Below are 47,951 nucleotides of genomic sequence, written 5' to 3' on the forward strand. Positions count from 1 at the left end.
GTGCTGGCGCTGCGGCACGGCCTGCTGCCCGAAACCCTGCACGCCGACCGGCCGTCGTCCCATGTGGACTGGCCGGGCGCCGGGGTGGAGCTGCTCACCGAACGGCGCGCGTGGCCGGAGACCGGCCGTCCCCGCCGGGCCGCGGTGTCGTCGTTCGGGGTCAGCGGCACCAACGCGCACGCTGTTCTCGAACAGGCGCCGGAACCGGAAGCCGAGCCGGACCCCGGCCCGCTGCCGGCCGTCGTGCCCTGGCTCCTTTCCGGCAAGACCCCGGCCGCGCTGCGGGACCAGGCCGGCGCTTTGCTCGCCGCCCTCGGCCGCGAACCCGGGCTCCGTTCCGCCGACGTGGCCTTTTCCCTCGCCACGACCCGGGCGGCCTTCGAGCACCGGCTGGCCGTGACCGCCGACGATCCGGACGCTTTGCGCGCGTTGCTGGCCGCCTGGACCGCCGGCGCCGCCGCGCCCGGCCTGATCGAAGGACAGGTCAGCGGGCGCACGAAGCTGTGCGTGGTCTTCTCCGGCCAGGGAGCGCAACGCGCGGGGATGGGCCGGGAACTGGCCGCCGCGTTCCCGGTTTTCGCCGAAGCGCTGGACGCGGTCCTGGCGCAGTGGGACGCACCGGTCCGCGACGTCCTCTTCGCCGAGCCCGGGACCGCCGACGCCGCGCTGCTGGACGAAACCGGGTACGCGCAACCGGCGTTGTTCGCGGTCGAGGTCGCGTTGTACCGGCTGGCCGAGGCTTGGGGCGTCGTCCCGGACTTCGTGACCGGCCATTCGGTCGGCGAGATCGCCGCGGCGCACGTCGCCGGGGTGCTGTCGCTGGCCGACGCGTGCGCTCTGGTGGCGGCCCGGGCCCGGCTGATGCAGGCCCTGCCCGGCGGCGGGGCGATGACGTCCGTGCAGGCCGCCGAGGCCGAGGTGCTGCCGCTGCTCACCGGCGCGGTCTCGCTCGCGGCGGTGAACGGACCGGACTCGGTGGTCGTGTCCGGCGACGCCGGCGCGGTCGACGGGATCGCGGCGAAGTTCGCGGCGCTGGGGCGCAAGACGAAGAAGCTCGCGGTGTCGCACGCTTTCCATTCGCCGCGGATGGACCCGATGCTCGCCGAATTCGCCGAGGTCGTCCGGGGCTTGGCGTTCGGCGCGCCGTCCGTTCCGCTGATCTCCAACCTCACCGGCGAGATCGCGGGCGCGGACCTGGTCTGCTCGCCGGAGTACTGGGTGCGGCACGTGCGCGAGCCGGTCCGGTTCGCCGACGGGGTCGAGGCCGCCCGCGCCGCCGGGGTGCGCGCCTTCCTCGAACTCGGCCCGGACGGCGTGGCTTCGGCGATGGTGCAGGACATCGTCGGCGAGCGCGGGGCGGCTGTGGCCGCGGTGCCGGCCCTGCGCAAGAATCGCGGCGAGCTGTCTTCGGTGGTCTCGGCGTTGGCGCGGCTGCACGTCGCGGGGGTCGTCGTCGACTGGGCGGCGTTCTACGCCGGGACGGCCGCGCGCCGGGTCGGCCTGCCGACCTACGCGTTCCAGCACGAGCGGTTCTGGCCCGAGGGCGGCGAGTTCGCCCTGGCCGAGCCCGCGCGGACCGCGGGGGACACGCGGTTCTGGAACGCCGTCGAACGCGAAGATCTGGACGGGCTTGCCGCGGATCTCGGTGTCGACGCCCGCGCGCTCGGCGAGGTGCTGCCCGCGCTGGCCTCCTGGCGCCGCCAGCGGCAGGAAATGTCCACTGTGGACGCTTTGCGCTATCGGGAAAGCTGGGTGCCGCTGACCGGATTCCGGGGGACCGGCCCGCACCGGAGCTGGCTTGTCGTTGTCCCGCAACGGCTCGCTGGAGACGCCTGGGCCGCCGCGGTGGTCGAAGCACTGGGCTCCACGGCGGTCCGGCTCGACGTCGACGCGACGGACCGGGCCGGGCTGGCGCGGATGGTGCGGGACCGGAACTTCGGCGGCTTCGCCGGGGTGGTGTCTCTGCTCGCCTTCGCTGAGCCCGGCGCCTCGGCCACCGCGGAACTGGTGCAGGCATTGAGCGACGAGGGGGCGGCTGGCCCGGTCTGGGCGGTGACGCGCGGTGCGGTGTCGACGGGGCGCGCGGATCGTGTTCTCGATGTCGGCCAGGCCGCGGTGTGGGGGCTGGGGCGCGTGGCCGCCCTGGAGTACCCGCGGCTGTGGGGCGGACTGGTCGACCTGCCCGAAGTTCTCGACGAGCGCGCGGCACGCCGGTTCGCCGGGGTGCTCGACCAGGCGGAGGTCGTCGAGGACCAGGTCGCGGTGCGGGCTTCCGGGACCTTCGGCCGGCGCGTGGTTCCCGCGCCCGCGGGAGACGCGGCCCGGGCGTGGACGCCGACCGGCACAGTCTTGATCACCGGCGGCACGGGTGCGCTCGGCGCCCGCGTCGCGCGTGATTTGGCGGCGAAAGGCGCTCCGCATCTGGTGCTGCTGAGCCGGCACGGCGAGGCCGCGCCGGGCGCGGTGCAGTTGCGCGACGAGCTGACGGCCCTGGGCAGCAAGGCGACGGTGTCCGCGTGCGACGTGTCCGATCGGGAGGCGGTGGCCGCGGTCCTGGCCGGTCTTCCCGCGGAACTGCCGCTGACCGGAGTCGTGCACGCCGCGGGCGTTCTCGACGACGGCGTGCTCGACGGACTGACTCCGGACCGGTTCGACGCGGTGTTCCGCGCGAAGGCGGCCGGGGCGCTGGTCCTCGACGAGCTGACCCGTGACCTCGGACTGGAGGTCTTCGCGCTGTTCTCCTCCGTCGCCGGCGCGGTCGGCAACCCCGGGCAGGGCAACTACGCGGCCGCCAACGCGGTGCTCGACGCGCTGGCCGAACGTCGCCGGGCCGACGGGCTGGCGGCCACGTCGATCGCGTGGGCGGCCTGGTCAGGCGGCGGCATGGCGGACGACGCGAAGGCAGCGGAGCGCACTCGCCGGGCCGGCATGCCGGTGCTGGAGCCCGGAACGGCGCTGGCCGCGTTCGGCCAGGTCGTCGCCGAATCGCCGGCGACCGCGGTGATCGCCGATCTGCGGAACACCGCGCTGCTCGCCGCGCTGCTGAGCCTGCGGCCGAACCCGCTGCTCGCGGAACTGCCGGAAGCTCAGCGCATCCAGACCGCCGCGGCGCGGTCCGCCGACGCCGGTTCCGCCGCGTCCCGGCTCCGCGAGCAACTGGAAAAACTCCCCGAAGCCGACCGCGCCGGACTGCTGCTGGAGACCGTCCGCGCGGACGCCGCCGCTGTCCTCGGCCATGCCTCGGCGACGGCCGTCGGCGCCGAGGCGACGTTTCGCGACCTCGGGTTCGATTCCCTGACCGCGATCGAGGTCCGCAACCGGATCGCCGCCGCCACCGGTCTGCGGCTGCCCGCCACCCTCGTCTTCGACTATCCGACGCCCGCCGCGCTCGCCGCCCATCTGGCGGGGCGGCTCTCCGGCCGCGCCGCCGAAATCGCCGAACTCCCCGAGGCCGCCCGCGGCGGCGCCGACGAGCCGATCGCGATCGTCGGCATGGCCTGCCGCTTCCCCGGCGGGGTCGCTTCGCCGGAGGACCTGTGGGAGCTGGTCGACGAGGGACGCGACGCGATGTCGGAGTTCCCGGCGGACCGCGGCTGGGACCTGGCCGCGCTCGCCGGCGACGGCCGGGGGACCAGCGCGACCGGGCACGGCGGGTTTCTCGACGACGTGGCGGGTTTCGACGCCGGGTTCTTCGGCATCTCGCCGCGGGAGGCGCTGGCGATGGATCCGCAGCAGCGCCTGATGCTGGAGACGTCCTGGGAGGCGGTCGAGCGGGCGGGAATCGATCCGTCGGCGTTGCGCGGCAGCGCGACCGGGGTGTTCGTCGGGACCAACGGCCAGGACTACGCGAACCTGGTGATGCGGTCGCGCGAGGACGTGGAGGGCCACGCCAGCACCGGCCTGGCGGCGAGTGCGGTGTCCGGCCGGGTTTCCTACGCCTTCGGTTTCGAGGGGCCGGCCGTCACGGTCGACACGGCGTGTTCGTCGTCGCTGGTCGCGTTGCACTGGGCCGCCCAGGCGTTGCGGTCCGGCGAGTGTTCGCTGGCGTTGGCCGGTGGGGTGACGGTGATGTCCACTGCGCTGGGTTTCGCGGGTTTCACGCGGCAGGGCGGGTTGGCTCCGGATGGCCGGTGCAAGGCGTTTTCCGATGACGCGGACGGCACCGGCTGGTCCGAAGGCGCGGGAGTTCTGGTCGTCGAGCGCCTCGCCGACGCCGAGCGCAACGGGCACCGGGTGCTGGCGGTGGTGCGGGGTTCGGCGGTGAATCAGGACGGTGCGTCGAACGGGCTGACGGCGCCGAACGGCCCGGCGCAGCAGCGGGTGATCGGCCAGGCGCTGGCGAACGCGGGACTGTCCGCTTCGGACGTCGACGCGGTGGAGGCGCACGGGACCGGGACGGCGCTGGGGGACCCGATCGAGGCGCAGGCGATCATCGCGGCCTACGGTCAGGATCGGGAGATTCCGTTGTGGCTGGGCGGGATCAAGTCGAATCTGGGGCACACCCAGGCCGCGGCGGGGGTCGCCGGGGTCATCAAAATGGTGCTGGCGCTGCGGCACGGGATGCTGCCGCGGACGCTGCACGTCACCCAGCCGTCGTCGCATGTGGACTGGTCCGCGGGCGCGGTGTCGCTGCTGACGGAACGGACTCCGTGGCCGGAGACGGGCCGTCCGCGCCGGGCGGGGGTGTCGTCGTTCGGGCTGAGCGGGACCAACGCGCACGTGATCGTGGAACAGGCACCACCGGCAGCGCGGCGGGTTCCGGCCGGACGGCGGCCGGAGGTGGTGCCGTGGCCGGTGTCGGCGAAGTCGGCGGCCGCGCTGGACGAGCAGCTTCGCAGGCTGAAGTCGTTCGCGGAGCGCAATCCCGGTGTCGCGGCGGCCGAGGTGGGCAGTGCGCTGGTGCACGGCCGGGCGTTGTTCGAGCATCGCGCGGTGGTGCTGACCGGTGCGGGAGACGGGCTTTCCCAGACGGCCGGCGTGGCCGGGGAACGCTCGGCGGCGGTGGTGTTCTCCGGCCAGGGCAGCCAGCGGCTGGGGATGGGCCGGGAACTGTACGAGCGGTTTCCGGTGTTCTCGGACGCGTTCGACGCGGCGGCCGCCGAGCTGGACCGGGGGGCGGACCGTTCGCTGCGCGAGGTGGTGTGGGGCTCTGACGAGGAGGCGCTGAACCGGACCGAGCACGCGCAGCGCGCGTTGTTCGCGATCGAGGTGGCCTTGTTCCGGTTGGCCGAATCCCTGGGGATCCGCCCGGCACGGGTCGCCGGGCATTCGATCGGCGAGGTCGCGGCGGCGCACGTCGCCGGGGTGCTGTCGCTGGCCGACGCGTGCGCCCTGGTTCTCGCGCGGGCGCGGCTGATGCAGGCGCTGCCCGCGGGTGAGGGGGCGATGGTGTCGGTTCGCGCGGCCGAAGCGGAAGTGCTGCCGTTGCTGGCCGGTAAAGAGCCTGCGGTGTCGATCGCGGCGGTGAACGGTCCCGACACGGTGGTTCTGTCGGGGGAGAAGGACACGGTGCTCGCCATCGCCGGGCAGTTGGCCGAGCAGGGCCGCAAGACCAAGCGGCTGGCGGTGTCGCACGCTTTCCATTCGCCGTTGATGGATCCGATGCTGGCGGAGTTCGCCGAGGCGATCGCCGGATTGTCGTTCGAAGAGCCGCGGCTTACCGTGGTGTCGAACGTGACCGGACGGCCCGCCGAGGCCGGGGAGCTGTGCTCGCCGGAGTACTGGGTCCGGCACGTGCGGGAGCCGGTGCGGTTCGCCGACGGGGTGCGGGCGCTGGCCGAGGACGGCTCGGACGCGATCCTCGAACTCGGTCCGGGCGGGGTGCTGGCGGGGCTGGCGCTCGATCTGGTGGACCCGGCCGGGACGGTCGTGCTCCCGGCGCTGCGCGACGGGCGCGGCGAGGAAGCCGCTCTGGCGGGTGCGCTCGCCGAACTGCACGTGATCGGGGTCGAGGTCGACTGGACCGCGTTCCTCCCCGCCTCGGCTGCCTTCGCCGATCTGCCGACCTACCCGTTCCAGCACGAACGCTACTGGCCCACCCTCGCGGCGCCCGCGGACGCGGCCGGGCTGGGCCTGCTCGCGGCCGGCCATCCGCTGCTCGGCGCGGCGACCGCGGTGGCGGGCTCGAAGGGAGTGCTGCTGACCGGCCTGCTTTCGGCCGCCGGGCTGCCGTGGCTCGCCGGGCACGTCGTCGACGGCGCGGTGGTCTTTCCCTCGGCCGGATTCGCCGAACTGGCTTTCCGCGCGGCGGACCAGGTCGGCTGCGGCCGGATCGAGGACCTGACCGTCGTCTCCCCGCTGGTGTTCGACGCGGAGGACGCCGTTGCCCTGCAGGTGTGGGCAGGCGAACCGGACGACACCGGGTGCCGCGCGCTGACGGTGCACTCGCGTGCCGCCTCGTCTCCCGACGCCGACTGGGTCTTGCGCGCGACCGGAAGCCTCGCCGCCGAAACTGCGCCGGGCGCCGCGTTCGGCGGCGAACCCTGGCCGCCTGCGGAAGCGGTCCAGCTCGATCTTGACGTGGACGACTGCGGTCTTCGCGCGGTGTGGCGGCGCGGCAGCGACGTGTTCGCCGACGTCGCCCTGCCGGACGGCGTCGAAGACGCCGCCGCGTTCGGCGTGCACCCCGTGCTGCTCGACGCCGCCGTGCAGGCGGCGGACTGCGCCGGTCCGGGCCAGGCCGGGACCGGGCTCGACCCGGTGTCGTGGACCGGGCTGACGCTGCACGCGGCCGCCGCGTCGACCTTGCGGGTCCGGCTGACCGCCACCGCCGCGGACACTGTCTCCGTGGTCGCGGCGGACGCCGCAGGCGCGCTCGTGCTGTCGGCCGAGTCGGTTCGGCTGCGACCGGTCAGCGCCGCGGAACCCGCTCCTCCGGCCGCGCCGGCCGGGTCGTTGTTCCGGCTGGACTGGACTCCGGTCGCAGCCGAACCGGAGCCGGCGGAACCGGCCGCGAAGTGGGCCGTGCTGGGCGCCGACCATCTCGGCCTGACTGCGGCGGTGAAGGCCGCCGGATGCGCCGTCGTGTTCTCCGGCCGCACATTCGCGGAGCTGGCCGGGGACGCCGTGCCGGATTTCGTGCTCGTCCCGGTCGCCGGCGCCGAGGGCGGCGACGTGCCCGCCGCCGCGCACGCGACGACCTCGCGGGTCCTGGAAGTGCTGCAGGACTGGGCATCGGACGAGCGGTTCGCCGAGGCACGGCTGCTGTTCGTGACGCGGAACGCGGCCGGGGACACCGTGACGGATCTCGCCGCGGCCCCGGCGTGGGGGCTACTGCGCGCCGCCCAGCTCGAGAACCCGGGCTCGATCCTGATCGCCGACCTGGACGGCGAAGACGCTTCGGCCGTCGCGGTTCCGCGGCTTCCCGGCCTGCTGGCCGACGCCGAAACGCAGGCGGTCGTCCGGGACGGCGTCGTCCGCGTGGGACGGCTGCGGCTCGCGCCCGCCGAAACCGGCGGCCGGGAGTGGGATCCCGCCGGGACGGTGCTGATCACCGGCGGCACCGGCGGCCTCGGCCGGCACCTCGCCCGGCACGTCGTCGCCGAGCGCGGCGCCCGGCACGTGCTGCTGGCAAGCCGCCAGGGCCCGGACGCCCCCGGTGCGGACGAACTGCGCGCGGAACTGGCCGCTCTCGGCGCCGAAGCGACCATCGCGGCTTGCGACGTCGGAGATCGCGACGCCGTCGCCAACCTGCTCGGCTCGGTCCCTCCCGAGCATCCGCTGACCGCGGTCGTGCACACCGCCGGCGTGCTCGACGACGGGGTACTCGGCTCGCTCGATCCGGACCGGCTCGCCCGGGTCGCCCGGCCGAAGGCCGACGGAGCCTGGCACCTCCACGAACTGACCGAGCACAGCGATCTCGCGGCGTTCGTCCTGTTCTCGTCGGTCGCCGGGGTGATGGGCAGCCCGGGCCAGGGCAACTACGCGGCAGGCAACGCCTTCCTCGACGCGCTGGCCCAGTTCCGGGTCCGCCAGGGCCTGGCGGCCACTTCGCTGGCGTGGGGCCCCTGGGCGCGCGACAGCGGCATGACCAGCGCGCTGAGCGATGCGTCGCTGCGCCGGATGGCGGGCACCGGTCTCCCGCAGCTGCCGGTGGAACAAGGCCTGGCGTTGTTCGACCGGGCCACCGGTTCGCGCGAGCCGCTGCTGGTGCCGCTCGCGCTGGGCACCGGCTCGATGCGGGTCGAGGGCGCGGTGCCGGCCGTGCTGCGGAGCCTGGTGAAGACGCCGCGGCGCACCGCGGCCGCCGCTGCCGAGGTGTCGGCGGACAGCTTCGCCCGGCAGCTCGCCGAAATGCGCGAGGGCGACCGGCAGCGCCACCTGCTCGACCTGGTGCGCGGCGCGGCGGCCGCGGTGCTCGCGCACAGTTCGCCCGAAACCGTCGGCGCCGCCCGCGAATTCCGCGAACTCGGGTTCGACTCGCTGACCGCGGTCGAACTCCGCAACCGGCTGACGATCGCGACCGGCCTGCGCCTGCCCGCGACGCTGGCCTTCGATTACCCCACGCCGGAGGTGCTCGCCGAGCACCTCCGTGCCGAACTGCTCGCCGACCGCCCCGCCGGGGCCGGCTCGTCCCTGCTCGCCGCACTCGACCGGTTCGAAGCCGCGCTCGCCGAGGGCGAACCCGACGAACTCGCCCGGGGCGGGATCGCCCTGCGGCTGCGGCGCCTCGCGGCCGCGTGGAACGGCCCGTCGGCCGAGCCGGGCACGCCCGAGGTCGCCGAGCGGATCCAGTCGGCCAGCACCGACGAGGTCTTCGACTTCATCGACCGGGAACTCGGCAGGCTGAACGAGCGGTGACCCGAGGCCACGGACAGGAAGGTTCAACCACGATGCCGGACGACCAGAAACTCGTCGACTACCTGAAGTGGGTCACCGCCGATCTGCACCAGACCCGCCAGCGCCTGGAGGAGGCCGAGTCGGGCCGCCGGGAACCCGTCGCGATCGTCGGGATGGCCTGCCGGTTCCCCGGCGGCGTCGGCTCGCCCGAAGAGCTGTGGGAGCTGGTGGCGTCCGGGGCGGACGGCATCACCGGGTTCCCCGGCGACCGGGGCTGGGACCTCGGCGTGCTGGCCGGCGACGGCCACGGCCGCAGCGCGACCGCCGAGGGCGGTTTTCTCGACGACGTGGCGGGTTTCGACGCCGGGTTCTTCGGCATTTCGCCGCGGGAGGCGCTGGCGATGGATCCGCAGCAGCGGCTCCTGCTGGAGACCTCGTGGGAGGCCGTCGAACGCACCGGGATCGACCCGCGGACCCTCCGCGGCAGCCGGACCGGCGTGTTCGTCGGCACGAACGGCCAGGACTACGCGAATCTCGTGCTCGCCTCGGGCGAAGACGTGGAGGGCCACGCCGGCACCGGGCTCGCGGCGAGTGTCGTCTCCGGCCGGATTTCCTACGCCTTCGGTTTCGAGGGGCCGGCCGTCACGGTCGACACGGCGTGTTCGTCGTCGTTGGTCGCCCTGCATCTCGCCGCGCAGGCATTGCGTGCCGGCGAGTGCACCCTGGCGTTGGCCGCTGGCGTGACGGTGATGTCCACTGCGCTGGGTTTCGCGGGTTTCACGCGGCAGGGCGGGTTGGCTCCGGATGGCCGGTGCAAGGCGTTTTCCGATGACGCGGACGGCACCGGCTGGTCCGAAGGCGTCGGGATGCTGGTGGTGGAGAAGCTTTCCGACGCCGAGCGCAACGGGCATCGGGTGCTGGCGGTGGTGCGGGGTTCGGCGGTGAATCAGGACGGTGCGTCGAACGGGCTGACGGCGCCGAACGGCCCGGCGCAGCAGCGGGTGATCCGGCAGGCGCTGGCGAGTGCCGGCTTGTCGGCCGCCGATGTCGACGCGGTGGAGGCGCACGGGACCGGAACGGTGCTGGGGGACCCGATCGAGGCGCAGGCAGTGCTGGCGGCCTATGGCCAGGATCGGGAGATTCCGTTGTGGCTGGGCGGGATCAAGTCGAATCTGGGGCACACCCAGGCCGCGGCGGGGGTCGCCGGGGTCATCAAAATGGTGCTGGCGCTGCGGCACGGGATCCTGCCCGAAACGCTGCACGTGACCGAGCCCTCCACCCGCGTCGACTGGTCCGCGGGAGCGGTGTCGCTGCTGACCGAGCGGACGGAATGGCCCGCGGTCGGCCGTCCGCGCCGGGCGGGGGTGTCGTCGTTCGGCATCAGCGGCACCAACGCGCACGTGATCCTCGAACAGGCGCCCGCGCCGGCCGAACCGCCGGAACCGGCCGGACCGGCGCCCTCCGGGGTGCTGCCGTGGGTCGTCTCCGCCAAGAGCGCCGCGGCCTTGCGCGCACAGGCGCGCCGCCTGCTGTCCGTCGCGGGCGGTCGCGCGCCCGCCGACGTCGGCCTTTCGCTCGCCACCACCCGGTCGGTCTTCGACCGGCGCGCGGTGGTGCTGGGGGAGTCCCGCGAGGAACTGCTGTCCGGGCTGACCGGGCTGACCGGCGAAGAGCCCGCCGCGGTCACCGGGCTGGCCGACATCGAGGGCCGCACCGTCTTCGTCTTCCCCGGGCAGGGGTCGCAGTGGGCGGGCATGGGCGCCCGGCTGGCCGAGGAATCGCCGGTGTTCGCCGAACTTCTCGGCGAGTGCGCCGCCGCGCTCGCCGAGCATGTCGACTGGTCGCTGCTCGAGGTGCTTCGCGGCGCGGACGGGGCTCCGGCGCTGGACCGGGTCGACGTGGTCCAGCCCGCCTCCTGGGCGATCATGGTGTCTCTGGCGGCACTCTGGAGCCACCACGGGGTGGTGCCGGACGCCGTGGTGGGGCACTCGCAGGGCGAGATCGCCGCGGCCGTGGTGTCCGGCGCACTGTCCATTGAGGACGGTGCGCGGGTGGTTGCCGTGCGCGGCAAGGCGATCAGCCGGTCTCTGGCCGGGCGCGGGGGGATGGCGTCGGTCGCGCTCCCGGCAGCCGACGTCGAAAGGCGGCTGGCGGGCCGCGATCTCTCCCTCGCGGCGGTCAACGGGCCGAAATCCGTGGTGGTGTCCGGTGCGCCGGAGGCGCTCGACGCGTTCCTGGCCGAACTGACCGCCGAGGAAGTCCGCGTGCGCCGGATCGCGGTGGACTACGCGTCCCACTCGGCCCAGGTCGAGCTGCTCGAGGGGGAAGTGCGCCGCGAACTCGCCGGCGTCGCCGCGCGGGAGTCCGAAATCCCGTTCTTCTCGACGGTGACCGGCGACTGGCTGGACACCGCCGCGCTGGACGCCGGGTACTGGTACCGCAACCTGCGCGAGGCCGTCGGCTTCGAGCCGGCCGTCCGCGCGCTGCTCGGCCAGGGGCATCAGGCGTTCGTCGAGGTGAGCTCCCATCCGGTGCTGACCGGCAGCATCCACGAGACGGTCGACGAGGCCGGCGTCCCGGCGGTGGTCGCCGGGACGCTGCGCCGGGACGACGGCGGCCTGCGCCGGTTCCTCACCTCGCTCGCGGAGGTCTTCGTCCGCGGCGTGGAAGCCGACTGGTCGACGGTGTTCGCCGCGACCGGGGCCCGCCGGGCGGACCTGCCGACCTACGCCTTCCAGCACGAGCGGTACTGGCCGCGGACCGCCCCGGTGCGGGCCGACCCGGCCGGTCTCGGACAGCTCCCGGCGGACCACCCGCTGCTCGGTTCGGCGGTGTCGCTGGCCGGATCGGACGGCGTGCTGCTGACCGGCCGCCTGTCGACGGCGACCCACCCGTGGCTGGCCGACCACGTGGCCGGGGGCAGGGTGCTGTTCCCCGGCACCGGGTTCCTGGAACTCGCCGTCCGCGCGGGCGACCAGGCCGGCTGCGACCGCGTGGCCGAGCTGACGCTCGCCGTCCCGCTGGTGCTGGCCGGCGACGAGGCGGCGGCCGTCCAGGTACGGGTCGCCGCACCCGACGAAACCGGCAGCCGCGAGCTGCGGATCTTCTCCCGTCCGGCGGACGCGCCGCCGGAGCACGAGTGGACGTGCCACGCGACCGGGCTGCTGGCTCCGGGCGGCCGGGCCGCGGAGTTCGACGCGAGCCAGTGGCCGCCGCCGGGCGCGGACGCGGTCGACCTCGACGGCTTCTACGACCGGCTCGCCTTCGGCCCGGCGTTCCAGGGCCTGCGCGCCGTTTGGCGGGACGAGGCCGCGGTCTACGCCGAAGTCGCCCTGCCCGCGCCGGCCGCCGACGCCGGTCTGTTCGGGATCCATCCGGTGCTGCTGGACGCGGCGCTGCACGCGGTGTCGTTCGTGGACCCCGGCGGCGCGGGCAAAAGCCTGCTGCCGTTCGCGTGGAACGGGGTGTCGCTGCACGCCAGCGGCGCTTCGACGCTGCGCGTGCGCCTGACCGGCATCGGCGCCGACACAGTGTCGATCGACGCGGCCGACGTCGACGGCGCACCGGTGCTTTCGGCGGAGTCCCTGGTCCTGCGCTCGGTGTCGGCGGGACTGGCCGCCGGCCCGGGCGGCGAACAGCGGTCGTTGTTCCGGGTGGACTGGGCCGAGATCCCGGTTCCCGCTCCGTCCGCCACCCGCTGGACGATGCTCGGCGGCGACGTGTTCGGCCTTGCCCCCGCGGTCAGCCTCGCCGGGGACGTGCTCGCGGGGTTCGCCGATTCCCCCGCCGGCGCGTCCGGTCCCGTGCCGGACGTGTTCCTGCTGCCGGTCGTGGGAGACCGGCCGGGCGGCCCGGACGCGGTGCGTTCCCTGACCGCGCGGGCGCTCGAACAGATCCAGGGCTTCCTCGGCGAGGAACGGTTCGCCGGCTCGCGGATGCTCGTGGCGACCCGGGGCGCGGCGGCCGACGGCGGCGACGTCGCCGATCTCGCCGCTGCGGCGGTGTGGGGCCTGGTCCGGTCGGCGCAGACCGAGAACCCCGGGCGGTTCCTGCTCGCCGACCTCGACGGCGAACCGGAGTCCGCCGCGGTCGTGCCCGCCCTCGCCGGGCTGTTCGCCGAGGGCGAGTCGCAGGTCCTCGTGCGCCGCGGCCGGGTCAGGGCCGGACGGCTGGCGCGGCTCGCGGACGGCGACGGCCTGCTGCCGCCCGCCGGCGACGCGCCGTGGCGGCTCGGCACCAGCCACCGGGGCAGCCTGGACGCGTTGAGCCTGCTGCCCGCCCCGGAGGTCGCGGAACCGCTGTCCGGGCGGCAGGTCCGGATCCGGGTGCGGGCCGCCGGGGTGAACTTCCGGGACGTGCTCAAGGCCCTCGGCATGTACCCGGGCCGCGACGGCCTGATGGGCGCCGAGGCGGCCGGCGTGGTGTCCGAGGTCGGGCCCGAGGCAACCGAATTCCGGCCCGGAGACCGGGTTCTGGGCATGATCGACGGCGGGTTCGGGCCGGTGGCCGTCGCCGACGAGCGCTGTCTCGCACCGGTGCCCGACGGCTGGCCGGACGAACGGGCCGCGTCGGTCGCGCTGGTGTTCCTGACCGCGTACCACGCGTTCGTCGACCTGGCGCGGCTGCGCCGCGGCGAGACCGTGCTGATCCACGCCGGCGCCGGCGGCGTCGGCATGGCGGCGATCCAGCTGGCCCACCACCTCGGCGCGGAAGTGTTCGCCACGGCCAGCGAAGCCAAGTGGGGCGAACTGCGTGCCCTCGGCGTCGCCGACGACCACATCGCGTCTTCGCGGACGACCGAGTTCGAGCAGCGTTTCCTCGCCACGACCGGCGGACGCGGCGTCGACGTCGTGCTCAACGCCCTCGCCGGCGAATTCGTCGACGCGTCGCTGCGGGTGCTCGCGCCGGGCGGCCGCTTCCTCGAGATGGGCAAGACCGACATCCGCACCGACGTAGCAGGCGCGGACTACCGGGCATTCGACCTCGGCACGGTTCCGGTGGAACGCATCCAGGAGATGCTGCACGAGCTGCTGCGGCTGTTCGACGCCGGCGCGCTGCGGGCGCTGCCGGTGACGGGCTGGGACGTGCGGCGGGCGCCCGAGGCGTTCCGCCGGATGAGCCTGGCCAAGCACATCGGCAAGATCGTCCTCGCCGTCCCGCCCGCGTGGCGTCCCGACGGCACGGTCCTGATCACCGGCGGCACCGGGGTGCTGGGCGGCCGGCTCGCCCGGCACCTCGTCGCCGAGCGGGGCGTGCGGCACCTGCTGCTGGCGTCCCGTCGCGGTCCGGACGCGCCGGGCGCACCGGAGCTGCGGGCCGAACTCGCCGCGCTGGGCGCCGACGTCACCGTCGCCGCCTGCGACACCGCCGATCGCGCCGCGCTCGCGGACTTGCTCGGGTCGGTGCTGGCGGCGCATCCGCTGACCGCGGTGGTGCACACGGCCGGCGTCCTGGACGACGGTGTCGTGGCCTCCTTGACCCCGGACCGGCTCGACGCCGTCCTGCGGCCCAAGGTCGATGCCGCGTGGCACCTGCACGAGCTGACCGCGAGGATGCCGCTCGCCGCGTTCGTCCTGTTCTCGTCGGTGTCCGGGGTGACCGGAGCCCCCGGGCAGGCCAACTACGCCGCCGCGAACGTCTTCCTCGACGCGCTCGCCCAGCACCGGCGGGCGCGGGGGCTGCCTGCGACCTCGCTGGCGTGGGGACTGTGGGAGCAGGCGAGCGAGATGACCGGCGCGCTCACCGGCAACGACGTCAAGCGGATCTCGTCGGCCGGGCTGCCGCCCATCGGGACCCGGCAGGGACTGGCGATGTTCGACACCGCGATCACCTCCGACGAACCGCTGATCGTCGGAGTGCGAGTGGACGCTTCCCGGCTCGGCGGCCGGACCGAGGTTCCCGCGCTCCTGCGCGGCTTGGTCCGGACCGGCCGCCGGGCGGCCGCGGCCGGCGCCGCGAGCGTCTCGGCGGCGACGCTGCGGGACCGTCTTCGCGGCCTCGGCCCCGCGGAGCGGGAGGACCTCGTCCGGGCACTGGTGGTGGACTACGCCGCGGCGCTGCTTGGGCTCCGGGACCCGGCCGCGCTCGACCCCGGCCGGCCGTTCCTCGAATCCGGCTTCGACTCGCTGATCGCGGTGGAACTGCGCAACAAGCTCGCCGAGACGGCCGGTCTGCGCCTGCCTTCCACCGTGGTGTTCGACAGCAAGACTCCTGCCCAGCTGGCGAAATGGCTGCTCGGCGAATTGGCGGACACCGTCGAGGCCGCGCCCGGCCGCGTCGGCGAACCGGCGTCGCGGGACTCCGGCGACACCGTGGCGAAGCTGTTCTTCGGAGCGCTGGAGCGACGCCAGGAGCCGCAGGGCATGGGCCTGCTCAAGGCCGTCGCCGCGCTCCGGCCGACCTTCGAGACACCCGCGGAACTGGACGAGCTGCCGCTCCCGGTGACCCTGTCCGAAGGAGCCGCGGAGCCGATGCTGATCGGCATCAGCTCGCCGGTGGTCAACGGCGGGGTCCACCAGTACGCGCGCCTCGCGGCCCAATTCCGCGGCAAGCGCACGATGTCGGCGCTCCCGCTGATCGGGTTCGCGCCGGGGGAGAGCCTGCCGGCCACCGCCGCGGCGGCGTCGAGAGTGATCGCCGAATGCGCGCTCAACGCCAGCGACGGCAAGCCGTTCGTCCTCTTCGGACACTCCTCGGCCGGCGCGCTCGCCGTCTCCGTCGCCGGCGTGCTCGAGAGCACCTGGGGAATCCGGCCGGACGCGGTGGTCATGCTCGACACCCTCAGCATGCGCCACCGCAGCGGCGAAAGCGTCGACTTCGACGCGATCGCCCGGACCTACCTGACCGGAGCGGAGTCGAGCCCGGTGACCCCGACCAGCGCGCGGCTGTCGGCGATGAGCCACTGGTTCAGCATGATGACCGCGCTGGAACTCCCGCCGACGACCGCGCCGACCCTGCTCGTGCGGTGCGCGGTTCCGCTGGCCGGCGCCGAAGCCGCCGCCGCGTCCGGCGAGAGCCCGGTGCCCGCGGACGCGGTGCGGACCATCGACGCCGACCACTTCTCCCTCGCCAAGGAGGATTCGGCGCTCACCGCCGCGGTGCTGGAGGACTGGCTCGCCGACGGGGTCCTGGCGCGCTGACCGGTGGCAGTAAGAACGGGTGTGAGGTCCGTGAGGGGAACCCTGAGGGAATCAGAGTCCGTCAGGGTTCCCCTCACGGACGTGAAGATACCGTCGCATGGGCATCAATCCGGCATTTCAGCGCCGGTGATGTCCTTTGTGGACGAAGCAGCGAGCCTGGGGCGACGCGGCTCAAGTTCCTGGCATGGGGAATCGGAGTCCGTGCAGGTGGCCCTCACGGACCTGCGGACACAGTCCCGCGATGCGGAACCGGGCGGTCCGCCGATCCGGTCGTCCTTTATGGACAGCCAGCGGGATCGGGCAGCCCGGCTTGATTCCCTGGCATCGCGGCGAGGCGTTGCCGCCGTCCGCCCGCGGTGCGGGCCGTCGTCGGTCAGCCGAAGGCCGGACGGTCCGGCGCCGAGCGCGGACACAATGCCGCGCGGGAGCAAGAAAACCTTGCTCCCGCGCGTCGAACGCCGAGGGTTCCCGTGCCCGCCAGCAGCCGGTACAGCCGCCGCTCACCACCTGACCGGCAGCGCGTGCAGCCCGAACAGCACCCCGTCGTACTTGAACGGCAGCTCGTCCGCCGGCGTGGCCAGCTCGAGACCCGGGATCCGTTCGAACAGCGTCCGGTAAGCGGTCCCCATCTCGGCCCGGACCAGGTTCTGGCCGAGGCACTGGTGCACGCCGTACCCGAACGCCACGTGATGGCGGGCGGTCCGGGCGGGGTCGAACCGCGCCGGGCAGCCGAACGCGCCGCTGTCGTGGTTCGCGGCGGCGATCAGCGGGATGATGCCGTCGCCCGCCTTGATGAGCTGGCCGCCGATCGGCACGTCCTCGACCGCCACGCGCAGCGAGACCAGATCGGCGACCGAGTGCAGCCGCAGGAGTTCCTCGACGATCCGTTCGTCGCCGATCCATTCCGGGTTCGCCAGCAGCGTGACCACGCCGAGGGAAATGTTGTTGGCCGTGGTCTCGTGGCCGGCGATCAGCAGCAGCATCGCCACCCCGGACAGCTCCTGGGGCGTCAGCGTCCCCGCGGCGAGCAACCTGCTGAGCAGGTCGTCGCCGGGTCGTCGCCGCTTGAGCGCGACGAGGCGGGTGAGGTAGCGCAGGATCTGCTTGCCCGCGGCTTCCCGCTCGTCGTCGGTCGAGGCGAAGCTGACCAGCACCCGGGTCTTGGCCTCGAAGAACTCGTGATCGGCGTAGGGGACCCCGAGCAGCGCGGTGATCACCAGGGACGGCACCGGCAGCGCGAAGTCGGCCACCAGGTCGGCGGTGTTCCCGGCCGCGAGCATGGCGTCGATCCGCCCGTCGACCACGCGCTGGATCGCCGGCTGCAGCTCCCGGATCTTGCGCACGGTGAACTCCGGGACCAGCGTCTTGCGGAACCGGCCGTGCTCGGGCGGGTCCATCCCGACGAACCATCCCGGCACCTGGTCCCGGCCGGGCACCCCGCCGGTGCGGCCGAAGCTCGGGAACCCGGCGTGCGACGGATCGGAACTGATCCGCGGGTCGGTGAGCACGGCGCGGACGTCCTCGTGCCGGGAAACCAGCCAGACTCCGGCACCGCCGACCGCGGCCTTGACCAGCCCCGGACGCGACCGGAGGCCGTCGTACTCCGGCGGAGGGAAGGGACAGCCCGCCCGGCGGCCCGGAAAATCGACGGTGTTCGGCTCAGTGCTTGTCATGCCCGCATTCCCTGGTTCGTCGGAGGAGTCTCAGGCCGCGGCGTAGAACTCGCGGACCTTGCCGGCGATGAAGATCTGGTCGGCTTCGGCGAGCCCGGTGTAGGTCGGCAGATACAGCCCGTCCTCGCTGAAGACGCTGGCCTTCAGCGAGGGCCAGCCGGCGTCGAGGTAGCCGGGCTGCCTGCTCATCGGCTTGAAGAACAGCCTGGTCTCGATCCCCGCCTCGGCGAGGAACGCGCGCAGCTCGTCGCGGCGTTCGGCCCGCAGGTCGTACATCCACAGCACGTCCCGGGCAGGCATCAGAGTGATCCCGCTGATCCCGGCGAGCCCGTCGTCGTAGCGTTTCTCGATGTCGCGCCGCCGGGCGAGGATCTCGTCGAGCCGTTCGGTCTGCGCCAGCGCGACGGCGGCCTGCATGCTCGTCATGCGGAAGTTGTAACCGACCTTCTTGTGCAGGAAGGTGTGCCCGGGATCGAAGGCCATCCCGCGCAGGTGCTTGAGCTGAGCGGCCAGGCGCGCGTCGCCGGTGAGGCAGATCCCGCCCTCGCCGGAGGTGATGATCTTGTTGCCGAAGAGCGAGAAACAGGCGATGTCGCCGATCGGGCGGACGCCGTGCGCCTCGGCCGAATCCTCGACCACGCGCAGGTTGTACTCGTAGGCAAGGTTCAGCACGGCGTCCATGTCGCAGCGCCGCCCGTAGACGTGGACCGGCATGATCGCCTTCGTGCGCGGCGTGATTTTCTCTTCGATCAGCGACGCGTCGATGTTCAGGTCGTCCCCGCAGTCGACGAAGACCGGGGTGGCTCCGGTGTAGGTGACCGCCCACGCCGAGGCGATCATGGTGAACTCCGGCACGATCACTTCGTCGCCGGGCCCGATGCCGAGCGCACGCAGCGCGAGGGTGAGCGCCGTGGTCCCGGACGAACAGGCGACGCCGTGCGCGATCCCGTTGTAGTCGGCGAACGCCTGCTCGAACCGGCCCACGAACGGGCCTTGCGAGGACAACCAGCCGTCGCGGACGGTCTGGGTCACGTAGTCCAGTTCCCGTCCTTCGAGCCAGGGCTGGGAAACCGGGTAGCGGATCGTCATCGTCTCCCCGTTCTTCGGGCCGGTCAGTGCAGGGCGGGGGAGGCGAGAACGGCGTCGGCCGCGGCGCGGCGCCCGCCCGCTTCCCGTTGCCGCGCGGCGAAGTACTCGGCGCGCTCGCGGAACGAATCGGTTTCGAGGACCCGGGTGAGCTTGTCCACCACGTCGTCCGGGTCGATCGTCGCGGGCCGGTCGAGGGTGAGGCTGACGCCGAAGTCCGCGCCCCGGACGGCCTGGTCGTGGCAGTCCACCCACAGCGGGCGCACCACCAGCGGCTTGCCGAAATAGAGTCCTTCGTGGTAGCCGTTCCCGCCCGCGTGGGTGAAGAACACCTTGACGCTGGGATGGGCCAGTACGTCGAGCTGCGACGGCAGCCAGCTCTCCACCCGCAGGTTGGCCGGTCGCTCGGCTTCCGGCGGCAGGAACTTCTGCTGGCCGTCCGGCAGCTTCCAGAGGACCTGGTGGCGGCCCTCGAGCCGGCGGGCGACCTCGACCAGCCCGCGGACCTGGTCCGGGGTCAGCCGGGTGATCGTGCCGAAGGCCATGTAGACCACCGAATCGCGGTCGTCGAGCCAGCCGGCGACCCGGCGGTCGTCCGGGGCCTGGGGCAGCTCCGGCACCATCGCGCCCACCAGCCGCATCTTGTCCGGCACCGGGAACGGGTAGTCCAGCTCCGGGACCGAGTAGACGAGAACGGTTTCGGCGGCGTCGATCCGGGCCATCTGCCCGCGTGCCTCGGGGGAGATCCCGAGCCGGGCGCGGATCGGGCCGTTCTGCTTGACCACCTTCGTCATCCTGGGATTCAGGAACATGGCCAGCGTGCGCAGTTTGAAGAGCCGGTTTTCGAGCTGCTGCGCCGGGGTCATCCGGTACGGCAGTCCCGAATGCGGCACCGGGAAGCTCGCCGGCGTGTAGCTCTTCGAGAACGGGGTGTGCGAAGTCAGCACGTTGCTGGGCATGAACGGAACGCTCAGGATGAACGGGATCTTCCGGGTGATCGCCAGCTCGACGGCGAACAGGCTGAGGCTCTCGATCACCATCAGCGCGGGCTGGATCTTGTCGGCCGCGCTTTCGAGCGCGCGGTACTTGCCCACCCACAGGTTCGGGTCCACCGTGCGCCGGAGGACCTCGCGGTGGGCCTTGAACCGGGAAGGCTGGGTCACCGCGCGGTAGGTCTCGTCGTCCCAGGTCACCGCGGACATCTCCGGCACTACCTCGCCGAGCGCGGCGAATTCCACCGGCGTGCCGGCTCCGAGCTGCTCGATTTCGGTGCGGCGGGGCTCGTCGGTGGCGAACCAGAGGTCCTCGACCCCGCGCCCGGACAGCTCGGCGGCGAGGATCAGCAGCGGGTTGAGCAGTCCGCTTTCCGGGGAGCTGACGAAAAGGATCGGCCGGCGGGGCGAGTCCATGGGCGCTGCCTTTCCGCGTGGTGGCGGTGGGTTCCGAGCTGGGTCCTGCCTTTGTCCCACGGGCAAGCCCGGAAAATTACTAGTGCCGGGCGCTTTCCCGTGCCGCTGCCGGGTTCTGGGGTTTTCCTGGCCGGGACGGCGGACTCTGGACGCCGGGGCGCCGCGGCGCCCCGGAAGGCGGACGAAGGGGATGGTCATGGCGAAGATGTGCGGTCCGGACAGTGTTCGCACGCTCGCGGAATGGGAAGCCGACGCGGTCCGGATGGCCGCCGGACTGTCCGAGCGCGGGGTGCGCCGGTCCGACCGGGTGCTGCTGAAAGCCGAGAACTCGGCGGGCTACGTGACCGCGCTTCTCGCGTTGATGCATCTGGGCGCGTCGATCGTGCTCGCCGACTGCCGGGAGAGTGCCGCGGCTACCGAACGCCTGATCGCGCAAGCGCGGGTCACGTTCTGCCTCAGCGGAGAGGAAACGCTCCTGCCGGACCTGTCCGTTCCGTGCTCGACGATCTACGAACTCCAGCTGGGCGCCGCGGGCCGCTCCGCGACCGCCGCGGACCTGGACGTCGGGCCGTGGTGCGAGCTGCCCGACGGCCTGGTCATGTTCTCCTCCGGGTCGACCGGCACGGCGAAGGCGATCGTCAAGACCGGCGGCTCGTTCCTGGCGAACCTGCGCCGCAACATCGACCAGGTCGGGCACGTCGAGACCGACGTGCTCGTGCCGCTGCTGCCGTTTTCCCACCAGTACGGCCTGTCGCTGGTGCTCATCGCCTGGCTCGCCCGGTGTTCCCTGGCGGTGGTGCCCTACCGGCGGCTCGACCACGCGTTGGGCATGGCCGGCCTGTGCGGGGCGACGGTGTTCGACGCCACCCCGGCGACCTACCGCAGCATGCTCAACATCGCCCGGCGCCGTCCGGCGCTGACGCGGGTGCTCGCCGGGGCGCGGATGCTGTGCGTCGGCGCCGCCCCGCTGGATCCGGGCCTGGTGGACCGCTGCCGCGCGGAGACCGGCCACTTCCTGCTCGACAGCTACGGCAGCACCGAGCTGGGCAACGTCGCGTTCGCGACGCTGGACAACCCGCGCACCTGCGGGCGGGCGGTCGAGGGCGTGCGGCTGGCGGTGGTGGACGAGCGGGGCGACGGCGTGGCACCCGGCGAGGTGGGCGAGGTGCTGGTGCACACCCCGGACGTGATGACCGGGTACCTGGACGCCGACGGCGAGATCGAACCGGCGGACCGGGGCTGGTTCCCCACCGGGGACCTCGGCAGGCTGGCGGAGGACGGGAACCTGACCGTCCTCGGGCGCAAACGCGCCGTCCACCGGCTCGGGTACACGCTGTACCCGGAGATGATCGAGCGGCGGATGGCGGAAGCGGGGTGCGTGGCCAAGATCGTCGCGATCCCCTGCGAGCGCAAGGGCGCCGAGCTGATCTCGTTCGTCGAGGACGACGAGAACCGGGGACTGGACCACTGGCGCGCGGTGGCCGGCGCGGTGCTGGCCGCTTACGAACTGCCCGACCGGATGGTCGTCGTCGAGCGCTTTCCGCTCAACGGCAACGGCAAACCCGACAGCAAACGGCTGACGGAACTGGCCGTCTCGGCCTGAGCCGCCGGGAATCCGCGGCCTGGCCCGGATTCTCCCGCGGCCGATCGCGGGAAATCCCCAGACAATGCCGTCCGCGGCTGGTCAGCGGCAGCGAATCTTCTTGTCCTTTAGGAAAAAGTACAGCTCGCGTGCTTCTACGATCGGCGGCGAAGCCAGTGTGAAACCAGGGCCCAAAGGGTGGTGGCGCGGCGAGATGAGCAAAGAAACCAGCAACGTGTCCCCGGTCGGCGACGTGTCCGGCGCGGGAACCGGCCGCGCCTTCGAAGCGCCGGGCACGGCGCCATCGCCGGGCTCGCGCGGAGCGGTCGTGCGGAAGCTTCTCGCGATGGTCCAGCGGTTCGTCGCGACGGCGCTGGGCGTCGAGCGTGCCGAGGCCGAAGACCCGCTCCGCCGCTTCGCCGATCTCGGGCTCGACTCGCTGGCCGCGGTCGAGCTGCACCGCCTGTTGCAGGACGAACTCGATTTTCCCTTTCCCCTCAGCGATATTTACGACCATTCGACCGCGCGCGGCCTCGCGCGGCGGCTGGCTGAGCACGTGCTGGGCGAGGCACCGGAGGCACCGGTGGCGGCCGGCGGCCCGGCCGGAGCCGCCGACCCGGTGGTGATCGTCGGCACCGCCTGCCGCGCCCCCGGCGGAGTGTCCTCCCCGGCGGAGCTGTGGCAGCTGGTTCTCGACGGCACGGACGCCATCGGGAGCTTCCCCGCCGACCGCGGCTGGGACCTCGACACCATCTACCACCCCGATCCCGGCCGGGCTGGGCGGACGTACGCCCGGCACGGCGGTTTCCTGCGCGGCGCCGCCGAATTCGACGCGGACTTCTTCGGGATTTCGCCGCGGGAGGCCCGCGCGATGGACCCTCAGCAGCGGCTGCTGATGGAACTGGCGTGGGAACTGTACGAGCGGTCCGGGATCGACCCGCTGTCGGTCGCCGGCAGTTCCGCCGGGGTGTTCATCGGCGCCGAGAACCACGAGTACGGGCCCGGCCTGCAGGACGCGCGCGACGGCGCGGAGGGCCATTTGATCACCGGCACCGCGGGCAGCGTCGCCTCCGGGCGGATCTCCTACGAGTTCGGGCTGCACGGCCCCGCGCTGACGATCGACACCTCCTCGTCCTCGTCGCTGGCGGCTCTGCACGTCGCCGCACGGGCGCTGCGCCACGGCGAATGCGACCAGGCGATCGCCGGCGGCGCGGCGGTGATGGCCGCCCCCGGCTCGTTCCTGGGCTACAGCCGGGTGCGCGGCTTGGCCGAAGACGGGCGCGCCAAGGCGTTCGGCGCGGGTGCGAACGGCACCGCGTGGGGAGAAGGCGCCGGGCTGGTGCTGATGGAACGCCAGTCGACGGCAGAGCGGCGAGGGCACCGGATCCTGGCCGTGTTCCGCGGTTCGGCGACGAACTCCGACGGCGCCAGCGCCGGGCTCACCGCTCCGAGCGGGCTCGCGCAGCAGCGGGTCATCCGGCAGGCGCTGGCCGACGCCGGTCTCCGTCCGTCCGAAGTGGACGCGGTGGAGGCGCACGGCACCGGCACCCCGCTCGGCGACCCGATCGAAGGCGCCGCGCTGCACGCCGTCTACGGCACCGGGCGCGACACCGGGCAGCCGCTGCTGCTGGGGTCGCTCAAATCGAACATCGGCCACGCCCAGGCCGCGGCCGGGGTGCTCGGCGTGATCAAGATGATCTCGGCGATGGGGGCGGGGGTGCTGCCCCGGACGCTGCACGCGGATCCGCCCACTCCGCGAGTGGACTGGGCGGCGGGCACGCTGAAACTGCTTACCAGGCAGCAGGAGTGGCCGGACCGCGGACGGCCGCGGCGATGCGCGGTCTCCTCGTTCGGCTTCAGCGGCGCCAACGTCCACGTGGTCCTCGAACAAGCCCCGGCCGCTCCGGAGCCCGCCGCCGCGGTCGCGGCCGGTCCGGCGCCGCTGGTGCTCTCGGCTCGCAGCCGCGCCGCTCTGCGCGCGCAGGCATCCTCGCTCCGGGAGGTGGTGCGGTCCGGCGCCCGGCCGCTGGACATCGCGTTCTCCGCGGCCACCACCCGGGCGGCGCTGCGGTATCGGGCCGTGGTCGAGGACGGCGGTTTGGCCGGCCTCGATGCGCTGGCCGCGGGCGAACCGCACGAGACCGTCCGCGAGGGAACCGCGCGGCACGGGCGGCTTGCGTTCGTCTTCCCCGGCGAAGGCGCACACCGGCTGGGCGCGGGCCGTGCACTGCACGCGCGATTCCCCGTGTTCGCCAAGGCTTTCGACGAAGCGTGCGCCGCGGCCGATCCGCACCTCGACCGGCCGCTGAAGCCCGTGGTGTTCGCCGAGCCCGGAGCGGCCGAAGCCGCGCTGCTGGACCGGCCGGCGTACGCGGAGCCGGCCCTGTTCGTCTTCCAGGTCGCGCTGTTCCGCCTCCTGGAGTCGTGGGGCGTGTGGCCGGACGTCGTGGCCGGCCACACGACCGGGGAGGTCGCCGCGGCGCATGTCGCCGGGATCTGGTCGCTGGCGGACGCCGCCGCCTTCGCCGCCCGCCGCGGCTGCCTGGCGCCGGACCCCGACGATCCGGAAGCCGCGCTGGACGAACTCCGCTGGGTCGCCGACGTGCTGACCTACCGCGAGCCGGAACTGCCGGTCGTGTCCGCGGCGACCGGTGCGCTGAGTTCGACGGCGGATCTCGGCTCGCCCGGCTACTGGGTGCGCCAAGCCCAGGAACCGGTGCGCTTCGCGGACGCAGTCGCGACCCTGGCCGCCGAAGGCGTCACCACCGTCCTCGAACTCGCGGCCGGCCCGGTGCTGTCCGGACTGGTCGCGGACCTGCTGCCCGATGAGGATGCCTTCGCGGCTCCGGTCCTGCGCGACGACGAGGACGAGACCGCCGCGATCGCCGCCACGATGTCCGCACTGCACGTGCGCGCCGCCGGACCGGACTGGGCACTGTTCTTCGCCGGCCGCGGCGCCCGCCGCGTCGATCTGCCCGCGTATCCCTTCCAGCGCAGCCGGTTCTGGACCGATCGCGGCGACCGGCGGGTCAAGTCCACTGTGGACCATCCGGTGCTGGACACCGCTGTCGAACTGGCCACGACCGGGGAGACCGTCTTCACCGGCAGTTTTTCCCGGCGCACGCACGCCTGGCTCGACGACTGCCGGATCCTCGGCCGGGCCGTCGTCCCGGGCGCCGCACTCGTGGAACTGGCCGTGCGCGCGGGGGACGAGGTCGGCTGCGACCGGCTGGCGGAGTTCGTCCTGGACGCTCCGCTCGTCCTCGATCCGCCGGACGCGGTGTCGGTGCAGGTCACCGTGGGCGGACTGGCGGACAACGGCACTCGGGCAGTCGCCGTTCACGCGCGAAACGCGGCGACGGCGCCCTGGACCCGGCATGCCGCCGGGGTGCTCGCCTCGGGCGGGCCGCCGTTCGGATTCGTCGGCGCCTGGCCGCCGGACGGCGCGTCGGCAGTCGAGTTGTCCGGCTGCTACGACAGCTTCGGGCAGTCAGGTTTCGAGTACGGCACGGTTTTCCGGGGACTGACCGCGGCGTGGCGCCGGGGCGACGACGTGTTCGCCGAGGTGCGCCTGCCGGAGCCGGGCGAGCCGGAGACCTTCGGGCTGCACCCCGCGCTGCTGGACGCGGCCCTGCGGACTTCGGCATTGGCCGGGTCCGGGCAGCCGGGCGTGCCGTCGTCCTGGACCGACGTGGTGCTGCACGCCGCCGGTGCGACGGCACTGCGGGTGCATCTGCGCGGCACCGGTGCGGGCACGGTGCGGATCCTGGCCGCCGATCCGGCGGGCAACCCGGTGTTCTCGGCGGAGTCGGTCGTGCTGCGCCCGCCGTCGTTGCCCGGCTCGCCAGAGACGGCGGACCGCCTCTGGCGGCTGGACTGGACGCCGTTGCCGGTCGACGCGGAAGCGCAGGACTGTTTCGCCGTGCTCGGCGCCGACCCCTACGACCTGGCGAACGGTCTGCGCGAGGCGGCGAATTCGGTGGAGAGCTACGCACAGCCGGTCGCCGACGGCGCGACGGTCTTCGTGCTGCCGGTCGACGGGACGAGCGGCCGCGGCGCGGCCCTCGCGGAGACCCTGGCGACGGTGCGGGCTTGGCTGGCGGACGCCCGGTTCGACGGCACTCGCCTGGCGGTCGTCACGCGCGGCGCCGTGCGGGCCGGCGGAGAACCGGTCACCGATCCGGCCGCCGCGCCGGTGTGGGGCCTGATCCGCTCGGCGCAGGCGGAGCACCCGGGCCGGCTCGTCCTCGTCGACCTCGACGGGGAGACCGCGGTCGGCGTCTCCGCCGCGGTGCTGGCCGGGCTGCTGGCCGCGGGCGAGCCCCAAGCGGTCATTCGGCGCGGCGCGGTGCGGGTCGCGCGGCTCGGGCGGTTCCCAGCGGACGCCGGGACCGGGCCGCGGGCCGTTCCCCCGGACCGCTCCGGCGACGGCCGGCGCGCCTGGGAGCCGCGGGGCACGGTCCTGATCACCGGCGGAACCGGCCCGCTCGGCAGTTCGCTGGCGCGTCATCTCGTGACCGAGCGCGGAGTACGGCAGCTAGTGCTGGCGGGCAGCGACGGCCCGGCGGCGGAAGGAGCGCGAGAACTGCTTGCCGAACTCGGCGAGTCGGGCGCGCGGGTTTCGGCGGTCGCCTGCGACCTGGCCGACCGCGGCGCGGTGGCGGACTTGCTGACCGGCCTTCCCGAGGCGTACCCGCTGACCGCGGTGATCCACGTGGCCGACATGGCTGACGACGGCGAGCCGGGTGCCTTCGACGAGGACGGTCTCGCCGCCGAGCTCGCCGTCGCCTGGCACCTCCACGAACTCACCGCCGACCGGGCTCTCGCCGCGTTCGTCCTGGTGTCTTCGGCCGCCGGCCTGCTCGGCAGCGCCGGGTCGGCGGCCCGCGCCGCCGCGGCCGCCGGACTGGAAGCGCTCGCTCAGCACCGCGACGCGCTCGGCCTGCCAGCGACAGCTCTGGCGTGGACCGCCGGGGCCGGCCGCCTTCCCGACGATCAGGAGTGGTCGTCGTTCGACCGCGCACTCGGCTCGGCCGCGCCGGTGCTCGTCTCGGCGGCGGTGGACCTGTCCCAGTACGGCGACCAGGCGCCGCACCTGTTCCGCGACCTCGTCCGGACCCGGCTCCGCCGTCCGGCGGCGGCGCACCCGGCAGACGAGGCCGCGCTGGCCGACCGTCTCCCCGACCTGCCCGAACCGGACCGGGAAGGCCTGCTCGTCGAGCTGATCCGGCGCGAGGCGGCCGCCGTGCTGGGACACGAGGACGCGGAGCGGGTCGAACCGGGCCGGGCGTTCAAGGAAATGGGCTTCGATTCGCTGAATTCGGTGGAGCTGCGGAACAAGCTCTCGGCGGCGACCGGGTTCCGGCTGGCCCCGACCGCGGTCTTCAGCCATCCGACCCCGCGGGCGCTGGCCGCGCATCTGCTCGCCGGACTGGCGCCGGACCGCGAACCCGCCGGGTCCGCCCCGCCCGCTCCGGCGGCCCCGCGCGGCCCGGCGGCCGAACCGGACCCGATCGTGATCGTCGGGATGAGCTGCCGCTACCCGGGCGGGGTGCGGTCGCCGGACGAGCTGTGGGACCTCGTTTCCGGCGGGCGCGACGCGATCGGCGGCTTCCCGGCCGACCGCGGCTGGGACCTGGCCGGCCTCTACGACCCGGACGGCCTGCGGCCCGGCACCTCGATCACCCGCGAGGGCGGTTTCCTCGCCGACGTGGCCGGATTCGACGCCCGGTTCTTCCGGATGAGCCCGCGCGAAGCGCTGGCCGCCGACCCGCAGCAGCGGATCCTGCTCGAACTGGCGTGGGAGGCGTTCGAGGCCGCGGGCATCGTTCCCGGCTCCCTCGCCGGGTCGGCCACCGGCGTGTTCGTGGGCGCGATGAGCAGCGGCTACGCGTCGCTGCTGCCCGAGGCCAGCCGCTCCGAAGGCTTTGTGCTGACCGGAAACACCGGCAGCGTGCTGTCCGGCCGGATCTCCTACACCTTCGGGCTCGAAGGCCCCTCCCTGACCGTCGACACCGCGTGTTCGTCTTCGCTGGTTTCCCTGCACACGGCCGCGCGGGCGCTGCGGTCGGGGGAGTGCTCGCTCGCGCTGGCCGGCGGAGTGGCCGTGCTGGCGGAGCCGTCGATGTTCGTCGAGTTCAGCAACCAGGGAGGCCTCGCGGCGGACGGCCGGTGCAAGTCGTTCTCCGCGGACGCCGACGGAACCGGCTGGGCCGAGGGCGCCGGGATGCTCGTGCTGGAGCGGCTTTCCGACGCCCGCCGCCGCGGTCACCCGGTCCTCGCCGCGCTCCGCGGCAGCGCGGTGAACTCCGACGGGACGTCGAACGGGCTCACCGCGCCGAACGGGTCCTCGCAGCAACGGGTGATCCGGGCCGCGCTCGCCGACGCCGGACTGTCCGCTTCGGACGTGGACCTGATCGAGGCGCACGGCACCGGGACGACGCTCGGCGACCCGATCGAGGCCCAGGCGCTGCTGGCCACCTATGGCCAGGGCCGGACGCGTCCGGCGAAGCTCGGCTCGCTGAAATCGAACCTCGGTCACGCGCAGGCGGCGGCCGGGGTCGGCGGCGTGATCAAGACGGTGCTTTCGCTGCGCGAGGGGGTGATGCCGAAGACGCTGCATGCGGACGTGCCGAGTCCGCACGTCGACTGGACCGCGGGCGCGGTGGAACTGCTGACGGAAAACACGACGTGGCCTGAGCTGGACCGGCCGCGGCGCGCGGCGGTGTCCTCGTTCGGCATCAGCGGCACCAATGCGCACGTGATCCTCGAACAGGCTCCGGCCGCTGCCGGCCCGGGACCGCGGCCCGGTCCGGCCGGCGTCGTGCCCTGGGTGCTTTCGGCGGCGTCCGAGCCTGCCCTGCGGGCGCAAGCGGCCCGGCTGCGGTCCTGGACGGACCAGCGGCCGGGCCTGGCGCCTGCCGACGTCGGCTGGTCGCTGGCCACGACCCGTTCCCCGCTGCCCCGGCGGGCCGCGGTGGTGGGCGAAACCCGGCAGGAGTTCCTCGACGGCTTGGCCGCGCTGTCGGCCGGCGGGCCGTCCGCGTCCGTCGTCCTCGGCGCCGGCGGCGGCGAGACGGGCCCGGTGTTCGTCTTCCCCGGCCAGGGTTCGCAATGGTGGGGGATGGGCCGGGAACTGCGGTCCTGTTCCCCGGTGTTCCGGGACAGCGTGGCAGCCTGCGCCGAAGCGTTTTCGTCCTATGTGGACTGGCCGGTGGCGGAGGTCGTCGACGGCGTCGGCGACACCGCGATCCTGGACCGGGTCGACGTCGTCCAGCCCGCGCTGTTCACCGTCATGGTCGGGCTCGCGCGGGTATGGCGGTCCCACGGCGTCGAACCCGCCGCGGTGATGGGCCACTCGCAAGGGGAGATCGCCGCCGCGCACGTGGCCGGGGCGCTCTCGCTCGACGATGCCGCCCGCGTGGTGGCGCTGCGCAGCCAAGCGTTGCTGAAGCTGTCCGGCTCCGGCGGGATGGTTTCGATCGCCGAGTCCGCCGAGCGGGCCGCCGAACTGCTCGCGCCGTGGGGCGAGGACGTGTCGCTCGCCGCGGTGAACGGACCGTCCGCGGTGTCGGTGTCCGGGGCGCCCGCCGCGCTCGAGGGGGTGCTCGCCGAATGCGAGCGCCGGGGCGTGCGCGCGCGGCGGATCGCGGTGGACTACGCCTCGCACGGTCCTCAGGTCGAGGCCGTCCGCGAGGACCTGGTGCGGGCGCTCGCGCCGATCCGCCCGATGCGGTCGAGCGTGCCGTTCTGCTCCACGGTTTCCGGCGCGCGGATCGACACCTCCGGGCTCGGCGCGGAGTACTGGTACACGAATCTCCGGCAGCCGGTGCAGCTGGAACGGGCGACTCGCACGCTGACCGCGGGCGGACGCCGGGTGTTCATCGAAATGAGCCCGCACCCGGTTCTGCTCGGCGGGATCCAGGAGACCGTCGAGTCCGCGGGCGAAGACGCGGGCGTGGTGCTCGGCTCGCTGCGCCGTGACGAAGGCGGCGCCCGGCGGTTCCTGACTTCGCTCGCCGAGGCGCACGTGCACGGCGTGCCGGTGGATTGGACGACTGTGTTCGCCGAGGGACAGCCACGGACCGTGGCGCTGCCGACGTACGCCTTCGAGCGCAGCCGGTACTGGGCGGAGCAGGAGACGCCCGCGCCCGCGGGGGGCGCGCAGGACCCGGAGTTCTGGAACCTGGTCCAGAGCGGCGACGTGCGGGCGCTGGCGGAGCAGCTGTCGCTCGGCAACGAACGCGCCGCACTGGAAACGGTGCTTCCGGCGATGTCGGCGTGGCACGAACGGCGGCAGCGGAACTCGGCGGCCGAGCGCTGGCGCTACCGCATCCGGTGGACTCCGGTGACCGTTGCCGACGCGCGGCTGAGCGGAACCTGGTTGCTCGCGGAGTCCGCGGAAACGCCGCTCGGCGACGAGCTGGCGGCCGCGCTCGCGGGGGCCGGCGCGGTCGTCGTGCGTCAGGAGATCAGCGCCGACGACCGCGAAATCGTTGCCGGACAGGTGAAATCCGCGCTCGACGGGCAGGTCCCGGCGGGGATCGTCTCCCTGCTCGGCCTGGCCGAGCAACCGCATTCCGCCGCGGCCGCCGTGCCCCGCGGCCTCGCCCGCACGGTCGGCTTGGTACAGGCGCTCGGCGATCTGGGCGTCGAGGCCCCGCTGTGGTGCGTGACGCGCGGAGCGGTCGCCGCCGGACCGGGCGAGGTGCGCCCGGCGCAGGCCGCGTTGTGGGGCTTCGGCCGGGTCGCCGCCCTCGAACACCCGTCGCGCTGGGGCGGCCTGATCGATCTGCCCGAAACGTTCGACGACCGCACAGCGGCCCAGCTCGCCGGGGTGTTTTCCGGCGCGGGCGGCGAAGACCAGGTGGCGCTGCGCCCCTCGGGAGCGTTCGGACGGCGTTTGGTCCGCGTTCCGGCCCCGGCAGGCGGCCCCGGCACGTCCCGCCGTTCGCGCGGGACGGTGCTGATCACCGGCGGCACCGGCGGTCTGGGCGCGTGCGTGGCCCGATGGGCCGCGGCGGACGGCGCGCGGCACATCGTGCTGGCGGCTCGTCGCGGACTGGACGCGCCGGGCGCCGTCGAACTGCGCACCGACCTGGAGAACGCGGGAGCCCGGGTGACGGTGGCGGCCTGCGACGTCGGCGATCGCGCCGCGGTCGCCGGACTGCTGGCCGGGATCCCGGCCGAGTTCCCGCTGACCGAGGTGTTCCACGCCGCGGGCGTGCTCGACGATGTTCCGGTCGAGGAGCTGACCTTGACCGGTCTCGACACGGTGTTCCGGGCGAAGACGGCAGGCGCGCGGAATCTCCACGAACTCACCGCCGGTCTCGAAACCTTCGTGCTGTTCTCGTCGGGAGCCGCGATCTGGGGCGGCGGCGGGCAGCCGGGTTACGCGGCGGCGAACGCCTACCTCGACGGGCTCGCCGAACTGCGGGCGAGCGAAGGGCTTCCCGTGACCTCGGTGTCGTGGGGTTCCTGGGCCGGGACCGGCATGACGGCCGATGCCGAGACGCGGGACCGCTTCCTGCGCGCCGGCGTCGCGCCCATGGACCCGGACCTCGCGGTCGCCGCGCTCGCCCGGGCGATCGACGACGGCGAGACCGCGCTGACGGTCGCGGACATCGACTGGGCGCGGTTCGCCCCGCGGTTCACCGCACTGCGGCCGAGCCCGCTGCTGTCCGAGCTGCCCGAGGCCGGTGCCGCCGGGATCGGCGCAGGCGACGGCGAGGAGCCGCCGGTCCGCCGCCGGCTGCTCGGCCTGCCCGGCGCCGAACGCGGCCGCGCGCTGCTGGAGGTGGTCCGCGCGGAAGCGGCGGCGGCGCTCGGGCATTCCTCGGCCGCGACCGTTCCCGCCGACGACGCGTTCCGCGACCTCGGGCTCACCTCGGTGGTGGCGGTGGCCCTGCGCAACCGGCTCGCCGCCGTGACCGGGCTGGCGCTGCCCGGAGCGCTGGTCTTCGACTACCCGACGCCGCGCGCGCTGAGCGGCCGCCTGCTCGCCGAGCTGTTCCCGGACGAGCACGCCGGCCGCGAACCGGTCGACGACGAAGCCGCGGTGCGGCAGGCGCTGGCCGCGATCCCGGTCGGCCGCCTCCGGCAGTCCGGGCTGCTGGGCATGCTGCTGAGCCTGTCGGGTGAAGCGGCCGGGGACGTCGCCCCCGGCGGCCCCGGCTCGATCGACGACCTGGACGCCGAAAGCCTGCTTCGGCTTGCCGACGAGAGCACGACGAACTGACGACGGAGTGAACTGATGACGGACGAGCGCTATGTCGAGGCTCTGCGGAAGTCGCTCAAAGAGGTCGAGCGGCTGCGCCGGCAGAACGAACAGCTGGTGGCCGCCGCGGCGGAGCCGGTGGCCATTGTCGGCATCGGGTGCCGTTTCCCGGGCGGGGCGACCTCGCCGGAGGCGCTGTGGGACCTGGTCGCGCACGGCCGGGACGCGGTCTCCGGCTTCCCCGCCGACCGCGGCTGGGACCTCGACGCGCTGGCCGGCCGCGACCGGCACGGCAGCGTCGCGAGCGAGGGCGGGTTCCTCGACCGCGTCGCGGACTTCGACGCCGGGTTCTTCGGGATCTCCCCGCGCGAGGCCGCGGGGATGGACCCGCAGCAGCGGGTGCTGCTGGAGACAGCGTGGGAAGCGCTCGAACGGGCGGGCATCGACCCGCGGCCGTTGCGCGGCAGCCGGACCGGCGTGTTCGTCGGCACGAAGGGCGAGGACTACGGCGACCTGGTGGCGAAGGCGGGTCCGGAGACCGACGCGCACGGCGCCACCGGCCGGTACGCGAGTGTGCTCTCCGGGCGGATCTCCTATTCGTTCGGCTTCGAGGGCCCGTCGATGACTGTCGACACCGGATGTTCGTCCTCGCTGGTTTCCTTGCAGCTGGCGGCGCAGGCGCTGCGCAACGGAGAGTGCTCGCTGGCGCTGGCGGCCGGGGTGACGGTGATGGCGACCCCGGCGGTGTTCGTCGAGTTCACCCGGCAGGGCGGGCTCGCGCCGGACGGACGGTGCAAGTCGTTCGCGGACGCGGCCGACGGCACCGGCTGGGCGGAGGGCGCCGGAGTACTGGTGGTGGAGCGGCTTTCCGACGCGCGGCGCCACGGGCACGAGGTGCTGGCTGTGCTGCGCGGCGGCGCGGTCAATTCCGACGGCGCCAGCAACGGCCTCACCGCGCCGAACGGCCTTTCGCAGCAGCGCGTGATCCGCGCCGCGCTCGAGGCCGCCGAGCTGTCCCCGGCGGAGATCGACGCGGTGGAGGGGCACGGCACCGGGACGACCCTCGGCGACCCGATCGAGGCACAGGCGCTGCTGGCGGTGTACGGCCCCGGCCGCGCCCCCGGCCGGCCGCTGTGGCTCGGGTCGGTCAAGTCGAACCTCGCGCACACCCAGGCCGCGGCCGGGATGGCCGGGGTGATCAAGATGATCATGGCGATGCGGCACGGGGTGCTCCCGCCGACGCTGCACGTCGACGCGCCGAGCACGCACGTCACCTGGTCCGGCGGCGGGGTTTCGCTGCTCACCGAGCGCATTCCGTGGCCGGAGACCGGCCGTCCTCGCCGGGCAGGCGTGTCCGCCTTCGGCATCAGCGGCACCAACGCGCACGTGATCCTTGAGCAGGCTCCGGCGCCCGGAGCCGCGCCCGAAGCGGCAGCCGAAGACGTGCTGCCTTGGCTGCTGTCCGGCCGCACCGAACAAGGATTGCGGGCGCAGGCGCGTGCCCTGCTCGCACATCTCGCCGACGCACCGGACCAGGCGCCTGCCGACACGGCGTTCTCCCTGGCCCGCACTCGTGCGGCGCTGGATCGCCGGGCGGTCGTCGTCGGCGCGGGCCGCGAAGCTCTGCTCGCCGGCGTGCGCGCGCTCGCCGACGGCGATCCCGCGCCGGGCCTCGTCGTCGGTTCGGCTGCGGCCCGTGACCGCGGCGCGGTCCTGGTTTTCCCCGGCCAGGGTTCCCAATGGCCGGGGATGGGCGGCGAACTCCTCGCCGCGTCGCCGGCGTTCGCCGCCCGGATCGCGGAGTGCGAGGACGCGTTGCGCCCCTTCGTCGACTGGTCGCTGACCGCGCTGTTGCGGGGCGGGGAGGACGCGGCCGCTCTCGGCCGGGTCGACGTCGCGCAGCCCGCGCTCTGGGCGATGATGGTTTCGCTGGCCGCGGTCTGGCGTGCCCATGGTGTCGAGCCCGCCGCGGTCGTCGGCCATTCGCAGGGCGAGATCGCCGCCGCCTGTGTCGCGGGCGGACTGTCCCTTTCGGACGGTGCGCGGGTCGTCGCCCTGCGCAGCCAGGCCATCGCCCGGACGCTGTCCGGGCACGGGGCGATGGTGTCGGTGCGGGCGACCCGCGAGGACGCGCTGGCCCGGCTGGAGCGCTGGCCCGGCAAGGTGTCGGTGGCCGCGGTCAACGGCCCGTCCGCGGTGGTCGTGTCCGGGGACGCGTTCGCGCTGGAAGAACTGGTCGAGCAGTACCGGGCCGAGGGCGTCCGGGCCAAATGGATCGACGTGGACTACGCCTCCCACTCGGCGCACGTCGACGCCCTGCGCGGCGAACTGGCTTCGGCCCTCGCGCCGATCCGGCCGCGCAGCTGCGACGTGCCGTTCTTCTCCACCGTCACCGGCGATTGGATCGACACCGCCGAACTCGACGCCGGCTACTGGTACCGGAACCTCCGCGGCACCGTGCAGCTGGAGCCGGCGGTCCGCGCGCTGCTCGGCGGCGGGCACGAGGTGTTCCTGGAAGCTTCGCCCCATCCGGTGCTGGCCGCCGGTCTGCAGGAGACGATCGACGTCGCCGGCGCGGCCGACGCGGTGGTGCTCGGTTCGCTGCGGCGTGCCGACGGCGGACGCGCCCGCCTGCTCGCCGCGCTGGCCGAGGCGCACGTGCACGGCGTGCCGGTGGAGTGGCACGAGCTGGTGGCCGGCGGACGCCGGGCCGACCTGCCGACCTACGCCTTCCAGCGGCAGCGGTACTGGCTCGAACCGCGCACGGGCGCCGCGGACCCGGCGGACCTGGGCCTGGAGCCGGCGGACCATCCGATGCTGGGCGCGGCGCTGGACCGGGCCGGGGGCGAGGGCGTGGTGCTCACCGGCCGGATCGGGCTGAACTCGCAGCCGTGGCTGGGCGACCACGTCGTGCTCGGTTCGGCGGTCGTGCCGGACACCGCGTTCGTCGAATGGGCGATGCGGGCCGGCGACGAGATCGGCTGCGCGGCGCTCGACGAGCTGACCGTGCACCGGCCGCTGGTCCTCGGCGAAAGCGGCTCGGTCCAGGTGCAGGTCGTCGCCGGGCCGGGTGCGGACGCCGAGGCGGCCGCCGGTCGCCAGGCGGTCGCGGTCTACTCCCGGGGTTCCGGCGGCGGGCCGTGGACCTGCCATGCCACGGCGACGATGTCGGCCTCGACGGCCGGTGCGCCGGGGTCGCCGGGCTGGCTGCCGGAAGACGCCGAACAGGTCGAGGTCGAGCAGTTCCTCGCGGCGGCCGAAACGGCCGGGCACCAGCCCGGGCCCGGGTTCCGGACCGTCGTGGCGGTGTGGCGGCGCGGCGACGAGCTGTTCGTGGAGACCGAGCTGCCCGAAGACCTCCGCCCGGCCGCGGACGGATTCGCCGTCCACCCGGCGCTCTGGCAGACCGCGCTGGCCGCCGCTCTGGCGGGGAGCGGCGGACTCGCCCTTCCTTCGCGCTGGCACGGGGTCCAGGTGCACGCCACCGGCGCGACCGCGGCGCGGCTGCGGCTTTCGCCGGACGGCCGGGGCGGGGTGTCCGTGACGGCCGAGGACCCGGCAGGCGTCCCGGTGCTCACCGCGGCCTCGGTCCGGCCCGGCGCGATCTCTCCCGACCTGCTCGTGCCCGCCGGACCCGCCCACCGCGACGCGCTGTTCCAGGTCCGGTGGGCCCCGGTCCCCGGCGGCGCGCCCGAACCGGTCGCCGGGCGCTGGGCGGTGCTCGGCGCCGGGCCGGCGGCGGCCGCGGTGGAACGGGCCGGCGTCCCGGTGGTCACGGCGGCGAGCCTCGACGAACTCGGCGCGGCGGGGGAGCCGGTGCCGGACCTGGTCGTGCTGCCGGTCGATCCGGAGACGGCGGACGGAGTGGCCGCGGCTGCCCACGCCGCGGTCCGCGACGTGCTGACCGCGGTGCAGGCCTTCTTGCGGGACAGCCGGTTCGGCGGCTCCCGGCTCGTCGTGCTGACGCGCGGTGCGATCGCCGCCGCGCCGGAGGAAGCCGTCGACGGGCTCGCCGCCGCGGGCGTCTGGGGTCTGGTGCGCTCGGCCCAGTCGGAGAACCCCGGCCGGATCGTCCTGGCTGACATCGACGAAGAAGACAGCTCGGCGAAGGCGTTCGCCGCCGCGGTCGCCGGCGCGGTCGCTGCCGACGAACCGCAGGTCGCTCTCCGGTACGGCACCGCCGCCGTCCCCCGGCTCGCGCGGGCGGAGACGGCGGAAGGGATCGCGGAATGGCGGCTCGACCCGACCGGGTCCGGGACCGTGCTCGTCACCGGCGGCACCGGAACCTTGGGCGCGCTGCTCTGCCGCCACCTCGCCGGGCGGCTCGGAGTGCGCCGCCTGCTGATCACCAGCCGACGAGGCCCGGACGCCGACGGTGCCGCCGGACTCCGCGAAGAGCTCACCGAACTCGGCGCGGCGGTCGACATCGTCTCCTGCGACGCGGCGAACCGCGACGAGCTGGCCGGAGTGCTGGCCGGGATTCCCGCCGAGCACCCGCTGAGCGCGGTGCTGCACCTGGCCGGCGCGGTCGACGACGGGGTGTTCGACGCGCTGACCGGCGACCGCGTCGACCGGGTGCTGGCGCCGAAGGCGGACGCGGCGCTCAATCTCCACGAACTCACCCGCGACCGGAACCTTTCCGCGTTCGTCCTGTATTCCTCGTACTCCGGCGTTTCCGGTGCGGCCGGGCAGGCCAACTACGCCGCGGCGAACACCTTCCTCGACGCGCTGGCCCAGCACCGCCGGGCCGGCGGACTGCCGGCCGCGTCGCTGGCCTGGGGCTTCTGGGAGCAGCGCAGCGAGCTCACCGGCGCACTCGACGCGACCGACCTCGCCCGGTTCGGCCGCGAAGGCGTCCGCGCGATGACGGCCGAGCAGGGCCTCGGGCTGTTCGATCTGGCGTCCACTGTGGACGATGCGCTGGTCGTGACCGCACCGCTGGCCCTGCGGTCGATGGACCGCTCGGCGGTGCCGCCGCTGCTTCGCGGGCTCGTGCGGGCCGTCGCGCGCCGGAACGAGAGCGGCGGCGCCGGCCGCCCGGACGGACCCGGACTGGCCGCGCGGCTGGCCGGCTGGAGCGCGGCAGACCAGGAGAAGCTGGTGCTCGACCTGGTGAACCGGCACGTCGCCGCGGTGCTCGGGCACGGTTCGCCGGAGGCGGTCGAGCCCGGCCGCGGGTTCCTCGAACTCGGGATGACCTCGCTGACCGCGGTCGAACTGCGCAACCGGCTGGCCGCCGAGGCCGGGGTCCGGCTGCCGGTCACGCTGATCTTCGACCACCCGACCCCGATCGCACTGGTCCGGCACCTGCGGGCGGAACTCGGCGCGGGCGACGGCCCGGTCCCGCTGCTGGGCGAACTGGAACGGCTCGAAGCCGCGGTGGCGGCGGCCGAACCGGACGCCGCCACCCGGGCGCTGCTGGCCAGGCGGCTGTCCGCGATGCAGTGGCGGCTGGAGGCGGACGGCGCGGAAGACGCCGAGGAACTCGCCGAAGCGAGCGACGCCGAGATGTTCGCGCTCATCGACCAAGAACTCGGGCGCGGCTGACCAGCCCGGCCGGTCCGACCCTGACGTCTCGCACCCGGAGGCAGCACCCGCATGACGAGCACCGAAGACAAACTGCGCGACTACCTCAAGCTGGTGACCGCCGACCTGCGCCACGCCCGGCAGCGGCTGGGCGCGGCCGAGGCGAAGGCCGCCGAGCCGGTCGCGATCGTCGGCATGGGCTGCCGCTATCCCGGGGGCGCGAACTCGCCCGGGGAACTGTGGCAGCTGCTGTGCGACGGCACTGACGCGATCACCGGGTTCCCCGGCGGGCGCGGGTGGGACGCGGCCGCGGTCTACGACCCCGACCCGGACAAGCCCGGCAAGACCTACGTGGTGGAGGGCGGCTTCCTCCACGACGCGGCGGAGTTCGACGCCGGGTTCTTCGGGATCTCGCCGCGCGAGGCGCTGGCGATGGACCCGCAGCAGCGGGTGCTGCTGGAGGTGGCCTGGGAGGCGATCGAGCACGCGGGCATCGATCCCCAGTCGTTGCGCGGCACCGAGGTCGGCACGTTCGTCGGCGCCGTCGAATCCACCTACGGCGAGATGCCCGGGCTGCCGGAAACGGCCGAGGGGCACCTGCTGACCGGCACCGCGGCCAGTGTCCTTTCCGGACGGATCTCCTACTTCCTCGGGCTCGAAGGCCCGGCGGTCACGGTGAACACCGCTTGTTCGTCCTCGCTGGTGGCGCTGCACTGGGCGGTGCAGGCGCTGCGCAACGGCGAATGCTCGATGGCGCTGGCCGGCGGCGCGACCGTGATGGCGACCCCGGGCGCGTTCGTCGAGTTCGCGCGCCAGCGGGGGATGGCGCGCGACGGGCGGTGCAAGGCGTTCGCCGAGGGCGCCGACGGGATGGCGTGGGGCGAAGGGGCGGGCGTCCTGCTCCTGGAGCGGCTCTCCGAAGCCCAGCGCCAGGGACACCGGGTGCTCGCCGTCGTCCGCGGCTCCGCGGTCAACCAGGACGGCGCGAGCAGCGGGCTGACCGCGCCGCACGGCCCTTCCCAGCAACGCGTCATCCGCGCGGCGCTGGCGAACGCGCGCCTGACTCCCGACCAGGTCGACGTCGTGGAGGCACACGGCACCGGCACGAGCCTCGGCGACCCGATCGAGGCGCAGGCGTTGCTGGCGACCTACGGCCAGGGCCGGGAAATCCCGCTGCTGCTCGGGTCGGTGAAGTCGAACCTCGGGCACGCCCAGGCCGCGGCCGGCGTCGCCGGGGTGATCAAGATGGTGCTCTCGCTGCGGGAAGCGGCGGTGCCCCGGACGCTGCACGCCGAGACGCCGACGACCAGCGTCGACTGGAGTTCGGGCGCGGTGGAGCTGGCGACCGAGCAGCGGGCGTGGCCCGGCACCGGCCGGCCGCGCCGCGCCGCGGTGTCGGCGTTCGGCATCAGCGGAACCAACGCGCACGTCGTCCTCGAACAGGCTCCCGAACCCGGACCGGCCGAGACCTCGGCCGGTCCGGCCGGCGAGGCGCGGGCACCGTGGATCCTGTCCGCGAAAGACCCGCGAGCGCTGCGCGGACAGGCCTCGCGGCTGCTTTCGCACGTCCGGACGCGTCCTGAACTGTCCTCCGCCGACATCGCCGCTTCGCTGGCGTCGGGCCGTTCGCGGTTCTCGTGCCGGGCCGTGATTCTGGCCGGCGACCGCGACGGCGCACTGCGCGGCTTGGCGGCGCTGGCCGGCGGCGAGCCGGACGTCGCGCTCGTCGAAGGCGTGGCGACCGGCGGCGCGACCGCGTTCCTGTTCTCCGGCCAGGGGTCGCAGCGGCTCGGCATGGGGCGCGAGCTCTACGCGCGGTTCCCCTTGTACGCCAAGGCTTTCGACGCCGTGGCCGCGGAACTCGACCCGCTGCTGGACCGCCCGCTCAAGGAGATCGCCTGGGGCGGCGACGCCGGGATCCTCGACGAAACCGGCTGGGCCCAGCCGGCGTTGTTCGCGGTCGAGGTCGCGCTCTTCCGGCTGGTCGCCTCCTGGGGGATCGCCCCGGACTTCGTCGCGGGCCACTCGATCGGCGAGGTCGCGGCCGCGCACGTGGCCGGCGTCTTCTCGCTGGCGGACGCGGCCAAACTGGTCGCCGCACGGGCGCGGCTCATGCAAGCGCTGCCTGCCTCCGGCGCGATGGTCGCGATCCAGGCGGCCGAAAGCGAAATCGTGCCGCTGCTCGCCGAGGACGTGGCGATCGCCGCGGTCAACGGTCCCGGCTCGGTGGTCGTCTCCGGCGCGGAAGCGGCGGTCGCCGCGGTCGCCGGGCATTTCGCGGACCTGGGCCGCAAGACCTCCCGGCTGCGGGTGTCGCACGCCTTCCACTCCCCGCTGATGGACCCGATGCTGGCCGGGTTCCGCGCGGTGCTCGCGCAGTTGTCCTTCCACCGCCCGGAAATCCCGGTGGTGTCGAACCTGACCGGGCGGGCCGCGGCGGCCGGCGAGCTGGCCTCGCCGGACTACTGGGTGCGCCATGTCCGGGAAACCGTCCGGTTCGCCGACGGAGTCGAGACGCTGGCCGCCGAAGGCGTCCGGACGTTCCTGGAACTGGGCCCCGACGGCGTGCTGTCGGCGATGGCGCGAGAATCGGCGCCGGACGACGCGACGGTGGTTCCGGTCCTGCGCAAGGACCGGCCGGAGGACCAGACCGCGGCCGCCGCACTGGCGCGGCTGCACGTCGGGGGCGCGACGGTGGACTGGACCGGGTTCGTCGCCGGCGGGAGCCGGGTGGACCTGCCGACCTACGCGTTCCAGCACGAGCGGTTCTGGCCGGGCCCCGCGACCGGCCGGTCCGGCGACGTCGCTTCCGCCGGTCTCGACGCGGCCGGGCACCCGTTGCTCGGCGCGGCCGTCGTGCTGGCCGAAGCCGACGGCGTCGTGCTGACCAGCAGGCTGTCGCTGGCTTCGCATCCGTGGCTGGCCGATCACGCGGTGCGCGGCCGGGTGCTGCTGCCCGGCACGGCCTTCGTGGAACTGGCGATCCGGGCCGGCGACGAGGTCGGCTGCGACCGGCTCGAAGACCTGACCCTCGCCGCTCCGCTCGTCCTGCCGGACCAGGGAGGGGTCCAGCTGCAGCTGCGCGTCGGCGCCGCCGAGGAGTCCGGCCGCCGGACCTTCGCGGTCCACTCGCGGCCTTCGGACGCGCCCGGCGAACCCTGGGAGCGCCACGCCACCGGCGTGCTGTCCGGGGAAACCCCCGCGGGCGAGCGATTCGGCACCGGGGCTTGGCCGCCCGAGGGCGCGGTGCCGGTCGATCTCGGCGGGGCCTACGAATGGTTCGCGGAGGGCGGTTTCGAGTACGGTCCGGCGTTCCGCGGGGTGCGCGCGGTCTGGCAGCTCGGCGACGACATCTTCGCCGAGGTGGAGCTGCCTGGCGACACCGGGGACGCCGAGGCGTTCGGCTTGCATCCGGCGCTGCTGGACGCGGCGCTTCAGGCCATCGCGCTCGCCGAGCGCGGCGACGACGGCCGCAGCGGCATGCCGTTCTCGTGGGAAGGCGTCTCGCTGCACGCCGCCGGCGCGGCCGCGGCCCGGGTCCGAGTGCGTCCGACCGGCGACGGCGCGGTCTCGCTGGCCGTCGCGGACGTCGCCGGCGCGCCGATCGCCTCGGTCGATTCCCTGGTCTTCCGGAGCATTCCGGCGGAGCGGCCGACCGCCCCGCGCCGCGACTGCCTCTTCCGCACCGGCTGGGTCCCGGTGCCGGCCGCCGAGGCGGCGGCCGGACCGCTGGCGCTGCTCGGGGCCGACGAACTGGGGCTCGGCGAGCTCGTCGTGCCGTACGAGGACTTGACCGCCCTCCTGCGCGGCGCAGCGCCGGAGGTGGTGCTGGCGACGGTGGCCGCGACGGCGTCGGCTCCGGTCGAAGCTGTGCACGCGACGGTCGCTGCCGAACTGGCGCGAGTGCAGCGCTGGCTGACCGAAGAGCGGCTGGCCGGCTCCCGGCTGGTGTTCGTCGCGCGTGGCGCGACCACCGGCGAAAACCTCGCCGCCGCCGCGGTCTGGGGGCTGGTCCGGACCGCCCAGACCGAACATCCGGGCCGGTTCGGCCTGATCGACCTCGACGACGACCCGACGTCCGCCGCCCAGCTGCCGCGGGCCGCGGCGGCGGCCGAACCGAATCTGCGCGTCCGCGGCGCCGAGGTGCTCGCGGCTCGGCTGGAGCGGCTCCCGGCCCCGCCGGAGCACGCTGGGTGGGAGGACGGCGCGGCGGTGCTGGTCACCGGCGGCACCGGCGGGCTCGGCAGCGTCGTCGCCCGGCGGCTGGCCTCGAACGGCGTCCGCAAGCTCGTCCTGGCCAGCCGCCGCGGGCTGAGCGCCGACGGCGCGGCCCAGCTCCGCGACGAACTCGCCGGACAAGGCGCCGAAGTCGTCGTCGCCGCCTGCGATGTCGCCGATCGGGCATCGCTCGCCGACCTGCTGGCCCGGCACCCGGTGTCGGCGGTGGTGCACACCGCGGGGGTGCTCGACGACGGAACCGTCGCCTCGCTGACGCCGCGGCAAGTCGAAAAAGTGTTGCGGCCCAAGGTGAACGCGGCCTGGAACCTGCACGAACTCGCCGGCGAGCTCTCGGCGTTCGTGGTGTTCTCCTCGCTGGCAAGCCCCTTCGGCGGTGCCGGCCAGGCCAACTACGCGGCGGGCAACGCCTTCCTCGACGCCCTCGCACAGCACCGCCAGTCCCTCGGCCTGCCGGGGCTTTCCCTGCAGTGGGGGCCGTGGACGCAAGAGACGGGCATGACCGGCACCCTGGCCGGCTCGGCAGTCGAGCGCATGATCGGCTCCGGCATCCCGCCGCTGACCCCGGACCAGGGCGCCAGCCTGTTCTCCTCCGCGATCGCCAGCCCCGGCGCCGTGGTGCTGCCTGCGCGGCTGGACCTGCCGGTGCTCGGCGCGCAGGAACGGGTCCCCGCGTTGCTGCGCGGGCTCGTCCCGGCCCGGCGGCGGCGCGCGCAGGCGGGCGGGTCCGGCGGCGGGGACGACCTCGCCCGGCAGCTGGCCGGGCTGGCCCTCGCGGACCGGCGCGAGGTCGTGCTCGACCTGGTGCTCAGCCGGGTCGCGCTGGTGCTCGGGCACGCCGGGGCCGGGTCGGTCGACGCCGCCCGCTCGTTCACCGACCTCGGGTTCGATTCGCTCACCGCCGTCGACCTGCGCAACCGGCTCGGCGGCGCGGTCGGCGTGCGGCTGCCCGCGACGCTCGTGTTCGACTACCCGACGCCGGGCGCGCTGGCCGACTACCTGCTCGAAGAGCTGTTCGGGCCGGACGGCGGCACGAACGGCGCGGAGGTCCCGCCGGCCGCTCCGGCCGGGGACGATCCGGTCGTGATCGTCGGCATGGGGTGCCGTTATCCCGGCGGCGTGCGTTCGCCGGACGACTTGTGGCGGCTGGTCGAGAGCGGCGTCGACGCGATTTCGACGTTCCCGGAAAACCGCGGCTGGGATCTCGCCGGGCTCTGTCGTCCCGATCTCGGCGACGGCGGCACGTCCTATACGCGGTCGGGCGGGTTTTTGCATGATGCGGGCGCGTTTGACGCGGGGTTTTTCGGGATGAGCCCGCGGGAGGCGTTGGCGACTGATGCGCAGCAGCGGTTGTTGCTGGAGGTGTCGTGGGAGGCGCTTGAGCGTGCCGGGGTCGATCCGGTGTCGTTGCGGGGCAGTCAGACCGGGGTGTTCGCCGGGGTCATGTACAGCGACTACAGCACGCTGCTGCCCGGCACCGAGTTCGAAGGGTTCCGCGGCAACGGCAGCGCGCCGAGCATTGCGTCGGGCCGGGTTTCCTATGTTCTCGGGCTGGAGGGCCCGGCGGTGACGGTGGATACGGCGTGTTCGTCGTCGTTGGTGGCGATGCATTGGGCGGCGCAGGCGTTGCGGAGTGGGGAGTGTTCGCTGGCGTTGGCGGGTGGTGTGACGGTGATGGCTACCCCGAACACTTTTGTGGAGTTTTCGCGGCAGCGCGGGATGGCGGTGGACGGGAAGTGCAAGGCGTTTTCGGATGCTGCGGACGGTGTTGGCTGGGGCGAGGGTGTTGGGGTGGTGGTGCTGGAGCGACTGTCTGATGCTGTGCGGAATGGGCATGAGGTGTTGGCGGTTTTGCGTGGGTCAGCGGTGAATCAGGATGGTGCGTCGAATGGGTTGACGGCGCCGAATGGTCCGTCGCAGCAGCGGGTGATCCGTCAGGCGTTGGCGAACGCTGGTCTGTCCGCTTCGGACGTTGACGTGGTGGAGGCGCACGGCACCGGTACGACGTTGGGCGATCCGATCGAGGCGCAGGCGTTGCTGGCGACCTACGGCCAAGACCGGGATGTCCCGCTGCTGCTCGGGTCGGTGAAGTCGAACATCGGTCACACCCAAGCGGCTGCGGGTGTCGCCGGGGTGATCAAGATGGTCATGGCGATGCGGCACGGAGTGGCCCCGGAGTCGTTGCATGCGGGGACGCCGTCGTCGCATGTGGACTGGGAAGCCGGGGCTGTCGAGCTGCTCGCCGAGCGCACCGGGTGGCCGGAGACCGGTCGTGCGCGGCGGGCGGCGGTGTCGTCGTTCGGGATCAGCGGAACGAACGCGCACCTCGTCCTCGAACAAGGAACACCGGCGGCGGTCCACGACGCCGAGCGTCCGGCGCGCGCCGGACTGGTTCCGTACCTGCTCTCCGGCCAGACGCCGGAGGCGCTCGCCGCGCAGGCCGAGCGGCTGGCCGCGCACCTGGCGGCTCGTCCGGATCTGGCGGCGGAGGACGTCGGTTTCTCCTTGGCCACCGCGCGATCGGCGTTCGGCCACCGTGCGGTGGTGCTGGCCGGGAATCCCGGCGAGGCCCGGGAGCTGCTGGCCGGGGCCGGGGCGATCGAGGGTTCGGTGATCGGCGGGAAGACGGCGTTCGTGTTTTCCGGTCAGGGTGCGCAGCGGCTGGGGATGGGGCGGGAGTTGTATGCGCGGTTCCCGGTGTTCGCGGAGGCGTTCGACGGGGTTGTGGCGCTGCTGGACGGTCCGGTGCGGGAGGTCATGTGGGGCGAGGACGCCCGTTCCCTCGATGACACCCGGTATGCCCAGCCCGCGTTGTTCGCGGTGGAAGTGGCGTTGTTCCGGTTGGTCGAGTCGTGGGGAGTGCGTCCGGATTTCGTGGCCGGTCATTCGATCGGGGAGGTGGCGGCGGCGCATGCGGCGGGGGTGCTGTCGCTGGCGGACGCGGGTGCGCTGGTGTCGGCCCGTGCGCGGTTGATGGCGGAGTTGCCCGCGGGCGGGGCGATGGCGGCGGTGCGGGCTGCCGAGGAAGAGGTCACGCCGTTGCTCAGCGGCGAGGTCTCGATCGCGGCGGTCAACGGCCCGGAGTCCGTGGTGGTTTCCGGGACCGAGACTGAGGTGACCGCGCTGCTGGCACAGCTCGCCGGGCGGAAGGCGACGCGGCTGAAGGTGAGTCATGCGTTCCATTCGCCGTTGATGGAGCCGATGCTGGCGGAGTTCCGGGCGGTGGTGTCGGGGCTGTCGTTCGGCCCGGCGCGGGTCCCGGTGGTGTCGACGGTGACCGGCCGGGTGGTCTCGGGCGAATGGGAGTCGCCCGAGTATTGGGTCCGGCAGGTGCGTGAGCCGGTGCGGTTCTCCGACGCCGTGGGCGCGCTGACCGGCGAGGGCGTGACGAAGTTCGCCGAGCTGGGTCCCGACGGCGTGCTGTCGGGAATGGTGCGGCTGTCGGCGCCGGACGACGCGGTCGTGGTTCCGTTGCTGCGCAAGAACCGTCCGGAGGAACTGGCCGCCGTCGGCGCGCTGGCCCGCCTGCACGTGCACGGGGTCGCCGTCGACTGGAGCCCGTGGTTCCCGGGCGCGCGCCGGGTCGAGTTGCCCACCTATGCCTTCCAGCACACCTGGTTCTGGCCGGACTCGCCGCCGGCGGCGGGCGACGCGGCCGCGTTCGGCCTCGCTTCGCCGGGCCATCCGCTGCTCGCCGGCTCGGTCGAACTCGCCGAGGACGACGGATTGCTGTTCACCGGCAGCCTTTCCCTGGGCACGCATCCGTGGCTCGCGGACCACGTCGTGCTCGGCCGGGTGCTCGTCCCCGGGACCGCGCTGCTGGAGCTGGCGGTCCGGGCAGGCGACGAGGTCGGCTGCGGCCGGGTCGAAGAACTGACTCTGGCCGCGCCCATGTTCCTGCCCGAGCACGGCTCGCTGCAGGTGCAGGTCGCGGTCGGCGCTCCCGGCGACGACGGATTCCGCCGGGTGGCGGTCCATTCGCGATCGGGAGCGGGAGCCTGGATCCGGAACGCGGCCGGGCTGCTGGCCGGGACAGCGCTGCCGGACACCGGGTTCGACACGACCGTCTGGCCGCCGGAAGACGCTGTCGCCGTTGACGTTTCCGCTTGCTACGACCAGTTCGCCGAGGACGGCTTCGACTACGGCCCGGTCTTCCGGGGACTGCGGGCGGTCTGGCGCCGCGGCGAAGAAACCTTTGCCGAGGTGCGCCTGCCCGAGGACGCCGACGCCGCCGGATTCGGCCTGCACCCGGCGCTGCTCGACGCGGCGCTGCATGCGATCGCCCAAACCGGACTCGCGGTCGACGGCGGCGCGGTCCCGTTCTCCTGGACGGGCGTTTCCCTGCACGCCACCGGCGCGTCTTCGGTGCGGGTGCGGCTCGTGCGCACCGGCGCCGACGCGGTGTCGATCGCGGTCGCCGATTCCGCGGGCGGACCGGTAGCGACCGTGGAGGCGCTGGTCGTCCGCGCGTTGCCGGCGGATCAGCCGGTCTCCGGCATCGCCGCCGACGCTCTGTTCCGGGTTGGCTGGGCTCCCGTGCCAGGGCTGACCACGGTTGCCGGTCCGGTCGCGGTCCTCGGCGCGGATGCGCTGGGCGTCGAAGACGTGCTGCGCTCCGCCGGGGTCCCGGCCGGCGAGGCGAGCGCCGGGGACACCGTGCCGATCGTGGTGTGCCCGATAGACGGCACCGGAGCCGACCCGGCCGCGGCGGTCCGTTCCGTGACCGCCGCTGTGCTCGGGCGCCTCCAGCAGTGGCTGACCGAGACCTCTCGCCTGGTCTTCGTGACCAGGGGCGCCACCACCGGCGCCGACCTGGCCGGAGCGGCCGCGGCGGGGCTCGTCCGTTCGGCGCAGACCGAACACCCCGGCCGGTTCGGCCTGATCGACCTCGACGACGACGCGGCTTCGCCTGCCGCCTTGCCGCGCGCGCTGTCCTCCGCCGAACCGGATCTGGCGATCCGCGGCGGCGAGGTCTTCGCCGCGCGCCTCGGCCGGGCCCCGGCGGCCGCGGCCGGGCACGCCTGGGACCAGGACGGCACGGTCCTGATCACCGGCGGCACCGGCGGTCTCGGCGGTGCGCTGGCGCGGCATCTGGCCGGCGCGCACGGAGTCCGGAACCTCCTGCTCGTCAGCCGCCGGGGCGACGCCGCCGACGGCGCGGAGCAACTGGCCGCCGACCTCGCCGCGCTGGGCGCGGACGCCCGGATCGAAGCCTGCGATGTCGCCGATCGGGCAGCGCTTGCCGACCTGCTGGCGCGGTACCCGGTGTCGGCGGTGGTGCACACCGCCGGCGTCCTCGACGACGGCTTGGTCGGCTCCCTTACCCCCGAACGCCTCGACCTGGTCTTGAAGGCCAAGGCCGACGCCGCGTGGAACCTGCACGAACTCACCCGCGACAGCGGACTCGCCTGCTTCGTCGTGTACTCCTCCGCGGCCGGGACGTTCGGCTCGGCCGGCCAAGGCGGCTACGCCGCGGGCAACGCGTTCCTGGACGCGCTCGTCCGGCACCGGCGGGCGCTCGGCCTGCCCGCGCTGTCCCTGGCCTGGGGCCCCTGGGCCAGCACCGGCGGGATGACCGGCACCCTCGACGACGCCGGCCTGGACCGCATCGCCCGGTCCGGGATGCCGCTGCTCACCGTCGAGCAGGGCATGGAACTCTTCGACGCCGCGCTGAACGGTGCCGAAGCCGTCGTGGTGCCAGCCCGGCTCGACTTCGCCGCGTTGCGCGCTCAGGGCGCCGTCCCCGCGCTCCTGCGCGAGCTGATCCGCGGCACCAACCGCAGGGCGGCCGCGGCGGGTGCCGACTCGGGACTCGCGCGCAGCCTGGCCGGGCTCACGGACGAGGAACGCGCAGCGGCCCTGCTCGGCCTCGTCCGCACACAGGTGGCGACGGTGCTCGGGCACGCCGGGGCCGCCGACGTCGATCCGGCCCGCGCCTTCACCGACCTCGGGTTCGATTCGCTGACTTCGGTCGAACTGCGCAACAACCTCGACACGGCCACGGGGCTGCGGCTGCCGGCCACTCTGGTCTTCGACTATCCGACGGCTTCCGCGCTGGCCGGGCACCTGCTGGACCAGCTCTTCGGCGCGGCGGCCGAGACGGCCGGCCCGGTCCGGGCTCCGGCCGGGGACGATCCGGTCGTGATCGTCGGCATGGGGTGCCGTTATCCCGGCGGCGTGCGTTCGCCGGACGACTTGTGGCGGCTGGTCGAGAGCGGCACGGATGCGATTTCGGGCTTTCCCGAGGATCGCGGCTGGGATGTGGAGTCGTTGTACGACGCCGATCCGGATCGGCGTGGGACGTCC

Annotated in this window: 7 protein-coding genes and 2 pseudogenes; 6 read left to right on the forward strand and 3 right to left on the reverse strand. The window is 74.0% G+C overall.

The genetic code is table 11. The features are described from left to right. Window positions 1–12 precede the first annotated feature (12 nt). Together ACFSVL_RS11150 and ACFSVL_RS11160 are read left to right on the forward strand one after the other, a co-directional pair. Window positions 13–8,799, forward strand: a pseudogene (locus tag ACFSVL_RS11150) (SDR family NAD(P)-dependent oxidoreductase); the annotation flags it as partial. A 71-nt stretch (window positions 8,800–8,870) separates the two neighbouring features. Continuing rightward, window positions 8,871–15,917: pseudogene (locus ACFSVL_RS11160) on the forward strand (SDR family NAD(P)-dependent oxidoreductase); the annotation flags it as partial. Between the two features lie 500 nt (window positions 15,918–16,417). Here the strand turns inward: ACFSVL_RS11160 and ACFSVL_RS11165 are convergent. From ACFSVL_RS11165 to ACFSVL_RS11175, 3 genes are read right to left on the reverse strand one after another with little or no spacing between them, the layout of a single operon-like run. Then, complete coding sequence (locus ACFSVL_RS11165; protein WP_378303150.1) at window positions 16,418–17,590, reverse strand: cytochrome P450; 1,173 nt, start codon at window positions 17,588–17,590, stop codon at window positions 16,418–16,420. Window positions 17,591–17,620: 30 nt separating this feature from the next. Further along, complete coding sequence (locus tag ACFSVL_RS11170; protein ID WP_378303152.1) at window positions 17,621–18,679, reverse strand: DegT/DnrJ/EryC1/StrS family aminotransferase; 1,059 nt, start codon at window positions 18,677–18,679, stop codon at window positions 17,621–17,623. Window positions 18,680–18,702: 23 nt separating this feature from the next. Next, on the reverse strand, window positions 18,703–20,085 hold the full coding sequence (locus tag ACFSVL_RS11175) for a glycosyltransferase (RefSeq protein WP_378303154.1): 1,383 nt from the start codon (window positions 20,083–20,085) through the stop codon (window positions 18,703–18,705). Window positions 20,086–20,281: 196 nt separating this feature from the next. Here ACFSVL_RS11175 and ACFSVL_RS11180 point away from each other — a divergent pair, with 196 nt between their 5' ends. The 4 genes from ACFSVL_RS11180 to ACFSVL_RS11195 all read left to right on the forward strand — a co-directional run. Continuing rightward, window positions 20,282–21,688 carry a class I adenylate-forming enzyme family protein gene (locus ACFSVL_RS11180; RefSeq protein ID WP_378303155.1) on the forward strand — a complete coding sequence of 469 codons (1,407 nt, stop codon included), beginning with the start codon at window positions 20,282–20,284 and terminating at the stop codon, window positions 21,686–21,688. A 193-nt stretch (window positions 21,689–21,881) separates the two neighbouring features. Further along, window positions 21,882–31,904 carry a type I polyketide synthase gene (locus tag ACFSVL_RS11185; protein WP_378303156.1) on the forward strand — a complete coding sequence of 3,341 codons (10,023 nt, stop codon included), beginning with the start codon at window positions 21,882–21,884 and terminating at the stop codon, window positions 31,902–31,904. Window positions 31,905–31,916: 12 nt separating this feature from the next. Beyond that, complete coding sequence (locus tag ACFSVL_RS11190) at window positions 31,917–37,430, forward strand: type I polyketide synthase (protein WP_378303169.1); 5,514 nt, start codon at window positions 31,917–31,919, stop codon at window positions 37,428–37,430. A gap of 51 nt (window positions 37,431–37,481) precedes the next feature. Beyond that, window positions 37,482–47,951: SDR family NAD(P)-dependent oxidoreductase (locus ACFSVL_RS11195; RefSeq protein WP_449224370.1), on the forward strand; the 10,470-nt coding region annotated here is incomplete at its 3' end.

This window comes from Amycolatopsis silviterrae (assembly GCF_042684085.1).
In the GTDB taxonomy this organism is placed as follows: domain Bacteria; phylum Actinomycetota; class Actinomycetes; order Mycobacteriales; family Pseudonocardiaceae; genus Amycolatopsis; species Amycolatopsis silviterrae.

Excerpts from the sequence above, each read along its gene's own strand:
- ACFSVL_RS11165 (WP_378303150.1), bottom strand. The coding sequence starts at position 17,590 with ATGACAAGCACTGAGCCGAACACCGTCGATTTTCCGGGCCGCCGGGCG.
- ACFSVL_RS11170 (WP_378303152.1), bottom strand. The coding sequence starts at position 18,679 with ATGACGATCCGCTACCCGGTTTCCCAGCCCTGGCTCGAAGGACGGGAA.
- ACFSVL_RS11175 (WP_378303154.1), bottom strand. The coding sequence starts at position 20,085 with ATGGACTCGCCCCGCCGGCCGATCCTTTTCGTCAGCTCCCCGGAAAGC.
- ACFSVL_RS11180 (WP_378303155.1), top strand. The coding sequence starts at position 20,282 with ATGGCGAAGATGTGCGGTCCGGACAGTGTTCGCACGCTCGCGGAATGG.
- ACFSVL_RS11185 (WP_378303156.1), top strand. The coding sequence starts at position 21,882 with ATGAGCAAAGAAACCAGCAACGTGTCCCCGGTCGGCGACGTGTCCGGC.